The following is a 45616-nucleotide window of genomic DNA, read 5'->3' as shown; positions in this document are numbered from 1 at the left end:
TCCACGCTGCCTTCTCCGCGAAGAACAGCTTCGACGCACATCGTTTTGAATTCTTTGCTGTAATGCGCATTGCCCTGTTTTTTTTCAAAGCATGATGCACCTTGCTTCCTATATTTGTGAACCCACTCTCTGAGCGTTTTTGCGCCAATTCCATGCACTTCAGCAAGGTAATCATATGAACCTTGCCCGGATAGATAGTCTTCAACAACTTTTATTTTCCATTCGGCACTATGCGGTGATTTGGCCATAAAAATATCCTCCTAAAGTAGATTTGGATATTTCCATGGTCTACTTTAGGAGGAGCATATCACTTAGAGTGCTTTCATATAATGATTTTTTAGGATATTTACCTGAGTCCTATATCATCCTCCGCTATGTGGTCGGCTTGATTGCTGCTGGCTTCAGTTCTGGGTTATACTCTATTACGTCAGGTGTTATTATCAACGATGAACTGCTATATTTTTCATTTCCTTCGTCATACAAAAATGTATACAAAACATTGCCGCATACAACCCTTCTTAAGCTGTCTGTTCCATCTGGTGCCGTATCGAATACATATAATTTTTTACATATTTCCTCTTGCATCCCGGGATTGATAAGTTAATCAGCTCATAATGAAGTCTCCGTTTTTCTTCGCTCGCTCCTCACTGTCCGAAAAAAGACTTAACTTAATCTCTGTCACGCGTCCTGCCGCATTGCTGTCGATATCATACGCACTATTTTCCTTGCCAACTAAGTCAACTGAAATACTCCATGTCTCTCCATTGTCAGAATACATAATATGTGTGTCAGACGAGGCTTTTAATGGAACAAAGGGTTGGTATTCTTTTTCGCTAATTGCTTTATTAAAACTATCAATAAAATCACTTGGATATAGTAGGAAATATTCTTTGAATTTTGTTCTGGACGTGTCATAACTATTGATAATTTCAATTGAAACGCTGCTACTATCACTTTTGCTTGGTGATTTTGCATCTGCTGAACATCCGAGAAACAGCGTCATACACATGAGCAATACTAAGGTTAAGGTTTTTTTCATCCCACACTCTCCCTATTGTATAATTTTACCTATATCGTATCATATCATGCTGTGCAAAAAGAGTCTATTGCGTAATAAATGTACTCTCTCTTCGTACATATTTCTTAGATCAAACCAAGCCCGAAGATCATTCTCCGGGCTTGGTAAAGAATTTAATTAGTTTACTATCCTATAGAAAGCTGTGCTACTTGGGCATTCCATTCCACTTAAATGTGAGAAAAGCCCAAAGGAATATACTTTATATAATTTTCCCGGAGTGAACCATTCTGCTGGTACCAAGGCAATTTGAGTGTTTGGCCCATACATTGTTCCCTCACCTGTTATGGGTACCCATGACGAAACATTAAGGCCACCGACCTGATTACCGGCACTATAGTCTTACCGCGTCTATTGGATTGCTTGGAGTACTGTTATACGCATCACCATGCATGCTTTGGTAGATAATTGTACAATACTCATGGTTTGGGCCTGGATACACCTCTGCGAAGGCATTACTTGTACACACCAGCGAAAAGGCAAGTGCCAACATCAACGTGAAGACGATTGGTAACTTTTTGATTTTAGAGATTTTCATAATTCCACCCCTTCTATTTTGTTGGAGGTGCGCACCCTTAGTTCCAGCTTATGCTCGTCTCAAGATTGTGTTACCAAAATTTCACTATTTATAATATCGGGGGGGGGGAGAGCAGCTCGGGGCCTTAGCCGCTTCCGCCGGGGCATCCAGCACAGCATAAACCATTTCTCTCAAGTTACTCAGAACCGGCACCTGCTCCCTAACATAATTCCCTTCCCTCACGTTTCTTGCCCAGATTTGGACCAATGCGGTACATAAAAAATACGCCCTGTGGCGTTGGCTAAGTATAAAATGTATCAAATCTTATAATAATAGTGTCAAGATCGACTCAAAGGAGGATTTAAAATGAACTGGTTATCTCGGGTGGCCTTAGTGCTTGTCATCATTGGAGCCGTAAATTGGCTGTTGGTAAGTTTATTTCAATGGGATCTTGTGACTGCCGCTTTTGGCGGAGAAACCCTTAGAGCCTCATCTGGATTAAGCAGAGTAATCTACGGATTAGTAGGAGTTGCAGGCCTCTACTCTATCACTTTTCTTTTTAATGATTCTGGGATTAAATCTAAATAACCCTTTAGCTCTTATCTCATATGTTGAACCTCCATTTACAAAGATGCCTGTTTGGGTGTCTTTGTTTTTTTATTACGCATTAAGGGTCCTATTGCACAATAACTTGCCCATCCATCAACCCTTTAAGCTGAGTAGCAATCGTAAGGTCCGGCTATCGGCAAGTACTATATTCCTATTGCGTCAACTAAAGGGTGAGCAAGAAAGCAACGCGGATGAGCGGGGAACGAAGTGGATAGACAGCGGGGCAGTATTCACGGCCTGGAACGGGAAACAGGTCAATGCGGTATGGGCCTCCTGCTGGTGGAGGGGATGGATCAGAAAAACCAGCCTCCCCATTAAGAATTTCACAGCCTCAAGCACACCTGTATCAGCCTGTTGATAGCAGCCGGTGCAAATCCTTTGGAGGTGGCTAGAATGGTCGGCCATTCCAATGCCGAAATGCTTTAGAGAGTCTATGGCCATGCTGTCGAAAAAGAGCTTTTTGCCGGCGCCGAAATAATGGAGTCTATTATGAACAAAAAAACGGAGCCACAACAGCTCCGTCATAAAAAATCGTAAACTCCCCAAATCCTCCCCAAAGATTTCCTCTAAAAACAAAAAATCCCTGCAAACCTTGCAGGGAGCGGATTTCATGTTGGCAGGGGATGCAGGAGTTGAACCCACACTAACGGTTTTGGAGACCGCTGTTCTACCATTAAACTAATCCCCTAAATCACTTTATCAACCAGCGACAAATGAAATTATACTTGAAGGCAGGAAAAGTGTCAAGCTTAAGTTCTTAAAATATTTATAAGGAATTGAAACTGCGGACTACTTAAAAAGCTCTCACCGACTCGGTTGAGAGCTTTTTGGCGGCCCCTTATGCCCTTTATGGCCAGTATAAATCTTTGAACCCTTCCATATCTTCACGAATAGCGTCGCCGCCATGATGCTGCTTTGGAGCGGGTTCCGGCTTTTTCTTAGGGTCCCTGCCCTTTGTGCCGAATAATGCCATGGAAAATCCCTCCTTTAGGTATAGGATGAGCAGATTTCCCATAAAGCATACCTTTTTACCCTGGGTTAAACATGATCCTCAAGGGTTTTCAGTTTATTATAGAGGGTGGCTAAGGAGATATTGAGGACACCCGCTGCCCGCTTTTTCCCTTCCACGGAATTGCCATAGCGGTCTAATGCCAAACGAATCATCTTTTTTTCTAATTCATCAAGAGCCATCGGCTCACGATAATGAATCTCTTCCGTCTTATTTACAATCTCTACCAAACTGGCAAAATCCTTAATATTGAGCATGTCTCCCTCCACGGAATCCATCGCCATCTCGATGACATTTCTCAGCTCACGGATGTTTCCCGGCCAGTGGTAATCCAATAAAAGTTGCTCCGCCTGAGTCGTTATGCCAATCACATGTTTGCTCAGCTTCCGATTGGCCTTATAAATAAAGCTCTGGGCGTAAGTCAAGGCATCTTCTTTATGCATTCTTAAAGGGGGTATTTGGATTTCAATACCACTGAGCAGGTGATATAAATCCGCTGAGAACTGCCCTTTCTCCGCCATAGTTTTTAAATTGCGGTTGGTTGCTGTGATAATCCGAATATCCAGTTCAATCACCTGGGTTCCATCAACGGGTTGGAACTTCTTTTCCAGAAGGATATGAAGCAATTTATCCTGTAAATAATCATTAAGCAGCCCTATTTCATCAAGGAACAGGGTTCCCCCACTGGCACATTCCAGTTTGCCCAGCTTACGCTCAGAAGCCCTGTCCTGGCTTTTCTTCTCGTAACCCAGCAACTCAACTTCAAGAAGGCTTTCCGGTATATTGGCACAATCCACTTTCAAAAAAGGTTTATGGCTGCGCGTGCTGCCACTATGAATAGCATGAGCAAACAGCTCTTTTCCGGAACCGCTTTCACCCATGATCATAATGGGCGAATGGGTTTCAGCCGAGCGCCGTGCCTTATTCCGAATAAAAGCAAAATCCGGGTGACTCCCCAAAACATCATCAAAAGTATAAGAACTGGATGCCATCTGATCCACCCGGGTTGTAAGAGCTTGAATCATCTGTTTCGCTGCCTCGATTTCTTCGCCCAGCCTGGAGGTCTCCGTCAGTTGCTGAAACACCACCAGGGCCGCTTCGATATTACCTTCGATGACAATGGGGTAAGCATTGGCAATGATTTCGATGTCACACTCTTCCATCGTGGAACGATGTGCATAGATTGGTTCATGGGTCCTCAGTACTCTTGCCAGTGCCCCCTCCGGTGAGAGTTCGAAGATGTTCTTACCGATTCGTTCATAAGGAGATATGCCTGTTAAACGACTGAAATACGGGTTGACATATTGAATGGTTCCGTCTTTGCCTGCGACCTCAATGGCTTCTTGAATCGAATTGTAGAGCACTTTAAGTTCTTCTTCTATGCGCCTACTATCCCTTATCTCCACCCTTTTTGGCTGTTGTCCCACAGTTGAGCCCTCCACTCTTTTTCCCTCAATTTTATATAATATATATTTATATAATTCATACAATAATTTGAATATTCAACGCATTTTGTAAATACCCTTCTTAAAATTAGGAATTTTTTATTAATCTTTAGTTTTAATTAACAAAAAAAAGAAAACAGCCAGGTAACTACCTGACTGTTGATTAAGCGCTATATAACCCTAATTAGCTTCCCTGGGCCGCTTTAAGCTCATTGATAATTCCTTCACTGATTTTAGAAGGTACTTCATCGTATTTTAAGAATCGGATATCGAAGCTGCCTCGCCCTTGGGTCATGGATTTTAAATCAATGGCATAGCGCATCATTTCCGATTGCGGCACATGAGCTTTAATCACCTGGAATCTACCATCGGCCTCCATTCCCAAGACCTTGCCCCGTTTGCCGTTGATATCACCGATAACATCACCCATGTAGGCTTCCGGCACCCTAATCTCAACCTCAGAAATCGGCTCCAGCAAAGTAGGTTTCGCCATTTCTGCCCCTTTACGGAAGGCCATAATGGAAGCCAGCTTAAAGGCCATTTCGGAAGAATCCACACTATGGTATGAGCCATCGGTCAACGTCACCTTGAATCCAGTGACAGGATATCCGGCCAGCACTCCTTCCGCCATAGCTTCTCGAATTCCCTTTTCTACAGCAGGGAAGTATTGTCTGGGTACAGCACCTCCGAATACTTCCTCGGCAAATTCAAACTCGCCGTCCATGAGAGGCTCCATATTGATCCAGACATGCCCATATTGTCCATGACCGCCGCTTTGCTTTTTGTGTTTTCCTTCCACTTTAACCGGCTTTTTAATGGTTTCCCGATAGGGAACCCGGGGAACTTTCATCTCTACGCCAACGCCAAATTTCCGTTGCAGCTTCTCCATCAGGATTTCAACATGCATTTCACCCATACCGTAGAGAATCAATTCTTTGGTTTCCACATTCTTCTCCACACGCATGGTGGGGTCCTCTTCCGCCAAGCGGGCCAGGGCACTCCCCAGTTTATCTTCATCTCCCTTGCTCTTAGGGGCGATGGCTACAGGCAAACGGGGCACAGGTAAATCGATGCCCTCCAATTGCACAGGATTCTCCTTGGCGCATAGGGTATCACCAGTAGCTGCATCCTGAAGTTTAGCTACAACGGCGATATCTCCCGCCGGGACGACCTGAACCGGGTCTTGGTTTTTTCCCCGCAGAATAAAAGGAGTGCTGATCTTTTCTTCTTTTTCTTTTTGAGCATTATACACCATACTGTCCCCTTGGAGCTTTCCTCCATAGACCCTGATAAAACTCATCTTACCAACATAGGGGTCGGCCAGGGTTTTAAAGATCAGGGCGCTTTTCTCTTCTTTAGTTTGGGGAACCGGGGCGTATTGAACAAAGAAGTCGAGCAAATTTCCAATCCCGACATTTTTGAGAGCTGAACCCGCAAGGACCGGAACGGTTAAATCCTTTTCCAAAGCGCTTTTCAAAGCTTGGCGAAGGTCGTCATCGCTTAAAGTTTCGCCATCCAGATATTTTGTCAATATATCGTCATCAGCCTCGGCTACCGCCTCAGCTAATATTTCTCGATAGTGTTCGACATCAGATAAAAGATCTGACGGAATATCCTTAACTGTATATTTCCCACTGGCATTGTTTTCATAGATATACGCCTTTTGCTCGATAATATCTACGACACCTTGAAACTGATCTTCATGACCTATAGGAAGAGTTAAGGGGGCAAAACGCATATTAGGGAAAGCTTCTGTGAGTTGGTTCAGAACCTTTTCAAAATTAGCATTCTCGCGCTCTAATTTATTAATAAAAATAACGCGGGGCAACTTCTGCTCTTCCATCAAGTCAAGGATAAGCTCAGCTTGTACCTCAAGACCTGATACACCGCACAGAACAACGACCCCGCTCTCTGCCACCCGAAGGGCAGACTTAACCTCACCAAAAAAATCAGAATATCCCGGAGTATCAAGGACATTGATTTTACATCCCTGCCATTCAACAGGAACAAGACTCGTACTGATCGAAACCTTGTGTTTAATCTCTTCTGGCAAAGAATCCGACATAGTGTTTCCCTCAGGCACTTTCCCCATACGGGTAACCGCACCTGAGTTAAAGAGACAAGCTTCTGTCAAAGACGTCTTCCCTGCCCCTCCGTGCCCTACAAGGCAAATGTTGCGTAGATTCATAGTGTCATAGGTCTTCAAGACAAATCAACCTCCTTAAAATGTATTAGAAAAGGTCTAACCTTTGACTAATCGTGGAGTTTCTACAGTCTGAAGATGACTCGCCAATGATGTCTCATATACCCCCAAAACAACAGGTTTACGGTTACGAATCATAACTCTTCCCTTAGCCCACACCTGCTCAATCATCAAGTCATCGGACAAGGCCACCAAATCACCGTCAAAGCCTTCCCGAATCATGCCTTTGTTTTTTAATTGTAGAATACGGGCGGGATTGGAAGTAATGGTTCTCAGAGCGGTATCAAGGGGTATGCCGTACCGGAGCACAGCTTCCCGGATATCGCGCCAAAGAACATGAACGGATCCTATGCCCATGCCGACAAGGATTCCAGCCTCGTTAAACTGAGGAAGGCTGCCATTTCCGTCTGAAGTAACCGTCACACGGTCATTCAGCAATCCCTGCTCGTAAAGGGCTTTTAAAACGAAAGGAACCTGTAAATGCGGTTCAAAATCATCGCAACCTGCTGTTAAATCAATTGTGCCACCTGCTTTGAGAAACTCTACTCCCTGCTCTAAGAGCGTTTCCTTTCGATTGATATGAGTTGGCATGAATTGGCTGATCGGAATTTCAGTTTCCTCAATTATTTTTAGAATTGGGGACAAACCTCTCTTCCCTTCACCCAGGTGAATATGAACAACTCCCGCTTTATCTCCTAGCATCCCCCCTACTCGAGCTTCCGCAGCAAGATGCTCCAGCTCAGATTTTTGAGGTTGGGCGGAACGATGGTCAGAAATGGCGATTTCACCCGCCCCTATCACTTTATCGATTAAGACTAAGTCTTTGCGCAAGGTATCAAAGATCATACGATCGGCTTGATAACCGCCGCTATAGACAAAGCACGTTAATCCTTCTTCTTCCAAGGCATTTGCCTTAACCAAGAGCTCTTCCATGGAACGGGAGATAGAATCCGTTCCCAAGCAACCTACCACAGTGGTTATCCCGGCCCGCGTCAGTTGAGAAAGTTGAACCTCAGGAGTTCTGGAGCTGGGCCCCGCTTCTCCTCCTCCTCCGCAGATATGGACATGAGCGTCGATAAAACCGGGAACGAGGTAATGTCCATGAAGGTCATACACCTCACCCTTAGCATAAGATGGAAGGGACAGGTCATCGCCAAGGGCGGCGATTCGATTCCCTACAAGGAGTAGATCCCGCTCCTGCAGCGGCTCCGGTGCGAATAGTTTGGCATTTTTGATGAGTGTCCACACTGGCAACCCCTCCATTCGGAGGTAGAATGCCCAATTTCTGGAACAGTATTCACTTTACAAAAAATTATCTTAAAATCAACAATAATTAAATATTTCTCCACTAACTATAAAAATCCTTTTCAAATATTCCATAACTTAAAAAACATATAGGAAACTTGCTTTAGGTGAAAGCATATCACCTAAAGCTTGAGCTATCCTCTGTGTGGATATTCGATATTGACAACCCAATTTCCTACCTTCCTGCTCCTTAGAATAAATTGTCATCACTTTCCTTCTTCTGGCATAAAGTTAGTCAGGATAAGTGGGACCAGGGGGTTGGAGAGGAATATGGCCAAAAGGACCTTTATTTATGGGGCTGTCATTCTCTTGGCGGCAAACTTTCTCAATCGGGTGTTAGGTTTTATTTATCAATACTTAATCATGACCCATATTGGCGGAGAGGCCTTTGGACTATTCAATATGGTCTTCCCTATGTATATGTTTGCTTTAGTCTTTACCACTGCGGGCATCCCCTTGGCGGTTTCGAAAATGATCTCCGAAGCAGTATCTTTGCAGAATTATTCCCGTGCCCGCTCCATATTTCGTACCTCTCTTCTTTTATTGACCTGTTCAGGGCTGGTTATCTCCGTGACCCTCTACATTATTTCTCCTCTCCTGGCGGAGCGTTTCTTTCCCGATCCCCGTGTTCTAAGGCTTTTTTTGATCTGCACACCGGCGATCTTTGTGGTCTCTGTTTCCTCAGCCTTTCGCGGGTATTTTCAGGGCATGCAGAATATGCTTCCCACTGCACTCAGTCAGATCTGTGAACAACTGGTGCGGGTCAGTGTAGGATTTTTCTCAGCTTACACCTTATTGCCCAGAGGGATCGAATGGGCCGCTTCCGGTTTGGCCTTGGGAATGTTATCAGGAGAAATCATCGGCTTATGTATCATTATTCTTCAGTATAAACTCCAAAAAACAAAAAAGTCCTCCCACCAGGATGAATCCCTACATCCGATTCAAACCATGAAAGAACTTTTCCACCTAGCTTATCCAGTGACGATCGGCAGGCTCTTTTCCAGCGGGTTATCCACGGTGGATGCCATGCTGATACCACAACGGCTGCAACTAGCTGGTTATACAGCCCGAGAAGCCACCACTCTTTTCGGACAACTGGGCGGGGCTGTGTTTACTCTCCTTAATTTCCCCAGCGTCTTCACCTTTGCCCTGGCAACCTCTTTGGTTCCTGCCATTTCCGAAGCGGCCGCCCGAAAGCAATTCCAAACGGTTAAGCTCCGCAGTGCCCAAGCTTTACGGATGACCATTTTTATCGGGGTCCCCAGTTTAGTGATCCTCTTTTTCTTTGCTGAGCCTTTCAGCGCCTTTTTTAAAAGCGAAGGCACCAACAGCATTCTGCGCATCCTTGCCTTAGGTGGGATCTTTTCCTACCTTCAGCAAACCTCTACAGGAATTCTGCAAGGATTAGGCAAGGTCCAGCTCCCGGTGATCCATTCCATCATTTCCGCTGTCATTCGGATACCAATACTTTTCATTTTAACGGCTTCACCTCAGTGGGGGCTTAAAGGAACGGCCGTAGCTTATGTCGTTGGTTTTTTTATCTCCTCGACCCTGAATCTGGCCGCTATCGTCCACTATACAGGGATGCCTGTCGATCTTCGGGAGTTTCTTCTGCATCCTCTCATGGGCGGCATTGGCATGATGCTGGCTTTTCGCCTCCTCCATCCCTTCTTCTCTTTCCATCCCTTAGCCTTTCTCCTGGAAATCATTCTGGGAGCGGTTCTTTACTTCGCCATTCTCTTCCTTAACGGCGGTATTAACCGTGACGATCTGCAGCGAATTCCCTGGGTCGGAAAGTTCTTGCGCTGAGTTGTTCTCCAGGATTTTGATTTACACAGGTCGCTCCATAAGCTGCGCGGACAAAACTAACGCGAAAAGCCCTCCGCTTCGAAAAGTCCACCTGCGCCGCTAAGTCGTTCTCTGTGGCGTGGCGGCTTGGGCGAAACCCTCGTCCGGGTTTCGTGGCTAAATCGGCTCCTCGAAAGCACTGCTTTCGCACTTGTTCTCATAGCCGGTTGGAAACGTCCTGTTTCCAGCTTTTCTCTGCTGCGTGCTTTTCGCGAAGTTTTGTTTCCGCTCGCTTAAATTCGCTCTCTTCCGTAAAGCAAAATCCTTGGGCTGCTTTTTCGTTCTGAGTGAGCGGGGCTTTGTGGGGCTGGGTAAGCATGGCTTTCTGGGAAGTGTGGTGTGGGCAAGTTGCATAACGTGAGCCACTTTTACCGTCTTTACCGACGCCGCTTGAGGCGGCATGGTCGATAACCCTAAGGAAAGACTGAAAGAGAGACCTGTAAGCAGTAGCTTTATGTACAAAAGCCGTGAACTCCGGAGAAGAAACCTTCCGGTGGAAGGTTTTAGGATTCACGCCCGAAGGTGTCTGATTTAGCGGAGGGGCGGTCGGGTTAACGAGGCTTTCTTAACGTAGCGAAGCCACTGGTTTCTTGGACATGGAAGTCCTGATGCCGCGGGCACATGGACGTGCAGGAGCGGCCACATGCAGAAAACAGCGGGGTTTGGCGTACGAAAGTGTCCGGTGGACAATTTCGCTCAAGGCGGCACTCCCCAAAGCATGCCTATCCGCCGCAGATGCTGTTAAGAAAGCGGGTTAACCAGCCCCGGAGCTATGGAGTACGCGTTGTGCGTAAAGCTACGCGACCCGGAGAATCTAATCGTATCAACCCAACCAGCGCCTAATTTGCTCCCCATACTGCCAATAGGTCATAAGCGAAGTTAAGCCAAGAATAATAATCAGGATAATTTTATAGATAAAGAATACTTTGATCACCGTTAAAAAAGCCAAAAGCATAGCAAAAACGGCCGGTAAAACCAATATTTTTGTCCAGCGTTTATCCCTTTGCTTAAATTTTTCCGGGGAGGAAAAAACAAAAAGGAATAAAATGAAGTAAAACAAAAAGGTCCCAATAATCAAATCAGTTTCCTCCCTTAACAATTAAGCTTAAATTCTCCAGATTTTCTGTACTATATTTATAATCCCGTCTGTAAAAAATAGAATTGTCTCGATTAAACAGATGAAAGGAGATGGATATCTATGAGTCGCAGAAACCGCTCCGCCGGCATTTTGCCCAAATCTGTTTTGGACGAGTTTAAAATGGAGGTAGCCTCCGAATTAGGTTTAACCGAACAAATCCAAACCAAGGGATGGGCTAACATGACTTCCCGAGATTGCGGCCATGTAGGCGGCCGTATCGGTGGAAGTATGGTTAAAGCCATGATCCGTCGCGCTGAGGAAAGCTTAAAGAACGACACTCTTTAAAGCTTCCTCAGCTACCATGGAAAATAGGAGTACAGTACGCTGTACTCCTATTTATTTGGATTCTCAAGGGATAGGCTCTGTCGTAATTCCTTAAGTTTAATATAATCGGTTAAATCACTATGCATGGGCGTTATGGACACATACCCTTCCTGCACGGCATAAAGGTCCGTTTCCTGATCGACTTCCGGTGATACGGTGCCTGCCTGCCAGTAGTAGTCACGGCCATAGGGAGCTTGCCGATGTTCGAAGACATTTTCATAGACTGCTTTGCCCAGCTTCGTGACACGGACACCTTTCCATTCCTTTTCCGGCAAGGGTGGAATATTGATATTGATTAATCCCGGCCCCAGGCGGAGTTTCGACAACGATAGGGTCACAAATTGAGCGGCCGGCTTATAATCGACGGCAGAAAAGGAAGCTAAGGATACTGCTATGGCGGGGATTCCCAAAAGCACCCCTTCCATAGCTGCAGATACTGTCCCCGAATAAAAGACATCGGTCCCCAAATTGGGGCCGTTATTAATTCCGGAGATGACCAAATCCGGTTTGGGAATAATACTGCCTTGTATTGCTAATTTAACACAGTCGGCCGGTTTTCCACTGACCGCATAGCCGGTGCCGCGATCTAAAGAGTGCTTCGTAATAAACAAAGGTTCAAACAAAGTGATCGAATGGCCTGTTGCCGATTTTTGACTATCCGGTGCCACAATGGAGACATCGTATCCCCCTTCGGCTAAGGTTGTATAGAGGGTTTGCAGCCCAGGGGCAAAGTATCCGTCATCATTTGTCAATAGAATATGCATTGTTCACTCCAATTACTCAACTTCATAGATTGCCATGGTCATGGTATTTTCTTTTTTGTTAAGGCCGAACATCAGATTATGCTCTTTAAGATTTTTATTAAGAAAATCCACCACTTTATATAATTCCGGATTGATTTTAAGCTTTTGGGTACCTATGAGTTCTATTTTTCCCGTTTTTTGATCCATTAACTCTCATCCTTTGTTGGTTCCTTCTTTTCCATAGTGCTTGATTATTGCTTAATCAACGCAAACCCTTCCGAGCGAGTGATTTCATTGGTTTTAAAAATCCCACGGACTGCAGAGGTTAAGGTCATGGATCCCGGCTTTTTGACCCCTCGCATAGTCATACACATGTGTTCAGCCTCTATCACTACAAGGACTCCTCGGGCATTAAGCATGCCCATCACTGAATCGGCGATCTGTCCCGTTAAGCGTTCCTGAAGTTGAGGACGTTTCGCATACCCTTCTACAACCCGGGCAATTTTCGATAAGCCTGTTACTTTTCCTCTACGTGGTATATAAGCCACATGGGCTTTTCCGTAAAAAGGGACAAGATGATGCTCGCACATGGAATAAACCGGAATATCCTTAACAATGATCATCTCCTCGTGATCTTCAGAAAACTGCACTTTTAAATGCTGACTGGGGTCTTCATGAAGTCCGGCAAAAACCTCCTGATACATCCTGGCCACTCGTTTCGGGGTATCCAATAATCCTTCCCGCCTCGGATCTTCTCCAATGGCTTCCAGAATCATGGTCACTGCTTCCTCTATTTTTTCTAAATCCATACCCAAATTCTCCACTACTCCTCCCACAAGGACTAATAATCAGAATTATCTCTCTATTGATAGGTGCTTGCCATATATTATACCAGATCGACTCAGCTTCTTCCTAGCAAATCATAACAAAACTTTAAAAAATGGTAAAGCAAAAGACAATGTTTTTCATAGAAAAAAGAAAAAAGGCTTTACGCCTTATAGTTTACGCTAATTGCAAAGCTTTATTATAACAATCTACAGCTGATTCATGATCCGTGAGGTGGTCATAAATATTGCCCAGGAGTGCCCATCCCTCAGAATGATCCGGATCGATATTCAATAGTCGGTAGAGTATCTCAATGCCTTGATCCCAATTCCCTTTCTGGGTATGGCATACCGCTAGATTATAGAGGATGACCGGATTGGTTTGGGCTAATTTAAGAGCTTCTTGATAGTATTCTGTTGCTTTCCTTGTCCTTCCCAGGTGAACCAGAGTATAAGCCATATTATTCAGTAACACGGGATCATTCTGACACAAACCATAGGCCCGCTCCTGCAGTTTGAGCGCTTCCATGGATTCACCTTTATTTTGATAGATGGCCGCAAGATTACACAGGGAATCGTAATGAGCTGGGTCATGCTTTAATACCTGGCGATAAAGGCGGATTCCTTTTTGATGTTCATTGATTTGAGTGTAGCAGTAAGCTAAGCGAGCTTTGAGATCCGGATTATATTCATAACGAAGGGCTTTTTCAAAACTAACGATAGCCTGAGGTATCTGTTCCAGTTGAAGATGAATCTCACCTTTCATCTCCCAATACAAAGGGTTGTGGGGCTTCAGTTCACAACATCCCTGGAAACAACGCAACGCCTCCTGAGGTTCGCTGTGATAGGAATAAATGGTTCCCAAACGGTAAATATTCTCCACTTTTTTGGGATTAGCCCAGATGGCTTTATTCAAGGCATCCACGGCCCTGCGCCAATCCTCTTTTTCCATGAGGCAATCGGCCTGCAGTTCCAGATATTCAGTGCTTTCCGGTCCATGGGTTAAGGCTTTGTCCAGGCATATTAATGCCTCCTGAATTAAACCTTGACCAAAATAGCAGCGAGCCATTAAGTATTGAATTTCTCCTTCCTTGCCAGGGTATCTGCCCCAGATGCGCTCCAAGTAATCCCGCGCTTCCTGATAGGCTTGAAAGTCGATAGCCTGCTTAACGGTTTCCACGAGAGGCTTGTCCGAGTCTTGCTGCAAACGTATTAAACAATGTTCTAAGGAATCACTGTCTTTATTGGCAAATATCCAGGTAGAGCTCTTAAGTCGTGAAAGCCATGAATAGTCACTTGTCGCTTTTTTTGCTGTTGAAAGAGGAAACATAAGGCGTCGCTCCTTTACCTCGTTTTGAGTACATTTCGAGCAACTGGTATATTTTTCCTTCCCCTCATGCCATAATTCATCCGTCAAATAGTGCTTGGAAATTGGTCATTTCCCTTCAAATCCATCATTGGCAATGATTTATCGTTAAGATCAGCAAAAAAGCACGTCAGTCCAACGTGCTTTTGCATTTATTGCAATATCCATAAAATTTCAGATCATGATCAACTACTTGATAGCCATTGCGTTTTTCTATCTCAGCTTCCAAAGACTCCAGCAAGTCACCATCAAACTCCGAGACATTTCCGCATTTGATACAAATCAAATGGTGGTGGTGATGCTCATCTTTACGGTTAAACTCATACCGGCTTCGCCCATCGCCAAAATCATTTTTTTGGAGAATGCCTAATTCCGCCAGAAGGTCCAGAGTGCGGTAAACCGTAGCCAGTCCAATATCAGGGTAGTTATGCTTAACCATCATAAAGGTATCTTCCGCACTCAGGTGCTGATCCTCATTCTCTAAAAATGCTTTTAAAATCGTTTGCCTTTGAGGGGTCAATTTGTAAGAATGATGACGCAAAAGCTCACATATTTTCTGATACTCATCTTTCCACTCTTCTTGTTTTGCTGCCATAATCTCCCCCCGTCCTGTCTTCTCTTCAAATTATAGTGTATCCTCGGAATTTTGCCTAGACACAAATTACCATATTAGTCTTAACTTAACGATATTCTTTTAAACTATACACCCAGAATTGAAAAAAGGAAAGCATAATTAACAATAGTCTTGATTAAATAGTCGTAGAACTTTCCTTACGCTGTAGTTTCCTATGAATTGTCCTGCGGTTGATTCCCAGACGTTCTGCAGCAGCACTGATATTTCCATTGACAGAGTCCAGCACACGTTCAATCATTTTTTGTTCAGCTAAGGCAAGTAATCCAAATTTATGCTCGTTCTCTTCTTCCAGTGTTTCGTTGATAACCTCTTCGGTGATCCTGCTTTGATAGGCTTCTTGTATTTTTACCGACAAATGCTCCGGCAGAAGGGTTGTTCCCCTGCCCAGCATGATAAAGGCATGTTCCATGGCATGCTCCAGCTCCCGCACATTCCCTCGCCATTTATAGGCTGTCAGGGCATTAATGAATCCTTGATCCATTGAGACAGAAAATTTGTCGTATTTTTTTTGTAATCTGCGGCTGAATTCTTCTGCCAACAAAAGAATGTCTTCCTTCCTCTCCCTTAAAGCGGGAAGATTAATCACAAAGGTACTGATGCGATAAAACAAATCCTCGCGAAATAGCCCTTCATCAGCCTGCATCAAGAGATCTGTTTTCGTCGCGGAGATTAAACGAATATCCACGGAAATCTCAGTTGTGCTTCCGACTTTTTGAACTTTGCCGGCGGAAAGCACTCTTAAGAGCTTGATTTGATCTTTCAACGGCATACTTTCAATCTCATCCAGGAACAAAGTGCCCCCGGAAGCTGCTTCGATCTTGCCAATCTTGCCATCCTTCAGAGCTCCCGTAAAGGAGCCTCCCTCATAGCCAAAAAGCTCACTTTCCACTAATTCTCCCGGAATGGCTCCGCAGTTTATGGCCACAAATGGACTGCCGGCACGATTACTCGCACTATGAATAGCTTGGGCAAACATTTCCTTCCCAGTTCCGCTTTCACCGTAAATCATCACCGGCACAAGGGTATCGGCAATTTTTTCGGCCGTATCCTTCGCTTTCTGGATGGAAGGGCTGCTTCCTTTAATCTGGTAAAATGTAAATAGGTCATTGTTTCTTTCAACTTTGCCCAGCTGTTTTCCCGATTCACTTTTTTCCACCAATTGAACCAGCTTCAACGTCTGGTTAGTAAAGTCATCTTTTATTTCATAAGAGCTTTGTTCGAGATCTGCCCCTCTGGATTTACTGATTTTTAACAAACGCTTCTTCAGGTCATGTTCAGGGTTTTTCTTTCCGTCTATCTCCAACAAGTCCGCTATTTTTTCATTATAAAATTTGATGATATTCTTTTCTGAAATTAAGGCAACTCCCTGAGGAAGACAATTGATGATTTGCCCTATTTGATTTTCATACCCAAGCATAATCGGTAAATACAGATTGTCATGTAGTTTAGCGATCTGAGAAATCAGATGATAGGCCTGAATACTAAATTCCGGCTTATGAGTAAGCAAACTCAAAGCCCCGATCACTTTATTTTGTTCATTATGAATGGGAGCTGATGCTCCGTGGAGTTCACCAAAAAAATGTTTAATGTAAGCCTGGCGATAATAGAAAGGCTGAAAAATAATGATAGGCTTATCCTCATGCAGGCAAACACAGGAACTGGTCGTTCCTCCTTTTTCTTCGGAACAATCCATAAAGGTCAGGGTGGATTTGCCCAAAAATTGACTGATTCCCTCTTTGGTCTGCAATTTAAATATATAGCCATTCAAATCAAAAATATTAAAAACATTTTTCAAAAAGAATTCATATTTTCTTACCATGGTCTGAAACAACTCTTTTTTCTGGGCACTATCCACGTCCCGATAATCCAAGGTATAAGGAGCGAGTCCATAGGCCCGGCATCTTTGCCAAGAATCGATAAACTCGCGTGGCACAACTGCTTTATCCACTTCTTTTCCTTCCAGAAAACGATTCCTTTCATAGCCTACCTTAGCAAAATACTGGGAGTTGATCTTACCGGACTGAATCATTTGTACAAAATCATTCATCTCCATAAATTTCCTCCTCCTTCACCTTATCCAGGACTATCATTTTGGGTCGACTAAGCAATGCGCCTCCCTGCAAAAGCATCACTATAGAATTCTATTATTTAAAATATGTGACAATTAGAACTATCACAAGCGCTATTGGACTTTTTTTCTCACTTAAATTCTAAAATCAAGGTCCTATTTTACCGTTCATTGCTTAGTGAAGCCTTGGGAAATCCCGGGTTCCCGTTCCTTTAACCCTATTGGCACAAATATTGCAGTCAATTAGTATGTAATACAAGTTTTATTCATCTTCACTCTTCAATCCTGAGCGTTAGAGCAAAGGAGGTGCTTCAATCATTGTGATTTAATTAACGAATGTATTCCTGATTTTAAAGATTCAAAGGAGGTAGGTTAAGATGACTCAGAAAGATAAAAAAGGTATTTCCAGAAGAGACTTTTTGCGCAATACCGGAATACTGGCAGGCAGCGCTGTCGTCGGTTCCACTCTTTTAGCCGGTTGCTCGACACCCACCAATACTGCCAATACTCCCGCTCCGTCCACTTCTGAACCGCAATGGGATTATGAAGCAGACGTTGTCGTCATCGGGGCCGGGGGAGCCGGCCTGCCCGCCGCTGTCAAAGCTCAGGCGGATGGAGCCTCGGTCATAGTCGTTGAAGCCAGTTTCGATATCGGCGGCCATTGTGCAGTCAGCGGCGGCAACCTGCACAGCGGGGCCGGCACAAGCGTACAGAAAAAGCATGGAATTGACGATAGTCCTGATCAATATTACATGGATCATACGACCGATCTTACCCACGTTTCCCGCTACAATGACCGTGATGTTGTTCGAGCGACCGCCAACACTATGCCTGAAGCTTTTGAATTTATTCTGGCTAATGGGGTCTTGGTTCTTGATACACCTCCTACCAAAGGTAAGAGCTATCTTGAAGGAGGCACCAGCCCGGAAAGCGTCCCCCGCGATCTCGTAACCGATGTCGAGACCGTGGGCTGGGTGAATTATCTAAGCAATACCGGCCCGAAAGATGGCCCCCTGAGACGGGGCATCGGCGTTGTCCGGCCTCTGGAAAAAACCTTACGGGAAAAAGGCGGCCAATTCTTAATGAGCTATCACATGGATAAAATTATCAGGGAAGGTGAACTTACAGGCCGTGCCATCGGAGTTGAATGCAGCTATAATCCCACCACTCTGCCAGGTGAAAGCTCACCTTTGAAAAACGCGTATCCCAACGGCAATATTGAAACCACCAAGGCAAACGTCAGAATTAAGGCCAGGAAGGGTATTATCATCGCTACCGGCGGACATACCAGTAATGTAAATTTCCGTACCATGTTCGACCCTCGTCTTACTATAGAATACGACGGCGTTGCCGGGGATCCCTTCTCTCTTCAGGATGCCAGCGGAGAAATTGCGGCGATGGCCATCGGCGCAGCCCTTGGAACTCTCGCCAATCAGTCCCGGGAGGTTGGTTCGGCCATTACTCAGCCGGCCTTTCTCGGCTGCCAATATGGCTATCGGAACTCCGCTGCGGCTACGCGTCCTACAAGCGTTATCTTTCCTCTGATCAGAGCAACAGGTATAGAATACCGCACCTTCGAGGATGCTATTCTGGTCAATGCGCTAGGCAAGCGGTTCTGGAATGAGGAGGGTGCCACCGACAATAGTTTTGATTATTTTGCAGCTGCGCTGGGAAGTGTTATTATCGATGGCTCTTCGCCCACGGATGCACGTCGTATCGGCGGACCTATCTGGGCCATCTTTGATTCAGAAGCTGTGGCCCGCCGCAAATTAACAGTTGAGCCTCCCTATGTCGATATTGATGACGGGCGTTTCTTTGTGGCCGACACCATCGAAGAGCTGGCCGGAAAAATTGTGAACAAGTATTACGAAGATATCAAAATGGACCCGAAGGTACTGGCGGATACCGTTGCCAGATACAACGGCTTTGTCGATGCTAAAAAAGATGATGACTACGGCAAAAAGGCTCTCGAGCACAAAATCGCCGCCGGTCCCTTCTATGCGGCCTGGGCTACTCCCTGCCTCCATGACACACTGACCGGCCTCAGAGTTAACGGCGATCAACAGGTCATCGATTTGTGGGGCCAACCCATTCCCGGTCTGTTCTGCGGTGGCGAAGCCTCTTCCGGACTATCGGTTCATGGACTCGGCCGCGTTATTACCCAAGGCTACATCGCCGGCAAAAGCGCAGCGAAAGGCTAGTTTATATACACCATATAGAGAATGCACATATCAGGTGCACAAAATAAGAAAGAAAGCCCGCGGCTTTCTTTCTTATTTTTAGAATTACTTAATTAGTCAAGACATCTCCAGATTGAACTCTGTTTTTAATAAAACCACCCATAGGAGTATGGGTAACCATAGGGCGGTGGCGGCGGATAACCATAAAACCCGGGATAGGGGTATCGATAAGATGTGCTTACAGCACCTAGTCCAAACCCCAACCCCAGGCCAACTCCAAACGGAATGATGCCAAAGGCCATTGTTATCGCCCCTTTCATAAGATTTAGAGTGTTAAAAAACTTCCCCTTCTATTTTATGGCATTTTCTGGTTTTGTTGCCTAAATAAAAGAGGGACGTGTCTGCACACTCCCTCATCAATGGACTATTAGGATAATCGGTCTCTGAGAATTTCGACGATTTCTTCAGCGCTCCGTCCCGAAGCATGAACCACAGGCACATGGAACTGGGCTTCCTCCGCTAATATATCAGTCCCATCCCCTTTGACAACAACTGCACTTACATTCCTTAATGGCTCCTCCTCTAAGGGCATCGTATGAAATCCCGCCGTATGTAATTCTTGAACGACATTGGTAAGGCCGTCTTCTACAGCAATCTTTTTGTACATCACATCAACCTCCTCACCATTATTCTACCTTGACTTCTGTAATCTATGCTGACGAAATTTGGCAGTTAGAATTCAAAAACATCCTGATATACTTCTTTATAGTCAGGAGAGATATGAGGCAAATTGATGCTGTACCGGGGAGTTTGATCGGCAAACACCACTTCTATACTGCATTTCACGATACCTTCGGCAGCGATCTTCCACTGTATTGTCCCTTGATGAGGCGGTGTCCGTTCCAGAAGCAGAGCATAGCTGCCATCGCGCTCCTTACCTTCCAGAGCAATCTTTTTGGGCAGCTTGGCAATAGGAACAAAATCATCCATCTCCTGAATTTTAAAGGGTTTTTTACTTTCCAGTTTTATTCTTACTAAATAGGGATCCCGTCCATATTTCATAGCCATTTTGAAGTTCAGGAGACGCTCGCCGGTGTCGGTGACAGAGACATTGGCCTGCAAGGGGGCTTTTTCAGAGGGTATCGGCAACTCAAGCACTTTTTTGTCTTCCCCAACCTTGGTCTCCTGGGAATCAAGCTCTTTAAGGAGATTCTTGGGGAGGGTGTCGGTACTGGATACTCTGAGTATAACCCCTTCCGATTCCGTCCAGACTTTTTGAACAGTGATCGGCTGAGGGTTGGCTCTACTGTAATTTGGGATCAAACCCGTCCCGAGAACACAGCCAACACTTACCAACAGAGCGGGAATAAGCAGCCGCTTGAGCATTTGCTCCCAAGGTCTTTTCCCTGTTTCAAGGATATATAAGGCCCCTAAAATAACTGGGATAAAGAGCAGTCCATAGAGGACGATAAACACTATTGGGTAATGATGAATGGTTTCATAAAAGCTGGACCATTGTTGAGAATTTAAGAGCTCCCAATGGGTCTTATAGATAAAATAAGGCCCCATAAACAATAAAATGATGCTTGGATAATAAAGGAATAGATTAAAACAAAGCAGCCAGAAAAGAAAGGGGAAGGCTAAATCAATTCGATAAAGTGCTAAAATAATCGTGAGAAGAGTTAAGACCAAGACACCAATCAACCAATAGAGTTTGCCTCCTTTAGGTCGGGGTAAGCTTCTTAACAGCCTCAAAGCGAGCAGCAGTGCACATACTACCAAGATAACCCTCAGGGTTAAAAATACTCCGGGATAGGCCTGCCATAGATAGATCCTGCCTTTGAGCAGCTGCCATAACTCTTCGCCGGCACCACTTAAGAAACTCACTAGAAAAGCGGCAACGGGAATACCTACGCCGACCAGCACATACTCCTTGAGATGTCCTTGCATGAAAGGTTCTTGTTCACGGAAACTTCGGGAAACAGAGAATACGGTAAAGAAAATGGTAAGGATAAAAAGTATCCTCAGCCCTAAAGTCGGTATGATCACGACGAAGGATCCCAGCTGGAACGGCAAATAATAGGAATCCCAGGTTTTCTGACCGCTCCCCGTCACTTCCACAGACTCGATAAGCTTAGGAATGAACTTGCCCATAGTATCCAGGCTTTGTAAAGTGACCCGCTCAATCCGATCCTCAGGCCGATGATAGTACCCCTCCGCGCGGCCGGCAATGCCCAGACCAAGAGCAGGTATGCTTTGATCCAGGAAAGGGCTGAAGTCGCTGGCCCCTCCTTGTGAACCTTCCCTGGTCATCACTGCAAAATCTCGGCTGATATGAAAAGGAATTTGTTCCTGACGGGCGAGCGTTACGACCTTATCCACCAATTCCGGGGGTGCTGATGTCTTTCCGGCGATATCAATCTCCAGGGGAGTGCCCACCATGTCCAAATTCAACATCCACTGGATCGCCGACAAATCGCTTTGAGCAGTAAAATACTGTGAACCTACCAAACCATTTTCTTCTGCTCCAAAAAATACGATTTGGTAGCTCTTCTGATGCTTTTCCTGGCCTAAGATACGCGCTATTTCCAACAGCACGCCCACCCCGGAAGCGTTATCAATCGCCCCTGGAGTTGAAACATCGGCGCTGTCATAATGAGCCCCCAGGAGAATGGTTTCCGGTGAGGCCCCTGGCAATTCGGCGATAATGTTCTGACTGTTGATCACTTGAATTTTATGCTCGGGCTGAAGAGGATTGGCATTACCCACAATCTTGCTGAAGGGCTGCTCCCGCACCTTCCATCCATATTGTTCCAGCATATAGTACAGATATTGAGCCGCTTTAGTTTCATTTGGACTTCCGGCCGGCCGGGGACCGATCTTTTCCGATAAATGCAGAATATGCTCATAAGCTTTATCTGCTGAGAAGTCTTTGGACACCTTCCCCGAGGCTGGGGCGCTATTGTAAGCCATAGGCGTCAGCGGCTGAGGTAAATTTAGTGAACAAAACACAAACAGGATTATGACCACTAAGAGAAACCCGTGTTTATTTTTTCTCATCAAGATCCTGCCCCTTTACATTTCTGTGCTTGTGAATGTCTATGTAAAAAGATAAAAATCTATGCCAACCAGATTTTTGGAACAGGACTCTTTATGTTATAATAGAAGAAAAGTCCGGAGCCAATGAAATAATGTGTACATAGGAGTCGAAGAGCTTATGAGGAAACGGTTTCTCCCGCTTATTCTAATTCTTTGCCTTTTCCTTACAGGATGCTCATTAGATATAAAGAGCCTGTTTGTAAAAGATGAAGAGGTCCCCCTATCCAACCTTTCTGCTGAAGCCCTGTATTTTGACGGTAAGACCGCACGGGAAAAAACTAAAGAGCTGATCACCTCAGCCCAAAAATCCATCTATGTAGAGCAAAAGATCTTTTCCGATCCGGAACTCAAGGCCTTGATCATCCAAAAAGCTGCCAGCGGTATCGAAATAAGAATATTGCTTGACCAGTTTGAAACTCCCAATAAAACCACTCTCAATGAATTTAAAAGCAACAATATCTCCGTACAGTATTACCCTGCTCAAAAAGGACAGACCAATGAAGCTAAATTCCTGATCGTGGATTTAAGAGAGGCTATGGTCTATTCTTTCCCATGGACTGAGAAAGGATTTAATTCTCATAATCTAGCCGTTCATTTATCTGAGCGTTCCGCCTGGAAACTGGCCAGCACCGTATTTAATCGGGATTGGATTTTTACAACAACCCTATCCTTGGATATCCCCAAAACCACTGAATTAACTGAAGATAATATCTCCGTTCTAGCCAATACCAATATAAAACAGAAACTTCTTGACCAAATTCAAAAGAGCACTACGAATATTTGGATCATTGTTTCCCATGTGACCGATTCAGATATTCTCCAAGCCTTGATCGATGCCGCGGCCAAAGGAGTGGACATTAAACTCATCGTGGACTCCGGTATTATGCCGAAGAGTTACCAGAATGATATCGAAAGTCTCCAAGCTGCCGGTGTTCAGATTCGGTATTATGATTCGTCCGCCCATCCTCCCCTTGAGATTAATTTAGGGATTTTCGATCGCCAGACGTTTACCTTAAGTAGTTCCGGATGGGGGTATAAGGCCTTTGTGATGAATCATGAAGTCGCCATTGCGGCTCCCTCTCCCGCGGCCAGCCAAGAGCTCATCGTGAAATTTGACCAGGACTGGTTGAATAGCTCACCCACGCCTCCCGGGCAGGAGCCGGGCTGAAAAAACTCACTCATGATCCTCGCCATGAAAATTCACAGATATATACGGCTTCCTCAAAAATTGAGGGAGCCGCACCTTTTTCCAGGAGAAATTACTAGAAAAAACGGTTTGAATTTACCTCTTGATCTCGTCATAATTATAGCTAAAGAGAGTTATACATAGAGTGTTCACGCTTCAATACCCATGTTACCAGCCTGGAAGAACTGTAGAAATCTATGCGGTTACTAGAAATAATTCTTATCAAGGGGTAGCTGGGGCAAGTACTGTTTCAACAAACCCTGAGTTGCAGAAGTTTGTTGATGCTCCTGTACATATCACGCAAGAAGGCTTCGATAGTCTATCTCTTGAAGACCGTAAGCTATACGCCAAGATTTTGTTAAGATATATGAATGTAAATGCAAAGGAGCTTGGACTTTTAACAGACAGTGATGGAATCAAGTTCGAATTGACAGAAATACCAGGATATTGGCTCGTAATGCCAGAAACGCTTGCAGGAAGTGCAGCGTATTATTGGCCCAAAGACAACCATTGGGGACCGGAACCGTTTTCACCAGATACTCCAAAAAATAGTATTATGAAATGAAACAAAAAATACGACCCTCCCCCTAACCATTGGGGGCGAGGGTCGTATTTTTATTTTTATAAACTCTTTTATAATGCTCCATCAAAACTACAAGTTCTTCAGCGGCCACAGATTACTCCGGCTATTTTTTTGAGGTAAAACCGCTGGCCGACTTAATATCATCATCCAAATGGGTGTGATCGGCAAGCAAAATGGGATGGATACGGCCGTCTTCATAAAACTCAAAAATATTCACAGCCGTATTATGTTGCCAGGGAACATCGTTCCATTGCTCCACCGGAATCCCCAGAGCTTTCTTAACAATGAGCTGCAGGGTCATCCCATGGGTGACGACACAGAGAGTTTCACCGTCATGAAGCCGGGGCAGCTCCTGAACAAACTGCCAAGCCCGTTCACTGACCTCCCACATGCTCTCTGCTCCAGGAATCTGTACCTGATGGGGTCCGGTGTCCCACAGGGTAAAGAGCTCTGGATAACGCTGCCGTAAATCCCACCAATTCCTGCCTTCCCATTCTCCAAAAGATAATTCCCGCAAGGCCGGATCGAGGAGAATTTCTTCTATGCCAACAGCCTTCCGTATTTCATCGGCCGTGGCATGGGCACGTGGTAAGTCGCTGGAATAAATACGGGTGATCCCTTCTTTGCGCAAACGCTGCCCCACCTTGCGAGCCTGGAGAATCCCCTTTTCTGTAAGCGGAGAATCCATTGCTCCTTGCACGCGCCCTTCAATATTCCAAAGGGTTTCGCCATGTCGGGTAAAGATTAGTTTGACCATTTTGCCCCCCTATGATTTTTATTTATGAATTTTTTAATTAAAGTCGAAAAGACTATTATGACATCATCAGCAAAAAATAAAACAATGGTAGGGAAATTCCCTACCATCCCCGCCTTGCCGTAAAACTCCAGGTTTCTGACCCTGCTCTCGCAGGTGGGCACCTAGACGAACGCTTCCACCTTCCCCTACAAGTGGGGCCTGGTGTACTGAGCTCATCATATCAGTTCCCTTGTCATAAATAGGATCAAAACCAAGATATTCTACGAACAACGCAGGATTCACATTTATTATATCACTAATGTTTCAAAAAACATCATGAAAGAGTTGGAAATTTATCTTTTATACAGCTTGTCTTCAATTTCTGCCATACGATCCTGAAGCAGTGCGATCGTCATTTCCTGCGCTCTTAATCTACGGCGCAGACCATCGATAAGATGTTCCAGTTCCTGTATTCTTGACTCACTCGCCAGGGCAGAAAAACCACTGCCCGAATCGCTGGCTGGAGCAGGAGAGAAATCCCGGGTAGACTCATACATTGGTGCGGAGGGTTCTGGTGCTCCAGGTAATGCCTCAGCCGTTTCAGCTTCCACTTGCAATAGCTTGAACAGTCCATAGCGAGTATTGCGACCTGGTTTTACCCCAAGCCAGCCTTCCTCAGTTAAAGCCTCAATGGCCCGTTTCATGGTGCTGCTCGCCGCTCCGGTCTCCCGTTGAATTTCCGAAAAGGAGATTTCAAATTCTTTTCCATCATTTCTTTTGGACTGTTTTTCAAAAAACTCCTTAAATCTTTGGTTGGTTTTGTCTCTTAAGGCCAAGAAACCATCTCCCCTGCCTGATAATACCGATAATTCTTATCTTATTATAACCCCTTTTCTAGAAAAATCCAATTATATCAGTAGATTATTTATTCTTTTTCACAATTAGGTCCTATTTTATTCCTTCGCATACTCTATCCAGTTAGCGCATAGATTCTATTAGTCGAAGGAGGTATGAGATATGCCCAAATCCTTTCACTTCGGGTTAGTTTTCAAAGGCATTGCGCTTGCAGCCGGGATTGCCCTGTTGATTTCCTTAATTCTTGGTTTAGTACTCACCTTAACCCCGCTTCAAGAATCGTCCCTGGTCTATAACATCATTCTGGGCACGAGCGTGTTTTTGGCAGCGGCCATCACAACCTATCGTGCCGGTATGAAGGGATTGTTTTACGGCATTGGTATCGGAGCCGGCTTTATACTGCTGTTGCTCCTCTTATTCACTGTCTTAAGTCCTGACACACCCTCCTGGCTGAATTTTGGTGAGAAGTCCATCATCATCCTGGCAGCCGGCGCAGCAGGCGGAATCATCGGAGTGGTAGCCCGGGGATAGAATTCCTCTTTGTGAACAGTCTTTTTTGAGAATTACGATAATTGACTTTCAAATCCCTCCTTTTAGCGTTAGAATAAAAGTAAGACTAACAAAAGCAATAGGGAGGGAATTTTTATGTGCGTAGAAAAAACCCCTTGGGAACTTGTCATAGACTTTCATGGGCATACTTGTCCAGATATAGCTCTTGGTTATCGGATCGCCCAGTTGGCGCAAAGGGAGATGGGAATGCGCCCCGCTCCTGACTCGGAATGCCTTGTCAAAGCCTATACCCAGTCCTGTGCCTTGGATGCCATACAGGTCTTGAATAAAGCCACCATTGGACGGCATGCTCTGATCATCGAGGAGACTCACCGTTATATGTATCAATTCCATTTTACAGGCACCCAGGACATTCATCAATTTACTGTTTTTCCAGCTGTTCTTGACCATCTGGAGACATTGCGGAATCCTGATTTAAGCCCCCGTGAAAGACAGAATAAGGTCTTGGAAGGGGTACAATACGTGCTTACCATAGAGGAATCAGCTTTTTGCCATTATGACAAAGTCCCGGGGCAACTCAGTAAAATTGTTTAAGTAAAATAACTTAAGTGAAAATAGCTTAAGGAAAGAGGCTGCTGCTTAACGAACTTTACCGTTCATTTTGCAACAGCCTCTTCGCTTTCCTTGCGTTTAACGAGCATTCAGCTTGGAATAAAACTTATCATGCTTCGATGCATCAGGTAGATTAGCGAGACGGGGTTCTTTGCCTTGCGGCTTTTTCACTTGTTCATAGTAACTTGAATGTCTTGATTTACTGGTCCATTTGTCAGAAAGTAAGAAAATGATGAGAGCAGCCAGAGCAACTAAGCCCATAATCCATTGAAATAACATAAATGACACCTCCATTATCATTTTATGGTCTAACGTCAGAATGTCAAGAGTAGAAAATCAACCATTCACCGAAAATTACAGACCGTTGAAGGTTTTTTTACTGACAATAGCCTGGCAGTTAGTTATACTAAGTTCAAACACTCCTCTACCCTTTTCCACCCGGGCAATAGCCCCTTCCCCCATCAGAAAAGATGAGGGGTTTTTTTTGTGCTTTTTTATTGTTTATAGGGCACTTGCAACTTGTTCCCAATGAATCTCGATCCGATCCCCCGGTATAAGAGGAGTAGTAAACTCGGCTTCCTGATTATTTCTTTTTAGGGATAAGCGAGCGTTAGAGGGAATATCCTGGGAAATACTAACATAGGGCAATAATTCTGATAGTAAAGGCATGGTATCATACCCCTCGACGCTGAGTTCCATACCATCACCTACTTTTTCCTGATCGGAGAGAACCCGGCCCCGAGAGAGTATACGGAAAATTTGCGGAGGGTATTCAACCTCTTGCCCATTAACGTAAAACACCATGGGAGTGGGTTTGAGCTGCAAATCCTTGATATAGACTTCTTTGACCAGGATAACAAGATCATCTCCATCCCTGATCATGCGCTCAAGAGCAACTTTTTGCTGATTAATGTAAAACTCTTTATGAATGGGGATAACCCTTTCTTCCCCATTTATTTTATACCGAATCTCAGATAAATTATACTGTTTATCATTTAAAAAATGCAGCAGATCCTTAAGGGTTTGATTTTGAAACACGGTGATCTTTGCCCCATCCGGAACCTCCCCGTCCCTTGTCACAGGATGACCGTTGCAAAAGATTTGGGCGGTAAACCCCACGGATTCGCCATTCACTTTGATCTTCTTTTCCGGAATGGCCGGAACCAAGTCGGCAAAGGTTGCCTGAGCATTCTCCCCATCCTGTGCCGGTATGAATTGAATTTTATCGCCTGGTTTTAATTCATGGTCTAATTTCACTTCTTCCCCGTTCAGGAAAAACTGAGCAGGTTTACTGAATTGCCCCTTGCTGACTTTAATCTCTCCATTCAGCTCAACAGTTAAGGCTGACCCCGGTCTGCCCACAAGGAGCCTCGGCGTAATTCCTGCCGCCAGCAAAGCATCGGATACTGTAGCTAATTGCAACTCAAAGATCTGCACCGTGAGATCATTGACATGAACGGAAAAATACTGCAGTCCTTCCCCTTCGATCGTGGAAATGCCAATCCCTATCGGGGTAATGGCATCCGGCCCTTTGAGGGATTTTTCACCCGATACCCCTTGGATTCGCTCGCGAACCTGAACCCCTACCCTGTTTCTGGGCAGTTCAAGAAGATCAGATAAAGCCTCCACCAATAATGGTGTCTGACTTCCCCCGCCGATCAGAATAATGGCGTGAGGATTTCCTTGGTTCAAGCGCAGAATTTCATCTGCCAGCTTCTGGGCCAGTTCAAGGACGACCAGTTGAATTTGCTCCAGAACCTCTTCCTTGCTGACCGTCGTTTTCATGCCCAGAAAATCCGTAAAGGTCACTTTAGTCTTGGTGTTTAAACTGCGTTTGATTTTTTCCCCCGTTTGAAAGTCCACTAAAAAATGCTGGCAAATTCTCTCCGTAATTTCATCCCCAGCCATGGGCACCATGCCATAGGCAAAAAAGGAACCGGACTTGGTTAAGGCTATATCTGAAGTTCCCGCACCTACATCCACCAGGGCCAGGTTCATACGCCGCATATCCGGCGGTATAGCTGCTCTTCCGGCCGCGATAGGCTCCAAAGTCAGCTCCCGCATTTCCAACCCCACTTTGGAAATCACTCGGGTTAAACCATCGATCACCGTTCGCGGCAAGAAAGTGGCGATCACCTTAACCTGAGCCTCTTTCCCTCTTTGCCCGCTGAGACTGGAGAGATTCTGACCTTCCAGGAGGGATTCAATGGTGCTGTATCCAACGCAATGGTAGGGGATGATCTCGTCTTCAGCTTGGATCTCCCGCAATGCTTGTTGAACAGCTTCCATCTCCAAAGCAAAAATATCTTCTCGTTCCCAAATCATCGGGATAAGTTCAGACTTCTGGGCAGAGGCCACAGCCGTCTTTAAAGCCCGGCCGGCTGCTGCCACTGAAACATAGTGCAATTTGCCCTTAATCTTCTCTTCAAGTTCCTCCTTGACCCGTTGCACCGCTTGAGCGACTTCTTCTATGTCATGAATCTGCCCGTCGTACATGGCCCGCTGACGATGCTCTGTTTGGGCCCTGGCTATAATATGATAACCCCCGGGAGCTTTTTCCATAATGAGCCCCATTACCAAACGTGTTCCTATATCCAATGCAAATACTTGTTCCACGTTGATCACCTCAAAGGCAAGAATTCTACCTGCACTTCCTGATTTCCTTTATAGACCGATGATTTCTTTTGCTCAGATAGCCAATTGATTGGCCAGGTCATAGAGAACTTTGTTGAAGGGTTTGCGCTCACCATAAGCCACCTCCAAAGGCAGGGACCGGATTTCCTGGTTGACATAGGCTGTCATCCGATCGGTTTCCCCGGCGCAGAGTATCTCCACTGCTTTCCCGCCCATTTGCGAGGCCAGGACCACATCGAGGGCACTTGGATTGCCTCCCCTTTGGATATGGCCTAAGATGGTGACCCGGGTCTCGAAGCCGGTCCTCTGACGGAGTTCTTCCCCCAGATTCCAAGCACTTGTAGCCCCTTCTGCCACCATAATAATACTGTGATGTTTGCCCCGTTGGTGGCCGCGTTCCAATTTCGCAACAATATCATCCAGATCCGGTTCGATTTCCGGCACAAGGATGGATTCCGCACCACAGGCTACCCCGGATTGCAAAGCGATGTTGCCGCAATCCCGTCCCATGACTTCCACTAAAAAGGTTCGATCATGGGATGTTGCCGTATCCCGGATTTTACTGACCGCTTGAACCACATTATTGACGGCAGTGTCAAATCCGATAGTTAAATCCGTTCCGGTAATATCGTTATCAATGGTGCCCGGTATACCAACGATGGCTATTCCTTGAGCAGACAAGGTCTGTGCTCCCCGAAAAGAACCGTCTCCCCCGATCACAATCAGCGCATCTATGCCGCGATAACGCAATTGGGCCGCGGCGTTTTTTTGTCCCTCCGGGGTGAGCATCTCCTGGGAACGTGCGGTCATGAGCATGGTGCCGCCCCTATGAATGATATCCGCTACCGCTCCCAGATGCATGGTTATGAACTCCCCATGAATCAGGCCTTCATACCCCTTGCGAATCCCAAAAACCTCAAGTCCATGATAAATTCCCTTGCGAACCACTGCCCGAATGGCCGCATTCATTCCCGGAGCATCCCCCCCGCTGGTGAGAACAGCGATCTTCCTGACGGTATTGGTCATCGTTCTTCCTCCTCATCTTTCCGTTTTTCATCGTCCGGGGAATTAAAATACTTTACTAATGACTCAAGCATTTCCCTTAGCTCAGGGTTCTTTTGGATAGCTTCCTGAAACTGCTGATAAGATTTCATGATACTGCTATGGGATTTATTCAAGGAAGCGCCGATTTCCGGATAAGAAAGCCGGCTGAGGCTGCGTATCCCGTAAATTGCTAATTGTCGGGCTTGCCGAACCTCCGGCGTTCGAGTGGTGCTATAAATAGCTGCCGCGGCAACCCCGGTTAGCTCAGCCGCTTTCTGAATAATATTTTGTGGAGAAGGGCGGAGCCCCTCTTGGTATCTGCGTTCCTGGAGATAAAGCAATAAAGCGCCATGGTCGAGGGCACTGTCTGTCCGATTGGCAAATTGGAGGAAGCCGTTCATAAGGCTTTGGGCTTGTGGAAAATTAGCGGCCTCCTCAGCCATTAATTCTAAAACCAAATCCTCTACAATTAAGAATTTGCCATAAGCCAGCTGCCGAAGGTAATTCAGCATATCCTCCGGAGTAGGCTGCAAAACAGGAACAACCAGGCCTCCCCGCAAACGTGAGCTGAGCTTCTCACCAAGAAACCCCAACTGGGAGGGTTCCCCGCGGAAACCACAGATAATACGGCCATTCCTTTGAAAAAGGGCTTCATAAGTATGATAGAATTCTTCAATGCTGCGGGTCTTTCCTTTTAACACTTCTATATGATCTATGATCAACACCGTAGGGGTACGGAGCCGCAGGCGAAATTGCGATAGGGTTCCTTCCTGTGCCGAAAAAGCATAATTCTTGACAAAGTCTTGGGCGTCTATATAAAGGATAGTCTTTTTCTCCTTTAGCCGTTGGCAGCATTTCAAAAGAAGGGTTGATTTCCCGACCCCTCCAGGCCCGTAAATCAATGTGGAAAAAAAGGCATCATCAGGCTCATAGGCCTTAAAGGTCTTTTCTGCCATCCGATTAAATTCTGATGAGAGCCACATCTTTTTCTCCTCCTTTTCTTCTGCATCACCGCGGCAAGAACATTTTGCAGAAGGAAAAAGAGGGGGTATTCCCTCTCCTTTTCCATGTCATGCTTATGTAGTTCTCTTTAAATAAATTCCACCGTAACTTTCTTCATTTGCTGGTCTTCTACAGGTTTATCCCGATAGTCCCGCTTGACATTGGCAATGCGATCCACTTCCTCAATGCCCTCAATGATCCGACCAAAGGAAGCATATTGACCATCTAAGTGAGGTGAGTCAGCGTGCATAAGGAAAAACTGGGACCCGGCTGAATTGGGATTGGCTGTACGCGCCATAGAAATAACTCCACGCTCATGTTTTAGATTATTGGGAAAGCCATTGGCTGTAAATTCCCCATTAATGCTATAACCGCATCCACCCATACCAGTGCCCTGAGGATCTCCTCCCTGAATCATAAAGCCAGGAATAACCCGATGGAAGATGATTCCGTCATAAAAGCCTTTTTCCACTAAGGAAACAAAATTCTTCACTGTTTCCGGTGCAACATCAGGGTACAGCTCAATTTTAATGGTGCTGCCGCTTTCCATTTCAATAGTTACCACCGGTTTTTTGTCATTTAAATCGTGTTCACTCACTGCGCATCCTCCTAAAAAAATCACTTCCTTCCTGATTATAACCATTTTTCGCCTCATTTACCACTTCTACATTTTCCTTAAAGGATAATTTGACATCCCCTGTATTTTCAAGTACACTTTCTTATTGAAATACTATATCAATAAGGAGGAACCTATGCGTTCGTTCGTTCATTATTCCCATTGGCTAAAACTATTCCTGATAGCTTCCCTTGCCTTCTTTGCAACAGGATGCTCGGCTGAAAAGCCTGTCAGCACTATGAATCAGAAGGTTGTCATTACCAGCATTTCCCCCCTGGCCGATCTGATCAAAAATGTAGGCGGAGAGAGTATCCAAGTGATCAGTTTGGTTCCGACCGGGAGCGATCCCCATACTTATGAACCTACGCCCGAGGCGGTACGCCAGGTGACTGGAGCTAAGCTCTTCTTCGCCAATGGTGTCGGTCAGGAGGCCTATCTGGAAAAGCTCATCACTAATTCTCAGAATAAAGATCTGCGCACGGTGATTTTGGCCGATGGATTAAACATACTGGGCATTAAAGACCATCATGATGAGCATGAAAGCGATCATGAGGAAGAGGGTGCTCACGACGAAGATGAAATCCATAGGGAAGGTGATGGCCATGACCATTCCCAAGGGAACCCTCACCTTTGGCTGGATGTAAAAAATGCTCAACATTATGTTGAGCATATTCGTGATGCCTTAATTGAGACCTATCCTCAGGATCAGGAGAGCTTTAAAGCCAATGCCGAAAACTATCTGCGGGAACTGGAAGCTCTGGATCAGTGGATACAGGAACAAATTCTTACGATCCCCCAAGAGAATCGAAATTTGATCGTCTACCATGATGCCTGGGTCTATTATACAGAGCGATACGGACTCACCGTCCTGCGACCGGTGGTTCACGGAGATGAGTCTGAACCTTCGGCAAAGGATTATGCTCAGCTCATCGAATTGATTAAAGAGCATCAGGTCAAGGCTATCTTTGGTGAAGTGGGTTTCAATACCAAGCTTGTTCTGCAACTGGCCCAAGAAACCGGGATTAAGGTCGTGGAAGATCTGTATAATGATACCCTTGGCGTTACGCCGGAAACCGACAGCTATATCGAGATCATGAAGCACAACACCACAGCCATTGTCACAGCGCTTAAGTAAACTTCACCTAAGTCACCCCACATCAGGAAGAAGGTTTTACAATGTCGGCCGTTGAGTTTGATTCGTTCTACTATTCACTTCCCCAACTGGATATTTTATGGGATATCAATCTGCGTATTTCCAGCGGGTCCTGCGTCGGCATCATCGGCCCCAATGGCTCTGGAAAGTCCACCTTGATTAAAAGCATTGTCGGTCTGAATCAGGGCACCAAAGGAAGCGTTAAGGTCTTTGGACAGCCCCCGACTCGGGAATGGCGGCGCAAAATGCAGTTAGGCTATGTCCCCCAGCTGAAAACCATGGATAAAGATTTTCCGATTTCGGTCTATGAGGTGGTTCTGTTAGGCCGGACCGGACGGTTAGGTTGGTTTAACCGTCCCCGAGCCGAGGATCATCATCTGGTGGAGCAGGCCTTAAGCAAAGTTAATATGTTGAATCTGAAGGATCGCCCGATTGGGCAGCTTTCCGGAGGCCAGCAGCAAAGAGTTCTGATCGCCCGGGCCCTGGCCACGGAATCCCGTCTGTTGCTATTGGACGAGCCGGCCACAGGGTTAGATATCCCTTCTCAGCAAAGCATTTTTCGCCTGATTGAGGACCTCCACGGCGATGGCATAACCATCCTTACCACCACCCATGATTTAGGGGCGTTGGAGTATCATCATTTTGATTTGATAATTTGCCTCAATCAAACGGTTATCGCTTTTGGTCCTCCTCAGGAGGTTTTGGTCCCGCATATTCTGGAGCGCACTTTCATGGGAAGTCAGCTGGGAGGGAATATTCCATATGCATCTACTTATTGAGCCTTTGCAATATGCTTTCATGCAGCGGGCCCTCATCGGCACCATTGCTGTGGCAGTGCTTACGGCAGTCGTCGGAACCTTTGTAATCTTAAGACGTCTGGCCTTTATCGGCGAGGGCTTAGCACATGGTTCTTTAGCGGGGTTAGCCATCGGCTATCTCCTAGGCTGGAATTTATACATTGCCGGCAATATTTATACCATAGGTCTTGCCTTATTTATTGGTGCGCTCCATGAGAAAGCCAAAGTCAGCTTGGATACAGCCATTGGCATTCTCTTTTCCACTTCCATGGCTTTAGGGGTAGCATTAATCAGCTCTTTTAAATTCTATTCAAGCAATTTAACCGGCTATCTTTTCGGTTCGGTACTATCCATCGGTTCTTTTGACTTGATGATCATTGTTGGCTCAACATGTCTGATTCTTGCCATTCTTACGGTATTCTACAAAGAGTTCGTTTATTATGCCTTTGATCCGGAAATGGCCGAAGTGACTGGGTTGCCCCGTGCGCGCCTGCATTATGCCATGTTGGCCATGATCGCTGTGACCGTAGTGGTGGCCTCTCAAACCGTTGGCATTATTCTTGTCACCGCACTGCTGACCATTCCTGCCGCGTCGGCTTTTCAGTGGACTCATTCCCTGAAAAAATTAGTGCTGCTCTCTGTCTTTTTTGGATTAATCAGCGCCATCCTCGGCCTTTATCTCTCCTATTATTTAAATGTGGCTTCCGGAGCCAGTATCGCTCTGACAGCAGCTGTAATCTTTTTGCTGAGCTTTCTCTGTTCGCCCAAACGAGTCAGTCTGGGCCGCAGTTTTGGTCGTGTAAAGACCTCTGAGAAAGGGTGAACAAAAAAATGGAATACAATGAGATCATCCAACTCATTCAAGAAAAGGGCTATCGCCTTACTGACCCGCGTAAAAAAGTTATCAGCACCTTAACCAGCCATTCTGAATTTTTAGGTGCTTACGATATTCATAACCTTCTTCAGCAGGAAAACGTTCCTATTGGTGTCGCCTCCATCTATCGCGTGCTGAGCTTGCTCAAAAGCTTAGGTCTGCTGAGATCTGAAGAATTCAGTGCCGGCGGTGAAAAATATCGTCTGGAAAGCTTGACATCTCATCATCATCATTCTCACCAGTTAATCTGTTCCCAATGCGGTCGTACTGAAGAATGGATAGGAGAATGCCCCATCTCCAACATCGCCGGGAAGCTTGAGCAAGACAGTGGGTATCAAATCGAGGAGCATTGGCTCAGATTTTTTGGAGTATGTCCGTTTTGCCGCAAAGAATAGAACCCTTTTATCGCCTTTTGCGGCCCTTGCGCTTAAAAAAGAAATAGCCTATACCTGCCAGGATGAGCACACCGATCACTAGATCCAGGCGGTGGAATAATGGCTTAAGTGAGTTCCAGTTAGCGCCCAGCTTTTCTCCGACGATGATTAAGAACATACACCAGGGCAGTGCCCCCAGTACTGTATAGATAGCCATTTTCACGGCACTCATTTTTGCTATACCGGCAGGCAGGGATATGAAGGTTCGTATCACGGGCAGCAGACGTCCCACTAAGACAGTAATTTCCCCATGCCGGCTGAATAAACGCTCAGTCCACTGCAATTCCTTTTCCTTGATAAAAAAATAATGTCCATAACGCTGAATAAAAGGCCGGCCTCCCCGGACACCTACATAATAGGCGATGAGACCGCCAAAAAGATTGCCTAGTGTGGCCGCTAAAGTAGCCGTCCAAAAGTCAAAGTGTCCTATGTACACCATATACCCCGTAAAGGGAAGGATAATTTCACTGGGCAGAGGGATACAGGCGCTTTCGATGGCCATGGCCAGAAAGACTCCAAAGTAGCCCAGGCTGGAGATCAATTCGACGACGAACTCTCCCAGTGCGGTCAGCAATTGTTCTAACAAGGGGGTTCCTCCTTTCTCCGTAGGTAGAGCTTTCTTTAGGGTCATGCCTCTAAAGCGGTTTTGTGCAAAAGTCCTGGGGAGTTTCTCCAGGATTTTGCTTTACAGCGGTCGCTCCATAAGCTGTGCGGACAAAACTACCGCTCAAATCCCTCCGCTCCGAAAGGTCCACCTGCGCCGCTAAGTCGGTCTCTGTGGCGTGGCGGCTTGGGCGAAACCCTCGCCCGGGTTTCGTGGCTAAATCGGCTCCTCGAAAGCACTGCTTTCGCACTTGTTCTCATAGCCGGTTGGAAACGTCCTGTTTCCAACCTTTCTCCGCTGCGGGCTTTTCGCGAAGTTTTGTTTCCGCTCGCTTAAATTCGCTCTCTTCCGTAAAGCAAAATCCTTGGGCTGCTTTGCAGGTGTTTGCATGCAGGCTTTGCGGGATGAGTCGCGACCCAAGCTATTTTTTCCGTCTTGCCGACGCCGCTGGGGGCGGCAGGGTCGGCGGCTTGGGGAATGGCTCTGGGGGGACCCCCGGAAATGCTCATAAGATTCCCAAGAGCTGTGCTAAAGGGAGGCCCGCAAGCAGTAGCTTTACGTACGAACGCGGACGGATTTAGCGGAGGGGCGGTCAGGTCAACTAGGCTTTCTTAACGTAGCGGAGCCACGGTTCACATCAGGTATTACCCTGAGGTTTGGCGGGAGCTGTTAAGAGAGCAAGTTGACCAGCTCCGGAGCTATGGAGTACGCGTTGTGCGTAAAGCTACGCGACCCGAACCAAGACCTTTTACCCCTCTGCTACAGATGCCCCAGATGCAAGCGGCCTCACACCCTTTCCTCCTTCTGCCTATCCTGAACTTTTGCCATGCTCTTCCGGGAAATACCGCTGTTCGTGCATTCGAAAAGAATCTTTTTGCCATCCACCACAGTTTCCAGATAAACACCTTTACCCCACAATGTCTGCAGCAGCTGCAAAGTTCTTTCCAGATAAACAATGTCCAAGTCGAGTCCCTCATGCCCATGAACAAGATAGAGCCCGCCTTTTCCCTCGTAATCCCCATCCATGACTAAAATACGGGGATGGCCGCCATGGACCAGCTGCTTAACCAGGTTATCGCGCACCTTCTCCCATGCGGTATCCATGACTTGCCAGTGGGCACCTACCTTACGATAATTAAAGAGGTTGAGTTCCTCAACCAATTCTTGATTGAGATAATTGCGCACAAAGGAAATGTCATTCTCCATCTCTCGTATCTCAAACAAGGTTTCCCAGTCATGATGCTCAGCAAGATGTTCCCATATCTTAACGCCTAAGTAATAGGGATTGAGCTGCAGCTTTGAAGGCTGTACAACTTGACTGTGCATTACGGCAAAGTCTACCGCCTCGGCGTCAGTGAGGTCCAGTTCTCTCATAATTCGGGAATGCCAAAAGGTGGCCCACCCTTCATTAATGATTTTTGTTTCAATCTGCGGATAAAAGTATAGGGATTCCTCACGGATCATACTCAGAATATCCCGCTGCCAATCTTCCAGACTTGAAGAATGAGTCATCAAATAAAGCAGCAGGTCTTCCTCCGGTAATTTTTCCTCAACTTCATCATCAGTTTCTCTATCCCAAAGGTCTGCATATTCAGTTAGGTGGACGGAAGTTTTCTTTTCCGCTCCGCCTTTTTTGTTGGAATTTTCGGCGGAGCCTTTTTGGGGCCCTAAATGGGCTCTGTAATCCACATGCTCTTGAATGGCTAATACCGCATCTAACGTTTGTTCCACCTTATCCCGGCCATGCTCCAGTTCGTAGTCCCGCATGCGCCGGGCATGAGCTTCCATGCGCAGCACCATGTCCTGAGGGGTTCGTCGGAAATAGCGGTTATGCTTAAAAAAATCCACATGAGCATAGACATGGCCTATGACCAGCTTATTCTGGATCAAGCGATTCCCTTCCAACAGAAACGCATAAGATGGGTTCGAGTTGATGACGAGTTCGTAGATCCGGGTGAGATTCAAATCATACTGCATTTTCATACGATAGAAAGCCTTGCCAAAGCTCCAATGTGTGAAACGCACCGGCATCCCATAAGCCCCAAAAGAATAAATCGCTTCAGCCGGGCAGACCTCAAAATGCACTGGGTAAAAGTCAAGCCCCAGGCCTCTGGCCACATTGGCAATTTCTTGAGCATAATAGCTGAGTTCTGTCACCTCATAGTCCATAGACACCTCTCCTGATCTTTTTCATCCTCTGCCGGCGCCAGCACGGCTATGAAAATACCGTTTTCAGCGCTTCATAAACCTCTTGGCGATCGCGAATCGTGACAAAGCGGAGCTTGGGATCCGTAATACGCTTTAGAGAGGACATGAGCGTGCTGGAGTAGTGGGTTCTGAGAATCTCGCCATAGCCAACTACCTGACTCACGTCCACAAGCTTTTGCATCAGATTCAAGGACCGGGTGTTGTCTGAGCCAATATTATCGCCATCAGTAAAATGAACCGGATAAATATTATAGTGGGCAGGAGGATAATCCCGCCGGATGATTTCTAAAGCCAGTTGATAGACAGAGGAACAACGAGTTCCACCGCTTTCTCCCCGGGTAAAAAACTCCTCTTCCGTGACTTCTTTCGCTTCAGTGTGATGGGCCAAAAAGCGCATTTCCACATTTTCGTACTTTTCCCTTAAGAAACGCACCATCCAGAAAAAGAAAGTTCGCGATATATATTTTTCAAACTGGCCCATGGACCCTGAGGTATCCATCATAGCCAGGATAACAGCATTGGTTTCATAGTTAGGATGGGTTTCCCAGGTCTTAAAGCGCAAATCCTCAGGAAGAATTTTAAGGTCTTGATCCTTGCCGGCCAGGGCCTGCCTTTTGATGCTTTCGATAAGAGTGCGTTTTTTATCAATATTTGCCATCAGGCCTTTCTTGCGAATATCTTTAAATTCCGGTTTATCATGAGCAATCAAGGGGCGCTTTTTATCATCCAAATTGGGAAGCTGCAATTCCTCAAAAAGAAGTGTCGCCAGATCCTCATAGGTGACTTCAGCCTCATAAATATCGATGCCCGGCTCATCTCCGGCACCCGGACCTTTACCGGCCCCTTGTTTACGCTGGCTTTCCCGGGCCAGGATATCACCATTTTGCATTCTTTTGTTTCCCTGGCCTGTGTGTTTTTTCTTGTTGTAATCAAAGCGAAATCGGAATTCTTCTAAGGAACGCATCGGGATTTTAGTAGCCTTTTTGCCATCACTGAGGATGATACTTTCATCAACGATTAAATCCCCAAGCTGCTTTTTGATCGCTTCCTGAACTTTCTCTTTGTGCCGGTTTTGATCCAGATAACCTTTGCGATGTAAGCCCCAGTCCTCCCGGCTGACAATAATATCATCACTCATGGCTCATCCCTCCTTAACGATTGAGAAGGGAGCCGACATATTTGACGATTTCATTGGCACAAATGGGGCAGTACCCATGAAGCTGAATCAGGCGATCCGTCACTTCATTAATGCGGCGCAATTGCTCCTGGTCCGGATGGGATACTGAAGTCGTCACCTTAATCACATCTTTAAGATCGGCAAATAATTTCTTCTCGATAGCCTCTCTTAACCGCTCATGAGAAGTGTATTGAAAAGCCTTGTTTTTGCGGGCATAAATGGAAATGCGGATCAGTATTTCTTCCCGAAAGGCTTTTTTGGCGTTCTCCGATACCCCAATCTGCTCTTCGATGCTGCGCATGAGTTGCTCGTCCGGCTCTAACTCCTCTCCCGTAATCGGGTCGTAAAGCTTGCTGGAGTTACAATAGGCTTCGACATTATCCAGATAGTTATTGAGTAAAGATTTAGCCGATTCTTCATAAGCGTAAACAAAGGCTTTTTGGACCTCTTTTTTCGCTACTTCATCATATTCCTTGCGGGCGACCGCAATGAGATTGACCAGATTTTCTCGCTCCTCTTTGGTGATAGAGGTATGTTGGGAAAGGCCATCCTTAAGTGCTCGTAAAATATCCAAGGCATTGATGCAGGATTTGTGATCGCGGATGAGAGCTGTTGAGATACGGTTAATAACGTAGCGGGGATCAACGCCGCTCATCCCTTCACCCTGCTCTTCACCCTCAGTCATAATATCTTTAATATCCTTCTGATTAAACCCTTCCACATCTTCCCCATCGTAGAGACGCATTTTCTTGACCAGATCCATACCTTGCTTTTTGGAGGGTTTCAGCCGGGAGATGATACTGAAAGCTGAAGCCGTCCAGAGGCTGTGAGGAGCCAAGTGAATCCCCTTAAGATCACTTTGCTGGATCAGCTTTTCATAGATTTTAACCTCAGAACTGATTTTCAGGTTATAAGGAACTGGAATCACGATGATCCGGGATTGGAGCGCCTCGTTCTTTTTATTGGCCACAAAGGATTTATATTCGTTTTCATTGGTATGGGCGATAATCAACTCATCGGCGGAAATCAAGGCAAACCGCCCTGCTTTAAAATTCCCTTCCTGAGACAGGCTGAGCAGGTTCCAGAGAAATTTTTCATCACTTTTCAGCATCTCCTGGAACTCCATAAGACCTCTATTGGCCTTATTCAATTCACCGTCGAAACGATAGGCTCTGGGATCCGATTCTGAACCGTATTCCGTAATGGTGGAGAAATCGATGCTTCCCGTCAAATCTGCGATGTCCTGGGATTTAGGGTCAGAGGGGGTGAAGGTCCCGATGCCTACCCGCTGTTCTTCAGAAAAGACGATTCTCTTAATAGGTACATCCTCCACACGGCCTTGGAACTCTTCTTCCACTCTCAGCCGGCAGACCGGGCAAAGATTGCCTTCGATACGAATCCCGTATTGCTGTTCGAATTCTTCCCGCAGGACCTGCGGAAGCAAATGGAGGGGATCCTCATGCATGGGGCAGCCATCAATAGCGTAAACGGCGCCCTCCTCCGTCCTGGTATAGTCCTCCAGGCCTTTTTTCAGCAAGGTTACAATGGTGGACTTACCCCCGCTGACGGGTCCCATGAGCAGAAGAATCCGCTTCCTGACATCCAGTCGTTTCGCTGCCGAATGAAAATACTCTTCTACCAGGCGCTCCAAGGTTTTCTCCATGCCAAAGAGTTCTTTATTAAAGAATGCATAATTCTTATGATCATTTTCTTCTTTAATTCCTGCTTTACGAATCATCTCATAGATCCGTGCATGGGCGTGCATGGCAAGCTTGGGGTTTTCAACAATCTTTAACAGATATTCCGTAAAGGTTCCGTTCCATGCCAAGGCAGCTTCTCTATCCCGGTAATTTTTAAGCCATTGTATTACTTCCATCGTAGTCCTCCTTTTCGCTATACATCATACCTTACAAGGCTTAATCTAAATATATGCCTTAATTAAAAAGAAGAGACATTAGTTTTCTCCTCCCTTGGCGAAACCTTGGCAAAGGGTCTCAAGCATAATAAAAACGCCTGCGGCTTTTCAGCTTCACAGGCGTTAATCACAAAAATCAAGAGCTTTATATTATTACTGCAATCTTGTCAAATCTTTGGCGTCATAAGCATATTCTCCAGAAAAGACGTCTAATTGAACCACGAAATACTCACCGAGTTCATCTTTTTCCAAGCGTACCACGGTTCCCATTTTTGAATTATAGGTTAACACGCGGTCGCCACGTTTAAACTTTGGTAAGCGATCCGGGATGCCCGTCTTAATGGATTCATATTTTGCTGCATACATATGACTTACACCTCCGTTTTATGTGAAAGTAATTTCTTGCTCTTATTCTACCATAGTTTTTATTTTAAATCTAGTCATAATTATAGGTAATTTTCTCAAATTTCCGATAATTAATCAAATAAGATAAAATAAAAACTGTCCTTTAATACTCTATCCCTTTGCGAGCCTGGATCCCCAGCTCATAAGGATGTTTAATGTCCACCATCTCTGTGACAAGATGAGCTTTCTCTATCAGTTGAGGTGAAGCATTGCGGCCTGTCATGATAATCTCTACATGCTCAGGTTTCTGAGCCAGTAGTTCTATGACCTCCTCTTCGGGAATCAGTTCAAACCAGATGGCATTGACGATTTCATCAAGGATGACAATATCCCATTCTCCAGACATCATGATCTCCCGGGCTCGCTCCAAACCTGCCCGGGCCTCGCGGCAATCATTTTCCTCAGCTTGTCCTTTAAAGACCCATCCCGGTGAGCCGTATTGCTCAAGCCGGCATTCCGGCTCCAGACGTTTCAGGCCTTGCAATTCCCCATAATCCTGGCGGCCCTTCATAAACTGAAGTATAAAAACATGATAGCCATGTCCGACAGCCCTCAGGGTCAACCCTAAAGCTGCTGTTGTCTTACCTTTATTATTACCGGTATAAATCTGAATTAAACCTTTTTCCAGATTAGCCATAAGTTTACACCTGCCTCGACCATTGTTCTAGCTGGGGGTGAATATATGCCACATTGGGGCAGTGAATAAGTTCCGGAAACTTCTCGACAATCTGCTGAGTGAAAGCATAAGTAAAAAGAATCTTAATCGCCGATTTCTCATCCGCAGCCCGCAGTTCCACTTTGTCTGGATAAAAATAATAGCTGGTGTTGCTGTCCCGCCACGAGGTCTCCAGTTCTCCGCACTTTATTTTAATAATTCCGAATTGCTCAACTTTAATACTGCCAATGCTCGAAAAAGCCAGGGACATTTGGCCCGTTTCCAATGATACTTGCCCTGATTTATGGCGGCAATGGATGAGATGTTCAATGATCAACCGGGCCGGAATAGAAATTTCTTCGAATATTCTCCGATGATTTCTAACTTCCTCTGCCCATTCTTCGAAATGATGGACATGAACGGAACGGACTTTAGAAATCTTCTTCAGCGACTGTTCTATCACATGATGGATATCTTCCAAGCTTTCCAACAGGAGCATGTCATCTAACTTCACAGCAATCCCTCACATATCCTTCTCTTGGCTATATCCATATTCTAACCGAAAAATGGAATCTTTCCTAGTATTCCGGCACAATTTATCAATGTTTCTTCTGACGAACCTTGCGGGAAACTCTTTGTACCGCCCGTTCCAAATCCATGGTCTCATACCCGATGTCCCGGGCAATCTCTATGGATTGCCAATAGCATTGCAAGGCATCCAGATATTGCTTGCGGCGCTCATAATATTCGGCTAATCGCTGCACTGCATTCAAGGAATGGGCATGATAACCGGCAATCATCCGTTTGGATTCTTTCCGATAGTATTCACTTTCTTCCTCTTCTCCCAAGGCGTCAAGAAGAAAGGCCAAATATTCATAACACTCACCTAAGCGGAGATCATCCCCCAGAAGCTCAAAAATAGCGGCAGATTCCAAAAAGTATTTTTTAGCCTGGCCGTACTCTTCCTTTCTGACCATAAGTCTCCCTAAGCTTTGTAAGCGCAGAGCCAAGCTGAGCTCATGATCGGGACAGAGTTTTATGGATAGCTCAAGGTAGTATTGAGTCTCATCCAGGTATCCTAAGCCTTGCAGAACTTTTGCCATAAAATAGACCGACTCACTAACGTCTTCCCATAAATTATTTCTCATCTGCAGCACAACCGCCCTTTGCAGAGCTACTAATGCTTCTTCAAGTCTCTGCAGTTCAAACATCATAAAAGCGTAGTATTGCAGGCTGTTGATCAGCGATACCTCTTCTTTGCTCCCGGCAAAGACTTTACAGGAATGCTGTATACATAGTATGGCCTGGTCTTTATCCTCCAGTTGATAATGAACTTCACCAATGAGGACACTTAGCTCCCCTTCACCTTTGGGATAATTAAACTTGTGACACAAGTTCATGGCTTTCCTGTAAGTATCCTGAGCTTCCTGCCAGCGTTCCAAGGCCGAATAAGCCTGACCCAAATCGCTGTACAGCATGGCCAAACGAAGGGGCGGCGACTCAAGGGGATATACTTCAATAGCCCGGCAATAGAAGTGTATGGCGTTTTCGAAATTATTTTTTTCCACGGCCACACTGGCTAAACCGGCTAAAGCTTCGGACATTCCTTTATAGTTATTGACCTTTTCACAGATTTGCAGAGCTTCCCGGAATCCTTTCTCTGCTATTTCTGTCTTTCCTTGCTTCACTTGAACCGTCGCCAGTAAACGTAAGGAAAAAGCCTTTACTAAGGGTACATCGAGATGGTGTGCGATCCGCACTGCTCTCTTGAAATAATTTTCCGCTTTCACATAATCTGTTTGGCCCAAACAAGCCGTGCCTTTTTCCATTAGGGTTCGCCAAAATTCCAAGCTGTGATCGTTCATCAGCATCCCCTCCGTATCATAGTCATCATATGCAGAGAGGTGCTTTTTGGCGCGAAAACAAGCCTACAGGCGAATTGTTTAACAATCTAGACAGTAAGGTCGAAATATGTTAATCTAAATTATGTGGGAGGTGTTGTTATGAACGCTTATCGTCCTGCTCCGTCTTCTAATTGGGTTATTGTCCTGAAAATTATCCTTTTAATTCTTGCCCTTTATTTTTCGGCGATACTCCTGAGTCATGTTTTTGGTTGGTTTTTCTCGATCGCTTTTGTGGTCATTCGTATTGCCGTTTATTTTGTCACCAGTATCCTTGTCCTTCATCTTTTTCTTAAGCTCCTGTTTGGCTATGACCTGCTGAGGTTTATCCTGGGGACACGATTCAGCCGTTAAGAAATGTTCATACATTAAACTATTAAAAAGCACCGCATGGTGCTTTTTCTTTATTCTCAATGAATTAGTACAGCCTCTCTTTACATGTTCCGTTCGGACTTTGAATATCTTTTGAAGAGGGAGGGATAATTCATGAAATTTATTGTCTTTAAACGACCGGCTTTGCGCAATGCTATGCTCTGGGCTATCCTCTTATTCGTGGTCCTTGCTTATCGTGAAAACGTTATAGCTGTCTTTTCCAGCAAGCTAAAGCCCATTTACTCAGCGGAAGTTACCACCAGTGAAATTGGCCTGACTTTCGATATCAGCTGGGGAGAAAAAACCCCGGAACCAATTCTGGATATTTTGCAGGAAAAAGGAGTCAAGGCTACCTTCTTTTTATCCAGCCCCTGGGCTGCCAAACATGAAGACCTGGTAAAACGCATGGTGGCGGACGGTCATGAAATTGCTTCCCATGGCAACCGGCATATTGATTTAAACACTTTAAGCCCGGGAGAGATTGAGCGTGAAATTATGAGTGCCCACGAAGTTCTTCAACAGATTACCGGACAAAAAATCTCCTTACTGAGACCACCTAACGGAGCTTATGATAATAAGCTGATCAGTGTCTCACAAAGGCTCGGCTATCAAGTCATTCAATGGAGTGTGGATTCCCTGGATTGGAAACGCCCCGGACCGGAAGCGGTTATCCATAATGTGCTGAATGGCCTTCCCAACGGGCATGGCGCAGGGCCGGGTGATATCATCCTCTTCCATGCCTCAGACTCCGCTCCGGACACGATTAAAGCCCTGCCGGTGGTGATTGATCAGCTGAGAGCCAAAAATTATCAGCTGGTCCCTGTAAGCCAATTGCTGAAAAGCGCTGCCAAAACCTGGCCGCCGGAAAGCAATCTCCCTCCACTGGAGCAAACAGGTTCCTCTTGACCACTCTGGGTAGCCTCTGACAGCTTAGCGCTTGCCCGTTATGTCTTGCA

45 protein-coding genes, 1 tRNA gene and 1 other RNA gene (1 of these 47 only partly in view) are annotated in these 45616 nt (G+C 45.7%); 14 read left to right on the top strand and 33 right to left on the bottom strand.

Annotated features, from left to right (window positions below):
* A partial coding sequence (locus BUA14_RS19340) for a transposase (RefSeq protein WP_143153482.1) occupies positions 1 to 248 on the bottom strand: 248 nt, incomplete at its 3' end.
* Positions 249 to 604: 356 nt separating this feature from the next.
* A complete protein-coding gene (locus BUA14_RS19335; RefSeq protein ID WP_072774085.1) occupies positions 605 to 1039 on the bottom strand; it encodes a hypothetical protein in 435 nt (144 codons plus the stop codon).
* Positions 1040 to 1958: 919 nt separating this feature from the next.
* Here BUA14_RS19335 and BUA14_RS19325 point away from each other — a divergent pair.
* The gene (locus BUA14_RS19325; protein WP_072774083.1) at positions 1959 to 2180 is read left to right on the top strand and encodes a DUF378 domain-containing protein; all 222 of its coding nucleotides are present in this window, start codon (positions 1959 to 1961) and stop codon (positions 2178 to 2180) included.
* A 635-nt stretch (positions 2181 to 2815) separates the two neighbouring features.
* Here BUA14_RS19325 and BUA14_RS19315 read toward each other — a convergent pair.
* From BUA14_RS19315 to iadA, 5 genes are all read right to left on the bottom strand, one after another.
* A tRNA-Trp gene (locus BUA14_RS19315) sits at positions 2816 to 2889 on the bottom strand.
* Positions 2890 to 3048: 159 nt separating this feature from the next.
* Positions 3049 to 3174, bottom strand: a complete 126-nt coding sequence (locus BUA14_RS28790; RefSeq protein ID WP_282433381.1) for a hypothetical protein — start codon at positions 3172 to 3174, stop codon at positions 3049 to 3051.
* A gap of 65 nt (positions 3175 to 3239) precedes the next feature.
* A complete protein-coding gene (locus BUA14_RS19310) occupies positions 3240 to 4637 on the bottom strand; it encodes a sigma-54 interaction domain-containing protein (RefSeq protein ID WP_072774093.1) in 1398 nt (465 codons plus the stop codon).
* 202 nt (positions 4638 to 4839) lie between these two features.
* The gene (fusA, locus tag BUA14_RS19305) at positions 4840 to 6861 is read right to left on the bottom strand and encodes an elongation factor G (RefSeq protein ID WP_011459896.1); all 2022 of its coding nucleotides are present in this window, start codon (positions 6859 to 6861) and stop codon (positions 4840 to 4842) included.
* Between the two features lie 36 nt (positions 6862 to 6897).
* The gene (gene iadA, locus BUA14_RS19300) at positions 6898 to 8106 is read right to left on the bottom strand and encodes a beta-aspartyl-peptidase (RefSeq protein ID WP_072774081.1); all 1209 of its coding nucleotides are present in this window, start codon (positions 8104 to 8106) and stop codon (positions 6898 to 6900) included.
* Positions 8107 to 8433: 327 nt separating this feature from the next.
* Between iadA and spoVB the strand changes: the two genes are divergently transcribed.
* The gene (gene spoVB / locus BUA14_RS19295) at positions 8434 to 9972 is read left to right on the top strand and encodes a stage V sporulation protein B (RefSeq protein ID WP_072774080.1); all 1539 of its coding nucleotides are present in this window, start codon (positions 8434 to 8436) and stop codon (positions 9970 to 9972) included.
* Between the two features lie 862 nt (positions 9973 to 10834).
* Here spoVB and BUA14_RS19285 read toward each other — a convergent pair.
* A complete protein-coding gene (locus BUA14_RS19285) occupies positions 10835 to 11089 on the bottom strand; it encodes a hypothetical protein (RefSeq protein WP_072774079.1) in 255 nt (84 codons plus the stop codon).
* Positions 11090 to 11209: 120 nt separating this feature from the next.
* Here BUA14_RS19285 and BUA14_RS19280 point away from each other — a divergent pair, with 120 nt between their 5' ends.
* Positions 11210 to 11434: an alpha/beta-type small acid-soluble spore protein gene (locus BUA14_RS19280; protein ID WP_005812072.1), complete on the top strand. Its 225-nt coding sequence runs from the start codon at positions 11210 to 11212 to the stop codon at positions 11432 to 11434.
* A gap of 47 nt (positions 11435 to 11481) precedes the next feature.
* Here BUA14_RS19280 and surE read toward each other — a convergent pair whose 3' ends face one another.
* The 6 genes from surE to BUA14_RS19250 form a co-directional block, all read right to left on the bottom strand.
* Entirely contained in the window at positions 11482 to 12237 is a 756-nt protein-coding gene (gene surE, locus BUA14_RS19275) for a 5'/3'-nucleotidase SurE (protein WP_072774078.1), read from the bottom strand.
* A 12-nt stretch (positions 12238 to 12249) separates the two neighbouring features.
* Positions 12250 to 12423 (bottom strand): YpmA family protein, encoded by a 174-nt coding sequence (locus BUA14_RS19270; RefSeq protein WP_072774077.1) that lies wholly within the window; start codon positions 12421 to 12423, stop codon positions 12250 to 12252.
* 44 nt (positions 12424 to 12467) lie between these two features.
* On the bottom strand, positions 12468 to 13025 hold the full coding sequence (gene folE / locus BUA14_RS19265; protein WP_178371749.1) for a GTP cyclohydrolase I FolE: 558 nt from the start codon (positions 13023 to 13025) through the stop codon (positions 12468 to 12470).
* 193 nt (positions 13026 to 13218) lie between these two features.
* Positions 13219 to 14370 carry a tetratricopeptide repeat protein gene (locus BUA14_RS19260; protein ID WP_072774075.1) on the bottom strand — a complete coding sequence of 384 codons (1152 nt, stop codon included), beginning with the start codon at positions 14368 to 14370 and terminating at the stop codon, positions 13219 to 13221.
* Positions 14371 to 14536: 166 nt separating this feature from the next.
* Complete coding sequence (locus BUA14_RS19255) at positions 14537 to 15001, bottom strand: Fur family transcriptional regulator (protein WP_005812063.1); 465 nt, start codon at positions 14999 to 15001, stop codon at positions 14537 to 14539.
* Positions 15002 to 15155: 154 nt separating this feature from the next.
* Positions 15156 to 17093, bottom strand: a complete 1938-nt coding sequence (locus tag BUA14_RS19250) for a sigma-54 interaction domain-containing protein (protein ID WP_072774074.1) — start codon at positions 17091 to 17093, stop codon at positions 15156 to 15158.
* Positions 17094 to 17485: 392 nt separating this feature from the next.
* Here BUA14_RS19250 and BUA14_RS19245 point away from each other — a divergent pair, with 392 nt between their 5' ends.
* A complete protein-coding gene (locus tag BUA14_RS19245; RefSeq protein ID WP_072774073.1) occupies positions 17486 to 19309 on the top strand; it encodes an FAD-dependent oxidoreductase in 1824 nt (607 codons plus the stop codon).
* 406 nt (positions 19310 to 19715) lie between these two features.
* Here the strand turns inward: BUA14_RS19245 and BUA14_RS19240 are convergent, their stop codons facing one another.
* Both BUA14_RS19240 and BUA14_RS19235 read right to left on the bottom strand, forming a co-directional pair.
* Complete coding sequence (locus BUA14_RS19240) at positions 19716 to 19955, bottom strand: YkuS family protein (RefSeq protein ID WP_178371748.1); 240 nt, start codon at positions 19953 to 19955, stop codon at positions 19716 to 19718.
* 65 nt (positions 19956 to 20020) lie between these two features.
* Positions 20021 to 22348 carry a M28 family metallopeptidase gene (locus BUA14_RS19235; RefSeq protein WP_072774071.1) on the bottom strand — a complete coding sequence of 776 codons (2328 nt, stop codon included), beginning with the start codon at positions 22346 to 22348 and terminating at the stop codon, positions 20021 to 20023.
* Between the two features lie 157 nt (positions 22349 to 22505).
* Here BUA14_RS19235 and BUA14_RS19230 point away from each other — a divergent pair, with 157 nt between their 5' ends.
* Complete coding sequence (locus BUA14_RS19230) at positions 22506 to 23555, top strand: phospholipase D-like domain-containing protein (protein ID WP_242954693.1); 1050 nt, start codon at positions 22506 to 22508, stop codon at positions 23553 to 23555.
* A gap of 163 nt (positions 23556 to 23718) precedes the next feature.
* Positions 23719 to 24138 carry a hypothetical protein gene (locus BUA14_RS19225; protein ID WP_242954692.1) on the top strand — a complete coding sequence of 140 codons (420 nt, stop codon included), beginning with the start codon at positions 23719 to 23721 and terminating at the stop codon, positions 24136 to 24138.
* A gap of 121 nt (positions 24139 to 24259) precedes the next feature.
* Here BUA14_RS19225 and BUA14_RS19220 read toward each other — a convergent pair whose 3' ends face one another.
* The 3 genes from BUA14_RS19220 to BUA14_RS19210 all read right to left on the bottom strand — a co-directional run bounded on the left by BUA14_RS19220 (position 24260) and on the right by BUA14_RS19210 (position 25728).
* The gene (locus tag BUA14_RS19220) at positions 24260 to 24913 is read right to left on the bottom strand and encodes a histidine phosphatase family protein (RefSeq protein ID WP_072774069.1); all 654 of its coding nucleotides are present in this window, start codon (positions 24911 to 24913) and stop codon (positions 24260 to 24262) included.
* A 102-nt stretch (positions 24914 to 25015) separates the two neighbouring features.
* Positions 25016 to 25194: non-coding RNA, 6S RNA (gene ssrS / locus BUA14_RS19215), on the bottom strand.
* A 51-nt stretch (positions 25195 to 25245) separates the two neighbouring features.
* Positions 25246 to 25728 (bottom strand): IclR family transcriptional regulator, encoded by a 483-nt coding sequence (locus BUA14_RS19210; RefSeq protein ID WP_072774068.1) that lies wholly within the window; start codon positions 25726 to 25728, stop codon positions 25246 to 25248.
* 181 nt (positions 25729 to 25909) lie between these two features.
* Between BUA14_RS19210 and BUA14_RS19205 the strand changes: the two genes are divergently transcribed.
* Positions 25910 to 26278 (top strand): TIGR04086 family membrane protein, encoded by a 369-nt coding sequence (locus BUA14_RS19205; RefSeq protein ID WP_072774067.1) that lies wholly within the window; start codon positions 25910 to 25912, stop codon positions 26276 to 26278.
* A 114-nt stretch (positions 26279 to 26392) separates the two neighbouring features.
* Entirely contained in the window at positions 26393 to 26851 is a 459-nt protein-coding gene (locus BUA14_RS19200; protein ID WP_072774066.1) for a formylmethanofuran dehydrogenase subunit E family protein, read from the top strand.
* 96 nt (positions 26852 to 26947) lie between these two features.
* On the opposite strand, the gene BUA14_RS19195 is transcribed toward BUA14_RS19200, so the two are convergent.
* The 5 genes from BUA14_RS19195 to BUA14_RS19175 all read right to left on the bottom strand — a co-directional run bounded on the left by BUA14_RS19195 (position 26948) and on the right by BUA14_RS19175 (position 32147).
* A complete protein-coding gene (locus BUA14_RS19195; protein ID WP_072774065.1) occupies positions 26948 to 27148 on the bottom strand; it encodes a hypothetical protein in 201 nt (66 codons plus the stop codon).
* Between the two features lie 222 nt (positions 27149 to 27370).
* The gene (locus BUA14_RS19190; protein ID WP_072774064.1) at positions 27371 to 29485 is read right to left on the bottom strand and encodes a cell division FtsA domain-containing protein; all 2115 of its coding nucleotides are present in this window, start codon (positions 29483 to 29485) and stop codon (positions 27371 to 27373) included.
* A gap of 72 nt (positions 29486 to 29557) precedes the next feature.
* The gene (pfkA, locus tag BUA14_RS19185; protein ID WP_072774063.1) at positions 29558 to 30529 is read right to left on the bottom strand and encodes a 6-phosphofructokinase; all 972 of its coding nucleotides are present in this window, start codon (positions 30527 to 30529) and stop codon (positions 29558 to 29560) included.
* Positions 30526 to 31530 carry a DnaA/Hda family protein gene (locus BUA14_RS19180; RefSeq protein ID WP_072774062.1) on the bottom strand — a complete coding sequence of 335 codons (1005 nt, stop codon included), beginning with the start codon at positions 31528 to 31530 and terminating at the stop codon, positions 30526 to 30528. Before BUA14_RS19180 ends, pfkA begins: the two co-directional genes overlap by 4 nt.
* A 107-nt stretch (positions 31531 to 31637) precedes the next feature.
* Positions 31638 to 32147, bottom strand: coding sequence for a peptidylprolyl isomerase (locus BUA14_RS19175; RefSeq protein ID WP_015944327.1), 510 nt, complete (start codon positions 32145 to 32147; stop codon positions 31638 to 31640).
* A 154-nt stretch (positions 32148 to 32301) separates the two neighbouring features.
* On the opposite strand from BUA14_RS19175, the gene BUA14_RS19170 reads away from it, so the two are divergent.
* Genes BUA14_RS19170 through BUA14_RS19155 form a run of 4 tightly spaced genes read left to right on the top strand, consistent with a single transcriptional unit; the run spans position 32302 to position 35384 of the window.
* Entirely contained in the window at positions 32302 to 33300 is a 999-nt protein-coding gene (locus tag BUA14_RS19170) for a metal ABC transporter substrate-binding protein (RefSeq protein ID WP_072774061.1), read from the top strand.
* Between the two features lie 41 nt (positions 33301 to 33341).
* Positions 33342 to 34097: a metal ABC transporter ATP-binding protein gene (locus tag BUA14_RS19165; protein WP_072774060.1), complete on the top strand. Its 756-nt coding sequence runs from the start codon at positions 33342 to 33344 to the stop codon at positions 34095 to 34097.
* On the top strand, positions 34081 to 34938 hold the full coding sequence (locus BUA14_RS19160) for a metal ABC transporter permease (protein WP_072774059.1): 858 nt from the start codon (positions 34081 to 34083) through the stop codon (positions 34936 to 34938). The genes BUA14_RS19165 and BUA14_RS19160 overlap by 17 nt, the downstream gene beginning before the upstream one ends.
* A gap of 8 nt (positions 34939 to 34946) precedes the next feature.
* Positions 34947 to 35384 carry a Fur family transcriptional regulator gene (locus BUA14_RS19155; RefSeq protein WP_072774058.1) on the top strand — a complete coding sequence of 146 codons (438 nt, stop codon included), beginning with the start codon at positions 34947 to 34949 and terminating at the stop codon, positions 35382 to 35384.
* A gap of 7 nt (positions 35385 to 35391) precedes the next feature.
* Here BUA14_RS19155 and BUA14_RS19150 read toward each other — a convergent pair whose 3' ends face one another.
* From BUA14_RS19150 to BUA14_RS19110, 8 genes are all read right to left on the bottom strand, one after another.
* Positions 35392 to 36009 carry a DedA family protein gene (locus tag BUA14_RS19150; protein ID WP_072774057.1) on the bottom strand — a complete coding sequence of 206 codons (618 nt, stop codon included), beginning with the start codon at positions 36007 to 36009 and terminating at the stop codon, positions 35392 to 35394.
* Between the two features lie 804 nt (positions 36010 to 36813).
* A complete protein-coding gene (locus BUA14_RS19140) occupies positions 36814 to 38196 on the bottom strand; it encodes a SpoVR family protein (RefSeq protein ID WP_072774056.1) in 1383 nt (460 codons plus the stop codon).
* 46 nt (positions 38197 to 38242) lie between these two features.
* Complete coding sequence (gene yhbH / locus BUA14_RS19135) at positions 38243 to 39373, bottom strand: sporulation protein YhbH (RefSeq protein WP_072774055.1); 1131 nt, start codon at positions 39371 to 39373, stop codon at positions 38243 to 38245.
* 13 nt (positions 39374 to 39386) lie between these two features.
* Entirely contained in the window at positions 39387 to 41288 is a 1902-nt protein-coding gene (locus BUA14_RS19130; RefSeq protein WP_072774054.1) for a PrkA family serine protein kinase, read from the bottom strand.
* A 192-nt stretch (positions 41289 to 41480) separates the two neighbouring features.
* Positions 41481 to 41693, bottom strand: a complete 213-nt coding sequence (locus BUA14_RS19125; RefSeq protein WP_015944332.1) for a hypothetical protein — start codon at positions 41691 to 41693, stop codon at positions 41481 to 41483.
* Positions 41694 to 41835: 142 nt separating this feature from the next.
* Positions 41836 to 42369, bottom strand: coding sequence for a cob(I)yrinic acid a,c-diamide adenosyltransferase (cobO, locus tag BUA14_RS19120; RefSeq protein WP_072774053.1), 534 nt, complete (start codon positions 42367 to 42369; stop codon positions 41836 to 41838).
* A gap of 4 nt (positions 42370 to 42373) precedes the next feature.
* Positions 42374 to 42901, bottom strand: coding sequence for a hypothetical protein (locus tag BUA14_RS19115; RefSeq protein WP_072774052.1), 528 nt, complete (start codon positions 42899 to 42901; stop codon positions 42374 to 42376).
* An 85-nt stretch (positions 42902 to 42986) separates the two neighbouring features.
* Positions 42987 to 44258: a tetratricopeptide repeat protein gene (locus BUA14_RS19110; protein ID WP_178371745.1), complete on the bottom strand. Its 1272-nt coding sequence runs from the start codon at positions 44256 to 44258 to the stop codon at positions 42987 to 42989.
* Between the two features lie 132 nt (positions 44259 to 44390).
* On the opposite strand from BUA14_RS19110, the gene BUA14_RS19105 reads away from it, so the two are divergent.
* A complete protein-coding gene (locus BUA14_RS19105; RefSeq protein WP_015944334.1) occupies positions 44391 to 44642 on the top strand; it encodes a hypothetical protein in 252 nt (83 codons plus the stop codon).
* 132 nt (positions 44643 to 44774) lie between these two features.
* Positions 44775 to 45566, top strand: a complete 792-nt coding sequence (locus BUA14_RS19100) for a polysaccharide deacetylase family protein (RefSeq protein WP_072774050.1) — start codon at positions 44775 to 44777, stop codon at positions 45564 to 45566.
* Between the two features lie 24 nt (positions 45567 to 45590).
* Here the strand turns inward: BUA14_RS19100 and BUA14_RS19095 are convergent, their stop codons facing one another.
* On the bottom strand, positions 45591 to 45616 hold the end of the coding sequence (locus BUA14_RS19095; protein WP_072774049.1) for a hypothetical protein. The gene runs 997 nt beyond the window's last position; only the last 26 of its 1023 coding nucleotides appear in the window; its start codon lies off the right edge, out of view; its stop codon occupies positions 45591 to 45593.

Source organism: Desulfitobacterium chlororespirans DSM 11544, assembly GCF_900143285.1.
Lineage (GTDB): Bacteria > Bacillota > Desulfitobacteriia > Desulfitobacteriales > Desulfitobacteriaceae > Desulfitobacterium > Desulfitobacterium chlororespirans.
This window is presented reverse-complemented; position numbering and strand designations above follow the sequence as displayed.

Bases quoted from the DNA above. Each gene is read 5' to 3' on its own strand.
- BUA14_RS19335 (WP_072774085.1), bottom strand. From the start codon at position 1,039: ATGAAAAAAACCTTAACCTTAGTATTGCTCATGTGTATGACGCTGTTT.
- BUA14_RS19325 (WP_072774083.1), top strand. From the start codon at position 1,959: ATGAACTGGTTATCTCGGGTGGCCTTAGTGCTTGTCATCATTGGAGCC.
- BUA14_RS28790 (WP_282433381.1), bottom strand. From the start codon at position 3,174: ATGGCATTATTCGGCACAAAGGGCAGGGACCCTAAGAAAAAGCCGGAA.
- spoVB (WP_072774080.1), top strand. From the start codon at position 8,434: ATGGCCAAAAGGACCTTTATTTATGGGGCTGTCATTCTCTTGGCGGCA.
- BUA14_RS19280 (WP_005812072.1), top strand. From the start codon at position 11,210: ATGAGTCGCAGAAACCGCTCCGCCGGCATTTTGCCCAAATCTGTTTTG.
- surE (WP_072774078.1), bottom strand. From the start codon at position 12,237: ATGCATATTCTATTGACAAATGATGACGGATACTTTGCCCCTGGGCTG.
- BUA14_RS19270 (WP_072774077.1), bottom strand. From the start codon at position 12,423: ATGGATCAAAAAACGGGAAAAATAGAACTCATAGGTACCCAAAAGCTT.
- folE (WP_178371749.1), bottom strand. From the start codon at position 13,025: ATGGATTTAGAAAAAATAGAGGAAGCAGTGACCATGATTCTGGAAGCC.
- BUA14_RS19260 (WP_072774075.1), bottom strand. From the start codon at position 14,370: ATGTTTCCTCTTTCAACAGCAAAAAAAGCGACAAGTGACTATTCATGG.
- BUA14_RS19255 (WP_005812063.1), bottom strand. From the start codon at position 15,001: ATGGCAGCAAAACAAGAAGAGTGGAAAGATGAGTATCAGAAAATATGT.
- BUA14_RS19250 (WP_072774074.1), bottom strand. From the start codon at position 17,093: ATGGAGATGAATGATTTTGTACAAATGATTCAGTCCGGTAAGATCAAC.
- BUA14_RS19245 (WP_072774073.1), top strand. From the start codon at position 17,486: ATGACTCAGAAAGATAAAAAAGGTATTTCCAGAAGAGACTTTTTGCGC.
- BUA14_RS19240 (WP_178371748.1), bottom strand. From the start codon at position 19,955: ATGTACAAAAAGATTGCTGTAGAAGACGGCCTTACCAATGTCGTTCAA.
- BUA14_RS19235 (WP_072774071.1), bottom strand. From the start codon at position 22,348: ATGAGAAAAAATAAACACGGGTTTCTCTTAGTGGTCATAATCCTGTTT.
- BUA14_RS19230 (WP_242954693.1), top strand. From the start codon at position 22,506: ATGAGGAAACGGTTTCTCCCGCTTATTCTAATTCTTTGCCTTTTCCTT.
- BUA14_RS19220 (WP_072774069.1), bottom strand. From the start codon at position 24,913: ATGGTCAAACTAATCTTTACCCGACATGGCGAAACCCTTTGGAATATT.
- BUA14_RS19205 (WP_072774067.1), top strand. From the start codon at position 25,910: ATGCCCAAATCCTTTCACTTCGGGTTAGTTTTCAAAGGCATTGCGCTT.
- BUA14_RS19200 (WP_072774066.1), top strand. From the start codon at position 26,393: ATGTGCGTAGAAAAAACCCCTTGGGAACTTGTCATAGACTTTCATGGG.
- BUA14_RS19195 (WP_072774065.1), bottom strand. From the start codon at position 27,148: ATGTTATTTCAATGGATTATGGGCTTAGTTGCTCTGGCTGCTCTCATC.
- pfkA (WP_072774063.1), bottom strand. From the start codon at position 30,529: ATGACCAATACCGTCAGGAAGATCGCTGTTCTCACCAGCGGGGGGGAT.
- BUA14_RS19180 (WP_072774062.1), bottom strand. From the start codon at position 31,530: ATGTGGCTCTCATCAGAATTTAATCGGATGGCAGAAAAGACCTTTAAG.
- BUA14_RS19170 (WP_072774061.1), top strand. From the start codon at position 32,302: ATGCGTTCGTTCGTTCATTATTCCCATTGGCTAAAACTATTCCTGATA.
- BUA14_RS19165 (WP_072774060.1), top strand. From the start codon at position 33,342: ATGTCGGCCGTTGAGTTTGATTCGTTCTACTATTCACTTCCCCAACTG.
- BUA14_RS19160 (WP_072774059.1), top strand. From the start codon at position 34,081: ATGCATCTACTTATTGAGCCTTTGCAATATGCTTTCATGCAGCGGGCC.
- BUA14_RS19155 (WP_072774058.1), top strand. From the start codon at position 34,947: ATGGAATACAATGAGATCATCCAACTCATTCAAGAAAAGGGCTATCGC.
- BUA14_RS19140 (WP_072774056.1), bottom strand. From the start codon at position 38,196: ATGGACTATGAGGTGACAGAACTCAGCTATTATGCTCAAGAAATTGCC.
- yhbH (WP_072774055.1), bottom strand. From the start codon at position 39,373: ATGAGTGATGATATTATTGTCAGCCGGGAGGACTGGGGCTTACATCGC.
- BUA14_RS19130 (WP_072774054.1), bottom strand. From the start codon at position 41,288: ATGGAAGTAATACAATGGCTTAAAAATTACCGGGATAGAGAAGCTGCC.
- BUA14_RS19125 (WP_015944332.1), bottom strand. From the start codon at position 41,693: ATGTATGCAGCAAAATATGAATCCATTAAGACGGGCATCCCGGATCGC.
- cobO (WP_072774053.1), bottom strand. From the start codon at position 42,369: ATGGCTAATCTGGAAAAAGGTTTAATTCAGATTTATACCGGTAATAAT.
- BUA14_RS19110 (WP_178371745.1), bottom strand. From the start codon at position 44,258: ATGCTGATGAACGATCACAGCTTGGAATTTTGGCGAACCCTAATGGAA.
- BUA14_RS19105 (WP_015944334.1), top strand. From the start codon at position 44,391: ATGAACGCTTATCGTCCTGCTCCGTCTTCTAATTGGGTTATTGTCCTG.
- BUA14_RS19100 (WP_072774050.1), top strand. From the start codon at position 44,775: ATGAAATTTATTGTCTTTAAACGACCGGCTTTGCGCAATGCTATGCTC.